The organism is Vibrio sp. 1069 (genome assembly GCF_033340555.1).
The window spans coordinates 346,030-403,700 of the sequence record NZ_JAWOWP010000004.1 but is presented as its reverse complement, the minus strand read 5'-3'; the positions used below and the strand labels follow the sequence as shown (position 1 = coordinate 403,700).

General features: G+C 45.9%; 53 protein-coding genes and 1 other RNA gene (2 of these 54 only partly in view). 17 read left to right on the top strand and 37 right to left on the bottom strand.

All coding sequences use genetic code 11. The annotated features are described in order from the left end of the window. The 11 genes from murG to rsmI form a co-directional block, all read right to left on the bottom strand. Positions 1-936 carry the 5' portion of an undecaprenyldiphospho-muramoylpentapeptide beta-N-acetylglucosaminyltransferase gene (gene murG, locus R7040_RS09865; protein WP_085569656.1) on the bottom strand. Its footprint begins 132 nt before the window's first position, so only the first 936 of its 1,068 coding nucleotides appear in the window; the start codon lies at positions 934-936; its stop codon lies beyond the left edge, outside the window. Continuing rightward, positions 923-2,119 carry a cell division protein FtsW gene (gene ftsW / locus R7040_RS09860; RefSeq protein WP_005372933.1) on the bottom strand — a complete coding sequence of 399 codons (1,197 nt, stop codon included), beginning with the start codon at positions 2,117-2,119 and terminating at the stop codon, positions 923-925. Before ftsW ends, murG begins: the two co-directional genes overlap by 14 nt. Positions 2,120-2,137: 18 nt before the next feature. Continuing rightward, positions 2,138-3,451, bottom strand: a complete 1,314-nt coding sequence (gene murD / locus R7040_RS09855) for a UDP-N-acetylmuramoyl-L-alanine--D-glutamate ligase (protein ID WP_033906092.1) — start codon at positions 3,449-3,451, stop codon at positions 2,138-2,140. Between the two features lie 39 nt (positions 3,452-3,490). Further along, on the bottom strand, positions 3,491-4,573 hold the full coding sequence (mraY, locus tag R7040_RS09850; RefSeq protein WP_005372931.1) for a phospho-N-acetylmuramoyl-pentapeptide-transferase: 1,083 nt from the start codon (positions 4,571-4,573) through the stop codon (positions 3,491-3,493). Continuing rightward, on the bottom strand, positions 4,573-5,937 hold the full coding sequence (locus R7040_RS09845) for a UDP-N-acetylmuramoyl-tripeptide--D-alanyl-D-alanine ligase (RefSeq protein WP_213896361.1): 1,365 nt from the start codon (positions 5,935-5,937) through the stop codon (positions 4,573-4,575). Before R7040_RS09845 ends, mraY begins: the two co-directional genes overlap by 1 nt. Continuing rightward, positions 5,934-7,415 carry a UDP-N-acetylmuramoyl-L-alanyl-D-glutamate--2,6-diaminopimelate ligase gene (gene murE / locus R7040_RS09840; protein WP_033906090.1) on the bottom strand — a complete coding sequence of 494 codons (1,482 nt, stop codon included), beginning with the start codon at positions 7,413-7,415 and terminating at the stop codon, positions 5,934-5,936. The genes R7040_RS09845 and murE overlap by 4 nt, the downstream gene beginning before the upstream one ends. A 62-nt stretch (positions 7,416-7,477) precedes the next feature. Beyond that, entirely contained in the window at positions 7,478-9,271 is a 1,794-nt protein-coding gene (locus tag R7040_RS09835) for a penicillin-binding transpeptidase domain-containing protein (RefSeq protein WP_005372922.1), read from the bottom strand. Then, positions 9,268-9,585 (bottom strand): cell division protein FtsL, encoded by a 318-nt coding sequence (ftsL, locus tag R7040_RS09830; RefSeq protein ID WP_318096852.1) that lies wholly within the window; start codon positions 9,583-9,585, stop codon positions 9,268-9,270. Before ftsL ends, R7040_RS09835 begins: the two co-directional genes overlap by 4 nt. 5 nt (positions 9,586-9,590) lie before the next feature. Further along, complete coding sequence (rsmH, locus tag R7040_RS09825) at positions 9,591-10,541, bottom strand: 16S rRNA (cytosine(1402)-N(4))-methyltransferase RsmH (RefSeq protein ID WP_318096851.1); 951 nt, start codon at positions 10,539-10,541, stop codon at positions 9,591-9,593. Positions 10,542-10,716: 175 nt separating this feature from the next. Beyond that, positions 10,717-11,147: RNase P RNA component class A (rnpB, locus tag R7040_RS09820), an RNA gene on the bottom strand. Positions 11,148-11,314: 167 nt separating this feature from the next. Continuing rightward, positions 11,315-12,178 carry a 16S rRNA (cytidine(1402)-2'-O)-methyltransferase gene (gene rsmI, locus R7040_RS09815; RefSeq protein WP_005372907.1) on the bottom strand — a complete coding sequence of 288 codons (864 nt, stop codon included), beginning with the start codon at positions 12,176-12,178 and terminating at the stop codon, positions 11,315-11,317. Between the two features lie 68 nt (positions 12,179-12,246). Here rsmI and R7040_RS09810 point away from each other — a divergent pair, with 68 nt between their 5' ends. The 4 genes from R7040_RS09810 to R7040_RS09795 are packed head-to-tail and all read left to right on the top strand — an operon-like array spanning position 12,247 to position 15,697. Next, on the top strand, positions 12,247-14,058 hold the full coding sequence (locus tag R7040_RS09810) for a penicillin-binding protein activator (RefSeq protein WP_005372905.1): 1,812 nt from the start codon (positions 12,247-12,249) through the stop codon (positions 14,056-14,058). Continuing rightward, positions 14,045-14,413 (top strand): YraN family protein, encoded by a 369-nt coding sequence (locus tag R7040_RS09805; RefSeq protein WP_005372903.1) that lies wholly within the window; start codon positions 14,045-14,047, stop codon positions 14,411-14,413. The genes R7040_RS09810 and R7040_RS09805 overlap by 14 nt, the downstream gene beginning before the upstream one ends. 3 nt (positions 14,414-14,416) lie before the next feature. After that, positions 14,417-15,007: a phosphoheptose isomerase gene (locus R7040_RS09800; protein WP_005372901.1), complete on the top strand. Its 591-nt coding sequence runs from the start codon at positions 14,417-14,419 to the stop codon at positions 15,005-15,007. A 21-nt stretch (positions 15,008-15,028) separates the two neighbouring features. Then, positions 15,029-15,697: a BON domain-containing protein gene (locus R7040_RS09795; protein ID WP_017633609.1), complete on the top strand. Its 669-nt coding sequence runs from the start codon at positions 15,029-15,031 to the stop codon at positions 15,695-15,697. 71 nt (positions 15,698-15,768) lie between these two features. Here R7040_RS09795 and sspB read toward each other — a convergent pair whose 3' ends face one another. From sspB to zapE, 8 genes are all read right to left on the bottom strand, one after another. After that, positions 15,769-16,254 carry a ClpXP protease specificity-enhancing factor gene (gene sspB / locus R7040_RS09790; RefSeq protein WP_005387408.1) on the bottom strand — a complete coding sequence of 162 codons (486 nt, stop codon included), beginning with the start codon at positions 16,252-16,254 and terminating at the stop codon, positions 15,769-15,771. Positions 16,255-16,271: 17 nt separating this feature from the next. Continuing rightward, positions 16,272-16,907 carry a stringent starvation protein SspA gene (gene sspA / locus R7040_RS09785; protein WP_005372897.1) on the bottom strand — a complete coding sequence of 212 codons (636 nt, stop codon included), beginning with the start codon at positions 16,905-16,907 and terminating at the stop codon, positions 16,272-16,274. A 96-nt stretch (positions 16,908-17,003) separates the two neighbouring features. Further along, on the bottom strand, positions 17,004-17,741 hold the full coding sequence (locus R7040_RS09780; RefSeq protein WP_005372881.1) for a cytochrome c1: 738 nt from the start codon (positions 17,739-17,741) through the stop codon (positions 17,004-17,006). Beyond that, on the bottom strand, positions 17,738-19,003 hold the full coding sequence (locus R7040_RS09775) for a cytochrome b (RefSeq protein ID WP_005372880.1): 1,266 nt from the start codon (positions 19,001-19,003) through the stop codon (positions 17,738-17,740). The genes R7040_RS09780 and R7040_RS09775 overlap by 4 nt, the downstream gene beginning before the upstream one ends. Continuing rightward, positions 19,003-19,593 carry a ubiquinol-cytochrome c reductase iron-sulfur subunit gene (petA, locus tag R7040_RS09770; RefSeq protein WP_005372877.1) on the bottom strand — a complete coding sequence of 197 codons (591 nt, stop codon included), beginning with the start codon at positions 19,591-19,593 and terminating at the stop codon, positions 19,003-19,005. Before petA ends, R7040_RS09775 begins: the two co-directional genes overlap by 1 nt. Positions 19,594-20,265: 672 nt before the next feature. Then, on the bottom strand, positions 20,266-20,658 hold the full coding sequence (gene rpsI / locus R7040_RS09765; RefSeq protein WP_005372876.1) for a 30S ribosomal protein S9: 393 nt from the start codon (positions 20,656-20,658) through the stop codon (positions 20,266-20,268). 15 nt (positions 20,659-20,673) lie between these two features. Further along, a complete protein-coding gene (gene rplM, locus R7040_RS09760; protein ID WP_005372872.1) occupies positions 20,674-21,102 on the bottom strand; it encodes a 50S ribosomal protein L13 in 429 nt (142 codons plus the stop codon). A gap of 251 nt (positions 21,103-21,353) precedes the next feature. Continuing rightward, the gene (gene zapE / locus R7040_RS09755) at positions 21,354-22,457 is read right to left on the bottom strand and encodes a cell division protein ZapE (RefSeq protein ID WP_005387411.1); all 1,104 of its coding nucleotides are present in this window, start codon (positions 22,455-22,457) and stop codon (positions 21,354-21,356) included. Positions 22,458-22,652: 195 nt separating this feature from the next. On the opposite strand from zapE, the gene zapG reads away from it, so the two are divergent. The 3 genes from zapG (at position 22,653) to degS (ending at position 25,919) form a co-directional block, all read left to right on the top strand. After that, on the top strand, positions 22,653-23,096 hold the full coding sequence (zapG, locus tag R7040_RS09750) for a Z-ring associated protein ZapG (RefSeq protein WP_005379861.1): 444 nt from the start codon (positions 22,653-22,655) through the stop codon (positions 23,094-23,096). 200 nt (positions 23,097-23,296) lie between these two features. Further along, positions 23,297-24,664, top strand: a complete 1,368-nt coding sequence (locus R7040_RS09745; RefSeq protein ID WP_025768400.1) for a Do family serine endopeptidase — start codon at positions 23,297-23,299, stop codon at positions 24,662-24,664. Between the two features lie 190 nt (positions 24,665-24,854). Continuing rightward, on the top strand, positions 24,855-25,919 hold the full coding sequence (degS, locus tag R7040_RS09740; protein WP_017633606.1) for an outer membrane-stress sensor serine endopeptidase DegS: 1,065 nt from the start codon (positions 24,855-24,857) through the stop codon (positions 25,917-25,919). Between the two features lie 37 nt (positions 25,920-25,956). On the opposite strand, the gene parC is transcribed toward degS, so the two are convergent. The 6 genes from parC to nudF form a co-directional block, all read right to left on the bottom strand. Further along, positions 25,957-28,242 carry a DNA topoisomerase IV subunit A gene (gene parC / locus R7040_RS09735; RefSeq protein WP_017633605.1) on the bottom strand — a complete coding sequence of 762 codons (2,286 nt, stop codon included), beginning with the start codon at positions 28,240-28,242 and terminating at the stop codon, positions 25,957-25,959. A 3-nt stretch (positions 28,243-28,245) separates the two neighbouring features. Then, entirely contained in the window at positions 28,246-30,126 is a 1,881-nt protein-coding gene (gene parE, locus R7040_RS09730) for a DNA topoisomerase IV subunit B (RefSeq protein WP_005387417.1), read from the bottom strand. A 249-nt stretch (positions 30,127-30,375) separates the two neighbouring features. Continuing rightward, entirely contained in the window at positions 30,376-30,960 is a 585-nt protein-coding gene (gene yqiA, locus R7040_RS09725; protein WP_005379875.1) for an esterase YqiA, read from the bottom strand. A 47-nt stretch (positions 30,961-31,007) separates the two neighbouring features. Next, the gene (gene cpdA, locus R7040_RS09720; protein ID WP_161440774.1) at positions 31,008-31,814 is read right to left on the bottom strand and encodes a 3',5'-cyclic-AMP phosphodiesterase; all 807 of its coding nucleotides are present in this window, start codon (positions 31,812-31,814) and stop codon (positions 31,008-31,010) included. Positions 31,815-31,875: 61 nt separating this feature from the next. Then, positions 31,876-32,319: a DUF1249 family protein gene (locus R7040_RS09715; protein ID WP_017633603.1), complete on the bottom strand. Its 444-nt coding sequence runs from the start codon at positions 32,317-32,319 to the stop codon at positions 31,876-31,878. After that, entirely contained in the window at positions 32,319-32,969 is a 651-nt protein-coding gene (gene nudF / locus R7040_RS09710; protein WP_025768397.1) for an ADP-ribose diphosphatase, read from the bottom strand. The genes R7040_RS09715 and nudF overlap by 1 nt, the downstream gene beginning before the upstream one ends. 229 nt (positions 32,970-33,198) lie before the next feature. Between nudF and tolC the strand changes: the two genes are divergently transcribed. After that, on the top strand, positions 33,199-34,527 hold the full coding sequence (gene tolC / locus R7040_RS09705) for an outer membrane channel protein TolC (RefSeq protein ID WP_005379884.1): 1,329 nt from the start codon (positions 33,199-33,201) through the stop codon (positions 34,525-34,527). A 178-nt stretch (positions 34,528-34,705) separates the two neighbouring features. Here tolC and hldE read toward each other — a convergent pair whose 3' ends face one another. The 3 genes from hldE to R7040_RS09690 form a co-directional block, all read right to left on the bottom strand. Further along, complete coding sequence (hldE, locus tag R7040_RS09700) at positions 34,706-36,136, bottom strand: bifunctional D-glycero-beta-D-manno-heptose-7-phosphate kinase/D-glycero-beta-D-manno-heptose 1-phosphate adenylyltransferase HldE (RefSeq protein ID WP_017633601.1); 1,431 nt, start codon at positions 36,134-36,136, stop codon at positions 34,706-34,708. A gap of 67 nt (positions 36,137-36,203) precedes the next feature. Further along, the gene (gene glnE, locus R7040_RS09695; protein ID WP_064353615.1) at positions 36,204-39,047 is read right to left on the bottom strand and encodes a bifunctional [glutamate--ammonia ligase]-adenylyl-L-tyrosine phosphorylase/[glutamate--ammonia-ligase] adenylyltransferase; all 2,844 of its coding nucleotides are present in this window, start codon (positions 39,045-39,047) and stop codon (positions 36,204-36,206) included. 113 nt (positions 39,048-39,160) lie between these two features. Beyond that, positions 39,161-40,417 (bottom strand): methyl-accepting chemotaxis protein, encoded by a 1,257-nt coding sequence (locus tag R7040_RS09690; RefSeq protein WP_005379890.1) that lies wholly within the window; start codon positions 40,415-40,417, stop codon positions 39,161-39,163. A gap of 105 nt (positions 40,418-40,522) precedes the next feature. Between R7040_RS09690 and R7040_RS09685 the strand changes: the two genes are divergently transcribed. Further along, the gene (locus R7040_RS09685; RefSeq protein ID WP_025768395.1) at positions 40,523-41,296 is read left to right on the top strand and encodes a potassium channel family protein; all 774 of its coding nucleotides are present in this window, start codon (positions 40,523-40,525) and stop codon (positions 41,294-41,296) included. A gap of 41 nt (positions 41,297-41,337) precedes the next feature. Here R7040_RS09685 and R7040_RS09680 read toward each other — a convergent pair whose 3' ends face one another. Further along, positions 41,338-42,870 (bottom strand): inorganic triphosphatase, encoded by a 1,533-nt coding sequence (locus R7040_RS09680; RefSeq protein WP_053304332.1) that lies wholly within the window; start codon positions 42,868-42,870, stop codon positions 41,338-41,340. Between the two features lie 212 nt (positions 42,871-43,082). Between R7040_RS09680 and R7040_RS09675 the strand changes: the two genes are divergently transcribed. The 3 genes from R7040_RS09675 (at position 43,083) to R7040_RS09665 (ending at position 45,944) form a co-directional block, all read left to right on the top strand. Next, positions 43,083-43,763, top strand: a complete 681-nt coding sequence (locus R7040_RS09675; protein WP_005379896.1) for a TIGR00153 family protein — start codon at positions 43,083-43,085, stop codon at positions 43,761-43,763. Between the two features lie 131 nt (positions 43,764-43,894). After that, positions 43,895-45,154, top strand: coding sequence for an inorganic phosphate transporter (locus tag R7040_RS09670; protein ID WP_005379898.1), 1,260 nt, complete (start codon positions 43,895-43,897; stop codon positions 45,152-45,154). A 178-nt stretch (positions 45,155-45,332) separates the two neighbouring features. Then, on the top strand, positions 45,333-45,944 hold the full coding sequence (locus tag R7040_RS09665) for a TIGR04211 family SH3 domain-containing protein (RefSeq protein WP_005379900.1): 612 nt from the start codon (positions 45,333-45,335) through the stop codon (positions 45,942-45,944). Between the two features lie 87 nt (positions 45,945-46,031). Here R7040_RS09665 and ggt read toward each other — a convergent pair whose 3' ends face one another. From ggt to R7040_RS09650, 3 genes are all read right to left on the bottom strand, one after another. Further along, entirely contained in the window at positions 46,032-47,762 is a 1,731-nt protein-coding gene (gene ggt / locus R7040_RS09660; protein ID WP_262599809.1) for a gamma-glutamyltransferase, read from the bottom strand. Between the two features lie 273 nt (positions 47,763-48,035). Next, complete coding sequence (locus R7040_RS09655) at positions 48,036-48,722, bottom strand: general secretion pathway protein GspB (RefSeq protein ID WP_005379904.1); 687 nt, start codon at positions 48,720-48,722, stop codon at positions 48,036-48,038. After that, positions 48,722-50,338, bottom strand: a complete 1,617-nt coding sequence (locus tag R7040_RS09650) for an ExeA family protein (protein ID WP_213896523.1) — start codon at positions 50,336-50,338, stop codon at positions 48,722-48,724. The genes R7040_RS09655 and R7040_RS09650 overlap by 1 nt, the downstream gene beginning before the upstream one ends. Positions 50,339-50,475: 137 nt before the next feature. On the opposite strand from R7040_RS09650, the gene R7040_RS09645 reads away from it, so the two are divergent. After that, positions 50,476-51,696 carry a multifunctional CCA addition/repair protein gene (locus R7040_RS09645; protein WP_064353610.1) on the top strand — a complete coding sequence of 407 codons (1,221 nt, stop codon included), beginning with the start codon at positions 50,476-50,478 and terminating at the stop codon, positions 51,694-51,696. Positions 51,697-51,748: 52 nt separating this feature from the next. Here the strand turns inward: R7040_RS09645 and R7040_RS09640 are convergent, their stop codons facing one another. Genes R7040_RS09640 through folB form a run of 3 tightly spaced genes read right to left on the bottom strand, consistent with a single transcriptional unit; the run spans position 51,749 to position 53,405 of the window. After that, entirely contained in the window at positions 51,749-52,552 is an 804-nt protein-coding gene (locus tag R7040_RS09640) for an undecaprenyl-diphosphate phosphatase (protein WP_017636143.1), read from the bottom strand. Between the two features lie 14 nt (positions 52,553-52,566). Then, the gene (gene folK / locus R7040_RS09635; protein ID WP_005387457.1) at positions 52,567-53,049 is read right to left on the bottom strand and encodes a 2-amino-4-hydroxy-6-hydroxymethyldihydropteridine diphosphokinase; all 483 of its coding nucleotides are present in this window, start codon (positions 53,047-53,049) and stop codon (positions 52,567-52,569) included. Beyond that, positions 53,046-53,405: a bifunctional dihydroneopterin aldolase/7,8-dihydroneopterin epimerase gene (gene folB, locus R7040_RS09630; protein WP_005387458.1), complete on the bottom strand. Its 360-nt coding sequence runs from the start codon at positions 53,403-53,405 to the stop codon at positions 53,046-53,048. The genes folK and folB overlap by 4 nt, the downstream gene beginning before the upstream one ends. A 250-nt stretch (positions 53,406-53,655) precedes the next feature. Between folB and plsY the strand changes: the two genes are divergently transcribed. Beyond that, on the top strand, positions 53,656-54,267 hold the full coding sequence (gene plsY / locus R7040_RS09625; protein WP_005379857.1) for a glycerol-3-phosphate 1-O-acyltransferase PlsY: 612 nt from the start codon (positions 53,656-53,658) through the stop codon (positions 54,265-54,267). A 34-nt stretch (positions 54,268-54,301) separates the two neighbouring features. On the opposite strand, the gene R7040_RS09620 is transcribed toward plsY, so the two are convergent. Together R7040_RS09620 and tsaD are read right to left on the bottom strand one after the other, a co-directional pair. Further along, entirely contained in the window at positions 54,302-55,117 is an 816-nt protein-coding gene (locus R7040_RS09620) for an alpha/beta fold hydrolase (RefSeq protein WP_005379855.1), read from the bottom strand. Positions 55,118-55,293: 176 nt separating this feature from the next. Then, on the bottom strand, positions 55,294-56,310 hold the full coding sequence (gene tsaD / locus R7040_RS09615) for a tRNA (adenosine(37)-N6)-threonylcarbamoyltransferase complex transferase subunit TsaD (RefSeq protein WP_005379854.1): 1,017 nt from the start codon (positions 56,308-56,310) through the stop codon (positions 55,294-55,296). A gap of 230 nt (positions 56,311-56,540) precedes the next feature. Between tsaD and rpsU the strand changes: the two genes are divergently transcribed. The 3 genes from rpsU to dnaG form a co-directional block, all read left to right on the top strand. Then, complete coding sequence (gene rpsU / locus R7040_RS09610) at positions 56,541-56,756, top strand: 30S ribosomal protein S21 (RefSeq protein ID WP_001145625.1); 216 nt, start codon at positions 56,541-56,543, stop codon at positions 56,754-56,756. Positions 56,757-56,783: 27 nt separating this feature from the next. Further along, the gene (locus R7040_RS09605; protein ID WP_005379720.1) at positions 56,784-57,227 is read left to right on the top strand and encodes a GatB/YqeY domain-containing protein; all 444 of its coding nucleotides are present in this window, start codon (positions 56,784-56,786) and stop codon (positions 57,225-57,227) included. Between the two features lie 149 nt (positions 57,228-57,376). Then, positions 57,377-57,671 carry the 5' end (the start) of a DNA primase gene (gene dnaG, locus R7040_RS09600; RefSeq protein WP_005379719.1) on the top strand. It continues 1,472 nt past the right edge of the window, so the window shows 295 of its 1,767 coding nt (coding positions 1-295); it begins with the start codon at positions 57,377-57,379; its stop codon lies off the right edge, out of view.

Here is a 57,671-nt window from a genome sequence, read left to right as displayed (position 1 = left end):
AGACTCAACGGTTAAATCTGGTTGTTCAATCATTTTCGCCGCGCCGCAATCCACCAAGTGGTCTGCATTAAGTGCTTGCTGGCGGTCTTTGTGCATGAATGGAACAAAAATAGCGCCTACACCTGCCGCCGAGACTTCAGATACGGTTAACGCTCCAGAGCGACAAACTAAAAGGTCAGCCCATGTGTAAGCTTCTGCAACGTCATCAATGAATTCCATTACTTCTGCATTTACCACACCATTAGCTTGGTATGCTGCATTCACTTCTTCGGCGGCACCTTTACCCGCTTGATGACGAATACAGTAATCTTCGCCCAATTTCGACATCACTTCTGGCAGAGTTTGGTTAAGAATACGTGCGCCTTGGCTGCCACCCATCACCAAAATGCGAATTGGACCTTGGCGCTCTTGCATGCGCTCAGTTGGCGCTGCTAATTGAGTCACGTCTTCACGAACTGGGTTCCCAACCACATCGGCATTTGGAAAAGCGCCTGGGAAAGCCTGAAAAACCTTCTTAGCGATTTTCGATAACCATTGGTTCGTTAAACCTGCTACTGCATTTTGTTCATGCAGAACAACAGGAATACCACTCATCCAAGCGGCAATACCACCCGGGCCGCTAACATAACCGCCCATACCAAGCACTGCGTCTGGCTGCCAGCGTTTCATGTGAGCACGAGCCTGCATAATGGCATTGATAATTTGAAATGGTGCTGCAAGAAGACGTTTAACGCCTTGACCTCGTAACCCTTTCACTTTGATAAAGTCGATTTCAATGCCATGTTTTGGCACCAAATCCGCTTCCATTCGATCCGCCGTACCTAACCAACGGATCTCCCAACCTTGCTCTTGAAGCTGTTTTGCTACCGCCAAACCTGGGAATACGTGACCGCCAGTACCACCAGCCATCACCATCAAACGCTTATTTTGTTTCATTAGCTTGTTGTTCTGATTGTTGTTGCTCGCGTTTCAAGCGGCATTCGTAATCGATACGCAGTAGTATGGACACTGCGACGGACATAATTATTAGACTAGAACCACCATAACTGATGAGTGGAAGTGTTAAACCTTTAGTTGGAACAATACCGGCGGCAGCTCCAACATTAACCAAGGTTTGAAACGCAAACCAAATACCAATTCCGAAAGCCAGATAACCTCCGAACATTTCGCCTTCTTCAAATGCACGCTTGCCGATGTAAACCGCTTTTAGCACCAAGCTAAAAATAAGCATTAAGACCAGCACTACGCCTACGAAACCAAGCTCTTCAGCAAGTACGGCAAACACAAAGTCGGTATGCGCTTCCGGTAGATATTCCAGTTTTTGAATTGAATTACCGAGACCTTGTCCGAACCATTCACCACGACCAAACGCCATCAAAGACTGAGTCAACTGATAGCCACTGCCAAATGGATCTTCCCACGGGTCAAGGAAGGAGGTTACTCGTCGCATACGGTATGGCTCGACGAGAATCAAACCTACTACAGCGCCGATACCTGCCACCATCAAGGCGAGAAACTGGGTTAGTTTTGCACCTGCGATAAAAAGCATGCCAAACAGCGTGACCAGCATCACGACGACCGTCCCCAAGTCTGGCTGACCAAGTAGTAATACTGCGAAGAAGGCAAACACCATGATTGGCTTCATAAAGCCACCAAAGAACGTTTGTCGTACTTCGTCTTGCTTTCGAACTAAGTAACCAGACATGAAGATAAACAGCGATAGCTTCGCGACTTCCGCTGGCTGAAGGTTAAACAGCCCAAGGGGAATCCAACGAGACGCACCATTAACCGACTTACCCGCCAAGAGCACGATGATCAACAGTGCGAAAGAAGCCCAAAGTAAGTAATGGCTCTTCTTAAACCACTCTTGCAAAGGCACTTGCAAAATAACAGCGGAGGTCCCTAACGCCAGCACGAGAAACGTCGCATGACGAAACATAAAGTGGAACGGCTGTTCCGTTAATCGAGAGCTGATTGGAAATGATGCAGAGGTTACCATGACCAAACCAGTCAACATCAAACCCAGTGCAATCCACACTAACTGACGATCAAACATCGCCTCTGGGGCTGGATGCTTGAGCCAATTGCCAATACTGCGTTTAACGTTACCTAAACCCACGAAGTGTGTAACCTTTAATTATGCATATTTCTGAGCAAGAGCAGCGAAAGCATCACCTCTTGCCATAAAGTTGTCGAATTGATCAAAGCTAGCACATGCAGGAGACAGCATCACCATATCACCTGGTTTTAACTGCGAAGATACTTGTTGAATCACATCTTCCATAGTGTCGAAACGTATTGCAGATTCATGCAGTGGCATAAATTCATCGCCATCAGCGCCAAAGCAACACAGTTGCAAGTTAAGCGTCGCGAAGATCGGTTTTAATGGCGAGAAGTCAGCACCTTTGCCAACACCACCAACGAGTAAGTAGAGCTTGCCTGTCGATTCCAAACCAGATAGCGCAGCCATAGTGCTGGCAATATTAGTTGCTTTAGAGTCATTCACCCATTTGACGCCTTGATTATCCGCAACCACCTGGCATCGGTGTGTCAGTCCCGTGTAATTTTTAAGTGCATTCAATGCTTTGTGATAGTTTACGTCCGCAGCTTTTAATAGCGCTAAAGCAACCAGAGCGTTAGATAAGTTGTGCTTACCAACCAACTTAAGCTCATCACTTGCGACAACTCGTTGACCGTGATCGAGCAGCCAAGTACGGTTGCCATCCACCTCGAGACCAAAGTCCTGATTGTCGCTGCCAAATGTCACCAATGGCATCTCTGCGTCTGGGAAGGTTTCTTGATCATCACGGTTCACGACTGCAAGAGCAGCATGGTTAAAAATACGCAACTTAGCTTGTCGATAGTCAGACATGCCTTGATAACGATCCATATGATCTTCAGAAAGATTCAGAAACGCAGCGGCTTTGAGCTTTAAGCTTGACGTCGTTTCTAACTGGAAGCTCGAGAGTTCGAGTACATATAGGTCTGCGTCTTGTTCTAACAAATCCAGAGCAGGCACACCGATGTTACCACCAACGCCAACATCCAAACCTGCAGCGTTAGCCATCACACCTGTGAGGTCGGTTACTGTGCTCTTACCGTTTGAGCCCGTAATCGCAATCACCGGTTTCTGCACCGCCCAAGCGAATAACTCGATATCACCTACTACTGCCGTACCTTTTGCTAATACGGCTTGGATCTCTGGTGTCGCTAGCGCAATACCAGGGTTGGTCACGATAAGATCCGCGTCAGAAAGCCAGTCTGTATTCCAACCACCACTATGCAGTTGAACATCTTCCGGCAAGCGCTCTGCACCCGGAGGGTTTACGCGAGTATCAATGACTTTGACCACAAGCTGTGGCTGATTTTTTCTTAGGTGTTTAACGACAGAGAGCCCGGTAATACCGAGCCCTACGACGACAACACTATGTATGTTTTGCCAACGTTCCATATTTGATCACACTGTAAATCTTGTTCTTGGAAAGTGCGATTAACGCACTTTCAATGTCGCAAGACCAATCAGAACAAGAACCATAGAAATAATCCAGAAACGCACGATTACGCGAGGTTCTGGCCAACCTTTCAATTCGTAGTGGTGGTGAATCGGTGCCATACGAAAAATGCGCTGACCACGCAGTTTGTATGAACCCACCTGTAGAATTACCGACAGCGTTTCCATCACAAACACACCGCCCATGATCACCAACACCAACTCTTGACGAACGAGAACAGCAATAGTGCCTAACGCGCCGCCAAGCGCTAGTGAGCCGACATCACCCATGAACACTTGTGCTGGATACGTGTTAAACCACAAGAAACCAAGGCCTGCACCGACGATTGCTGTACATACGACAACCAACTCAGAAGCATGTGGTAAGTATGGAATATGAAGGTATTCAGAGAAGTTAACGTTACCGGTCGCCCATGCAATAACCGCGAAGCCTGCTGCAACAAGAACCGTTGGCATGATTGCCAAACCGTCTAGACCATCAGTCAGGTTAACCGCGTTACTTGTACCTACAATGACAAAGTAAGTCAGAATGATATACATCAAACCAAGCTGCGGCATGATGTCTTTAAAGAATGGCACCACTAGCTGAGTTGCTGCTGTGTCTTTACCGTAAGCATACAATGCGAAAGCGACGACAAACGCGATCAACGACTGCCAGAAGTACTTCCAACGCGCGATCAAGCCATCGGTATTTTTGCGTACCACTTTACGATAATCATCAACAAATCCGACCGCACCGTAGCCAAGTAAGACTGTCAGTACCGCCCATACGTAAGGGTTGGATAAGTCTGTCCATAGCAAAATCGTGATTGAGATGGCCGCTAAGATCATGATACCGCCCATTGTTGGGGTACCACGCTTACTAAAGTGAGATTCAGGACCTTCGTTACGCACTACCTGACCAATTTGCAGCATTTGCAAACGCTTGATCATGATTGGTCCCATCCATAATGACAGACCTAGAGCGGTTAATACGCTTAGGATTGCTCGAAAAGACAAGTATTCAAACAATCGGAAAAAAGACAGGTATGGCTGTAGCAGCTCGGCAAGCCAAATAATCATTAATAATACTCCTTCAAAGCAGCAGCGACTTCAAACATACGTGCACCATTCGCTCCTTTCACCAATATCGTATGGTTTTCAGGAACGGCTTGGTCTAGATGCTGCTTGATGTATTCAATCATCTCTTGGTGCGTCTCAAAATGAATGCCTTGGCAAAGATCACTGATCACCTTGGCGTCTGCACCATATGTGAGAACATGTTCAAATTTTTGTGGGGCAGCATGTTCCCCGACTTGACGATGAAGTGCAAGACTTTCCTCGCCCAATTCCGCCATATTACCTAAAATCAGCCAGCGTTGACCTGGGAAAGCGGCCAATAAATCAACTGCCGCTTTCATGGCTGGCACGCTCGCGTTGTAGCTGTCGTCAATCAATTTTATCTTTTCGCTCAGCGCTTCAACCTCGACGCGACCTTTCACTTTGTTCAAATGTTTAAGGCCAGCGCGAACCTCTTCTAATGTGGCGCCCATTTGTAACGCAATAATAGAAGCAGCGATCGCATTCGCAACGTTGTGTTGACCTATAATACCCAGAGACAGTTCAATTTCTTGTGAGCTTGCTGCGATATGTAAGTCAAAGCTTGCTTCACCTGCGGCGTTCAATACGATGTTAGAAGCGAAGAAGTCTGCATCAGTATTACTTTGTGAAAAAGTAATGACTTTCTTATCTGCTAACACTTCATCCCACTTGGCTTCACCATTGCTGTCTAGGTTAACAATCGCAATACCACCAGCTGAAAGGCCTTGGTAGATTTCACCTTTGGCTTGTTTCACGCCATCGATAGAACCAAAGCCTTCAAGGTGAGCGGCGGCTACATTGTTCACTAACGCGATATCTGGTTTTACTAACTGAGTCGTGTAAGCAATTTCACCTATATGATTAGCACCAAGCTCAATCGCGGCATAATCATCATCCTGCTGTGAGCGCAATAATGTCAACGGAACACCAATATCATTATTGAAGTTACCCGCCGTGAATAACACTTTGCCTTTCAATTGCAGGATACTCGCAACCATTTCTTTTACGGTCGTTTTACCGCAACTTCCGGTGATGGCAACGGTAGGTGTTTTGCATGCTTGATGCACCCAAGAAGCAAACTCACCCAATGCAAGTTTGGTATCCGACACCACAATTTGCGGCACATTCACATCTAAGCGTTTTTCTACGAGTAAAGCACCGGCACCTGCATCTACCGCTTGTTGGCAAAAGTTGTGCGCATCAAAGCGCTCCCCAACTAACGCGACGAATAAAGCCCCACGCTCAATCGTTCGTGTATCAGTAGAAACCGCGTCGATAAGTAGCTCGTCGCCGAATCGCTCACCACGAGTGATGTCTGCAATTTGAGATAACGTTACTTTGATCATGAGGTCAATCCTAAAAGTTGCATTGCGGACTCGCGGTCGGAGTAATGAATCGTTTCGCCATTACGAATCTGATAATCTTCATGGCCCTTTCCAGCTAACAAGATAATGTCGTTTGGCGAAGCATTTTCAATGGCATAAGACAGCGCTTTGAAGCGGTCATGCTGAACAATCGCTTCAGCAGGTTTTGACAGCCCAGCTAACATATCTTTCACAATCTGAACCGGATCTTCGCTGCGTGGGTTATCGTCAGTCAACACCACTCTGTCGCCCAGACGCTCTGCAATTTCCGCCATCATTGGACGCTTACCTGCATCGCGATCGCCACCGCAGCCAAAAATAGCCCACAGCTGGCCTTCACAATGAACTCGTAAAGCTTGCAGCGCTTTTTCTAAAGCATCAGGAGTATGAGCATAATCGACCACGACTTTGGCACGATCCTCAGTTTGGAATAACTCCATTCGGCCGAGTACGGGTTGCAGTTGACCTGCAGTTTCGAGTAACGCTTGTTTCTCTTTACCTAAGCTTAATAAGGTCGCAAAAGCGAGCATTAAGTTGGTTGCATTAAACTCACCAATCAATGGCGCGTGCAATTCACCTGAGCCAAATTTACCATCGAACTTAATAGTAATCCCTGACTCCGCGTAACTGACTTCCGTCGCCCAAATTGCGCTTTCAAATTCAGTGTTCGGCTTGAGCGAAACAGCGACCGCATTACTTAACTGCGACGCCCATTGATGACCTACTTCATCATCAGCATTGATAATGGCACGTTCACATTGGTGTTGCGTGAACAACCCAAGCTTTGCATTGGCATACTCTTCCATCGTGCCATGATAATCTAAGTGGTCACGACTTAAGTTAGTAAACACGCCCGCCGCAAATGATAGTGCTTTGACACGACCTTGCGTCAGGCCATGGGAAGATACTTCTAGCGCGGTGTATGTGGCTTGTTGATTTGCGAGAGAGGAGAGCGTTTTCTGAATTTCAACGGCATTCCCCGTTGTATTCGCAGCTTGTTGCAAGTTATTGAGGAAGCCATTTCCTGTTGTTCCCATTACCGCCGCTTTATGGTCAAGCAGTTCTAGCCATTGCGCTATTAACTGGGTAATGGTGGTTTTGCCGTTGGTACCGGTGACACCAATCAAATCCATATTAGGGTAAGCATAGAGCTTTCCAGCAATTGCGGATAAACGTTGGTCCAACCTATCGATGTAAATGACGGGAACATCATCAATGATTTCGACCGTACCATGTGTTTTGACATCGCAGGCTTGCGCCAGGGCTGCATTTGCACCTTGCTCAATTGCAGAGGCAATGAATTTACGCCCATCCACAACATGGCCAATCACTGCTACAAACGTGGTTCCAGGTTGAACTCTTCGGCTGTCGAGCTCCAATTCAGAAACAAGAACGGACGATAAGCTAGGGCAATCCACCCAAGGGGAAAGCAGCACGTCCATACTGATGGCTTTAGTCATATTTGTTCTCCGAGCTTTGGCTCAGGTTTTCTTAATTTTGTTTGCTCAGTAAACCACAGGGCTTACTGTTGGAATTTGTTTTCGTCAGGTGCAACATTGAGTATTTGTAGCGCGCCTTTCATGATTTCAGAGAAGACAGGAGACGCTACCGAACCACCATAGTAGTCATCGCCTTGAGGCTCATTTACGATCACTACTAAAGCAATTCGCGGATCGCTAACCGGAGCAAGCCCAGCCGTGTAGGTGATGTACTCATCGCTGTACCCACCGGCAGAAGCTTTACGTGATGTACCTGTTTTCGCTCCCACTCGATAACCAGGAACTGCCGCTCTGCGAGCCGAGCCCCCTTTTTGAGTTACGGTTTCCAACATGTCTAATACTTGACGCGCATACTTCGCACTCACCACTTGACGTGACATGTCATGATCATTGCTTTCAATAATATGAATAGGCTCGTATTTGCCAAGGTTTCCAAGCGTCGCATAAGCATGGGCTAGCTGAATTGGTGTAATTGATAGACCGTAACCAAACGCAATCGTGGCGCGCTCAATTGGCGACCAACGAGTTCGTGTAGGAAAAATACCCGTCACTTCCCCAACTAGGTTTAGGCCAGAAAGCTCACCAAAACCCACTGAACTGTACAGCCCAAGAAGCGCCTCTACCGGCATTTGCATTGCTAGCTTCGTCACACCGATATTACTCGACTTTTTAAGGATCGTGGTCAAGCTCGCTTTGCCTACGCGAGAGACATCTCTGACTCGACTACCACCTAAACGTAGGACACCATTACCGGTATCTACGATGGTATCTTTATCGGCTATCCCATTTTCTAAGGCGGCTAAAATAACGAAAGGCTTAATGGTCGAACCAGGCTCCATTGAGTCCGTGATCACTCGGTTACGCATTTGATAGCTTTGCCAATCGCTACGATTGTTAGGGTTGTAAGAAGGAGCATTAACCATGGCCAATACGGCGCCCGTTTTTACATCCAACATGACAACGGAACCTGAAGTGGCGCGGTGGTCCGCAACGGCTTGCTTAATCGCACGATACGCAATCGCCTGTAGGCGCTGATCGATAGTTAACTGAAGTGATTTGCCTTCTTGCTTGTCTTGCCAAGCAATGTTTTCCACAACACGACCATAACGGTCTTTACGAATAGTTTTCTTACCCGCCGCGCCAGTGAGCCACTCATCGTAGCTACGCTCCACACCTTCTAGGCCATGCCCGTCAATGCCTGTTACACCGACTAAGTGAGCACTAACCTCACCTGCAGGATAATAACGACGAGATTCCGACTTAAGGCCAACACCTGGCAGCTTTAGCTCACGAATATAGTTCGCCATGGCCGGACTGACCTGGCGCTGCAAGTAGATAAAGCGACGTTTTTCATTGCGCTTAATTTTGTCTATTAACCCTTGTCGGTCAATACCAAGAACATCCGCTAATGCATGCCAACTTTTGGTCTGGCTTAACGCGTTTTCTTTAAATATAGTGGCAGGATCTGCCCAAACCGCCTCAACCGGTACACTGACAGCAAGCGGCTCACCATTTCGATCCGAAATAATACCGCGAGCAGAAGGAATGGATTTAACACGAACCGAACGTAGGTCACCTTGTTTAATCAGGTTATCTGGCTCAATGATTTGGATGTAGGCTACGCGTGCCACCAAAAGGGCAAATGCACAAAAAACAAAAAACAGTAATAGATGGAAGCGCCAACGAATCAAGAAAGATTCTTCGACCGCCACTTTCACTGCTTTATTATCGTTTTTCTTATCCCCCGTAGCCGCTTTCTCTTTTGCTACAGGTTTACGCTTATTGGCTTGTTTCGTGTTGGATTTTTTTCTAATCATTTGAGCGTGACAACCACTTCTTTATCGCCATCAGGTCGTTTCATTTCAAGTTCTTTTTTGGCAAGGTCTTGAACACGACTGTGTTCCGCGAGGGCAGTTTCTTCCAACATTAAGTTGCGCCATTCGCTATCTAATCGTTCTCGTTCAACCAACGTATGGTCTTTCTCGGTGATCGCTTGACGCGCATGGTGGGTAGCAAATACCACTCCCATTGCCGATGCCACGAACAATAGCAACAACAGTAATGGCCAGCGACCAACAGTGAGGAGATCTGTTGCAATCAACTTAGCAAGATTAGGAGTGGATTTCGTCATAATAATTAAAGCTTTTCCGCAATTCTTAACACAGAGCTGCGCGAGCGAGGGTTCATTTCAATTTCTTGTTTGCTTGGCTTAATCACTTTGCTCACCGCTTTCATATTCGCACTACCAAGAGCACGAATTTGCTCTTCCGTCATTGGAATACCGTGTGGCACTTCAGGCCCTTTGCTCTCTTTACGGATAAAACGTTTGACCATACGGTCTTCCAGAGAGTGAAAGCTAATCACAGATAAACGGCCTTCAGGAGCCAGAATGCTCGCCGCGCCTTTAAGTGCCGTATCAATTTCTTCTAACTCACTGTTGATGTAAATACGAAAAGCCTGGAAAGCACGAGTCGCAGGGTGTTTTTTCTCTTTAAAACTTTTCGGTGCGGCATCTGAAATCAATTTTGCCAGCTGACCAGTGCGAACCATTGGCTCATTTTCTTCATCTTCACGGTAGGCAACAATCGCTTTTGCAATACGGCGCGCATGTTTATCTTCCCCAAACTCGCGAATGACCCAAGTGATATCATCGAGGTCTGCTTCCATCAACCATTGAGATACTGGAACACCTGATGTCGGGTCCATACGCATATCTAGCGGACCGTCTTTCATAAAGCTAAAGCCACGCTCTGCGTCGTCTAACTGAGGAGAAGAAACGCCTAAATCCAGCAGAACACCATCCACTTTTCCAACTAGCCCATACTCTTCAGCATACTCAGCAATACCAGAAAATGGACCATGAATAATGGTGAAGCGAGGGTCATTGATTTTGCCTGCCTCAGCGATCGCTTGAGGGTCACGGTCGATACTGTACAGTCGGCCATTTTCACCGAGTTTAGATAGAATTGTCCGGCTGTGACCGCCACGGCCAAATGTTCCATCAATATAGACGCCGTCTGGTTTGATAGCTAAGCCATCAATGGATTCATTTAATAACACGGAAATATGTTGGAAGGTTTCGGTCATAGCTTTCTCGTTGAATGATCTTGAAGCGATTCTTTAGTGTACTGATTTCCTACATCATCGCCACCACAAGTCTAAAGTTAGACGTGATTTACGCCAAGTTTATTGGTAATGACATAGTTTGCGTCAATTAAATGCAAAAAACCCATCACTACCGAAGTAGAGATGGGTCTCGAATAGGTGGAGCCGACACATAAGCCGGGTTCTGTTCCGCTTGCGCGGCGGTAGCCATTCGTCTAGGCCAGCAATCACTCACTGGCTCGAGCAACCTACCCGCCTCCTTACGCGAGCAACGCAATGTGGAGGCCTATTTGGTCTTGCTTCAGGTGGAGTTTACCCTGCTACGAACTATTGCTAGTCGTCCGGTGCGCTCTTACCGCACCCTTTCACCCTTACCTGTACCCTTACGGGCCATCGGCGGTCTTCTCTCTGCTGCACTTGTCGTAGGCTTGCGCCCCCCAGGCGTTACCTGGCACCTTGCTCTATGAAGCCCGGACTTTCCTCCCCTTTGTCAGTCTCCCGAAGGACGTCAACGTCAGTCTCCCAAAGGGACTTCGACGTCAGTCTCCCGAAGGACATCAACAAAGCAGCGACTACCCAGTCAGCTCCGAGGGCGGATTGTATAGAGTTCTCACTTCAGAGTCTAGTTAGATCACAGATATGATGAAATGAATGCACTAAGTGATGACTTTTTAGTCAACGTGCCAAAAATAGATAATAAAAAGGCCGATGCCTAAACATCAGCCCTCATTGACCATTTATCTCGCTAGTGGCACTTAGTCTAAGTTTTCTAAGCCCCATTTATATAACGCATTCTTCTTCAAGTTATGTATTTCTGCCACCAAAGCAGCTGCTTTTTTCAAAGGCAGCTCTTTGGTCAAAATGCCTAACGTGCGTAAAGCATCTTCAGGTAGTGAGTCGTCTGTTGTTTCACGATGGCCATGTACCAACAATACCATTTCACCACGCTGTTGGTTATCGTCACTTTTCACCCATTCAATCAGCTCACCTAACGGCATGCCTTGAATGGTTTCAAAGGTTTTTGTTAGCTCTCTTGCCAACACAACTTCTCTATCTGGGCCAAGAACGTCTAACATGTCTTGTAGAGAGTCTAAAATACGGTGCGGTGACTCGTAAAAAATACACGTACGCTCTACCGAAGCAATCTCTAGGAATTTATCCTTACGACCTTTGCTTTTCGGTGGTAAAAAACCTTCGAAGCTAAAGCGATCCGATGGCAAGCCAGAGGCACTTAACGCCGTAATGACCGCACAAGCACCTGGAAGAGGCACAACTCTAACGCCCGCTTGACGACATTTTGTCACCAAATGGTATCCTGGGTCGCTGATAAGTGGCGTACCAGCGTCAGAAACTAATGCGATAGACTGACCGGAAAGCAGCTTTTCTACCAAAACTTGTGCTTTTTGCTGCTCATTGTGGTCATGTAGAGCAAAAGTTTTGGTTTGAATATTGAAGTGAGACAGTAATTTGCCCGTATGTCGAGTATCCTCAGCGGCAATGATGTCCACAGTCGACAGAATTTCGATAGCACGTTGGGTGATATCCGCTAAATTTCCGATTGGAGTCGGTACGATATAGAGAGTTGGCCCCTCATTCGGCAACTTATTTTTATCTGTCATTTGTTTACCATCACTTCAACGATTAATATAGAGACAATTTTGTACAAAATTATAGAGAACTCACGGCAATGATTAACCATAAGAGACTCAGTGTACCACGCATACTTACTCCTGTTGCACTAGCAATTACGCTCGCCGCCTGTTCTTCAGGTCCAAGACAGCCTGATGGCGTTGATGTAACACTTGAGCCTACTCAGTCTGTTCAGAACTATATGATCCAAGCTGATAGCACGGAAGGCAGTTTACAAAATGACTGGTTGATCATGGCAACCAAAGCCGCGATTCAAGCAAACCAGTTTGATCAAGCAGAAATGTTGATCAAGCGCCTGGCTCGTCAACAGTTAACCGAAGTTCAGCAAGCAGAGTGGCAACTAGCGCGTGCGACCATACAGCAAAAACAGGGTAATTACTCTCAGTTGCTGCAATTGTTGAATTTTAAACCTTGGTGGAAGTTGCCAAATGAGCAATGGAAAGACTATTACTTGATGCGTGCCGACGCTTATCAAGGTCTTAACCAAGCGTTTGAGGCAAACCGCCAACTGGTTGCATTTGGCCAATATGCATCGTCCGCGGAGCAGAGAGAGATTTCTAGCCGTATTTGGATGAACTTTGGCAGCTACTCCGAGTACGAACTGACCTCATTAGAAACAGAGCCAAATGAAGATGTTTTGGATGGTTGGCTACAACTCGCTATTTATGCGAAAACGCTGTCGGGCAACTTATCCCAACTAAAAAATACCCTAGAACGCTGGTTAAACGAGAACCCATCGCACCCAGCCGCTATCTACACACCAGAAGAGATTCAAAACATTCTCTCTCTAGATATCGTTAAACCAAACAACACCGCTTTGTTACTGCCGCTTACTGGTAAATTCTCGCCACAAGCGCAATTAATTCGTGATGGTTTTGTGTTTGCGATGATGAATGATCGTAACCGTGATCCAAGCGCTACCCTCACGGTAATAGACACTAATGCGTATAACGCCGACCAAATTAAACAACGTTTGATCAATGAAAACATCGATTTTGTTGTTGGTCCTCTAGAAAAAGAGAACGTTGAGCTATTGCACACAACCATGGATGGCTCAGAAAATGGTCCTACGATTCCAGCCCTTGCGCTAAATATTCCCGAAGATGTGCAACCAGATAGCAATATTTGCTACTTGGCATTATCACCGGAACAAGAAGCCGCACAAGCAGCGAAACACTTGTTCAGCGAAGGCTATAACTTCCCTCTGATTCTGGCACCAAAGGGCAGCTTTGGTGAACGTGTAACTGAAGCGTTCAACAAAGAGTGGCGCAAGTACAGCTCTAATAAAGTCGCAGCAAGTTATTTTGGTGACAAGCGCCAACTTCAAAAAGACATCAATGAAGTATTTGGTCTGCAAGAAAGCAAACAACGTATTGCTCAGATGCAATCACTAATGCGTATCAAGCTTGAAACACAGCCACGTAGCCGTCGTGATGTCGATGCGGTTTATATTGTTGCTAGAAGCACGGAACTGACCTTGATTAAGCCGTTTATTGAGGTAGCGATTAATCCAGACGCCAAAGCGCCACAAATTTTCTCTAGCTCGCGTAGCAACAGTGGCGGCGCGACTTACGAAGATCTAACAGGCATCATCTACAGCGATATTCCATTGCTGATTGACCCAGACCCTAGCGTGACCGCTGAAATGAACGAGTTGTGGTCAGAGCAATCTAACATGGAAAAACGTTTGAAAGCACTGGGTATGGATGCGTATAAATTGATTGGGGAGCTGCCACAAATGAAGGTCGTTCCGGGCTACTCAGTTGGCGGCCAAACCGGTATTTTAAGTATCGACAATAATTGTGTTGTACAGCGTGAGCTAAGCTGGGCTGAGCGTGGGGCTCTTTAGCAAGCGCCAAATCGGAAATCAATATGAAGCTCTGGCGAAGCAGTATTTACAACGCCAGGGCTTAAACTTTATTGAACAAAATTTTCTGACTAAGGTCGGTGAGATTGATTTAATCTTCCAACAAGGTGAAACTATTGTGTTTGTTGAAGTCAAATACCGTAAGAACAATCACTTTGGCTCGGCAGCAGAAATGGTGACGCACGCTAAAATGCGCAAGCTAGTCAAAACCGCACAAGTTTGGCTTAGCCAACAAAAGCGCTTAAAACACAATATCGATTATCGATTTGATGTCATCGCCATTCATGATAATGGTCGAGATATCAACTGGATAGAAAACGCAATCTCTGAAGGATAAGCGATGCTAGACAGCATTAAAGACAGCTTTACAGAAAGTATTCAAATTCAAATCGCAGCAGCAGAGGCGCTGCCTGATGCCATTACTCATGCAGCTCAAGCGATGGTGTCGAGCCTGCTTAATGGCAATAAAATTTTATGTTGTGGTAATGGCGGCAGTGCTTCAAACGCTCAACAATTTGTTTCTTGTCTTTTAAACCGTTTTGAAACTGAGCGCCCTAGCCTACCAGCAATGGCCTTAACCGCCGATAATACCACCCTAACCGCAGTGGCCAACGATTACCACTACCAGGAAATCTTCTCAAAACAGGTACGAGCGTTTGGTCAACCAGGCGACATTTTGCTTGCCATGTCGACTAGCGGTAACAGTAAAAATATTATCAAAGCGATGGAAGCAGCCGTAACTCGAGACATGACGATTATCGCGCTAACAGGAAAAGATGGCGGAGAGATGGCAGGACTGCTCGGTGAGAACGACGTCGAAATTCGTATTCCATCACACCGCACTGCACGTATTCACGAAGTACATATGGTAACACTCCATTGCCTTTGTGATCTTATTGACCAGGTGCTTTTCCCTGCTCACGAAGAGTAACCAAGACTGAGAATCAGAATTATGATACGTAGCCTTGTTATCTTATTAACAGCATTGAGTTTAAGTGGTTGCGCAGGTTTGTTTATCGCAGGTGCAGCAACCACAGCGAATATTGTCACGGACACACGCACGACAAAACAAATCTGGCAGGACAATAACATTGAATTCGAAGTTGCGGCGATCGGCAATAAAGCACCGTTTAAAGGTGAAGTACGTGTCGTTGCCAGTTCATATAATGGGACTGTAGTCCTTATGGGACAAGCTCCGACACAAGACCTTATCCTTGCTTTAGAGCGAAGGGCTCGAGAAGTTAGTGGTGTAAAAGTCATACACAATCAAATCAAACAAAAAGAGCCACTCACTGTTACCCAGATTAGCAATGACAGCTGGATCACAACCAAAGTAAAGTCAGCTTTGCTTACTGATTCTGAGCTTAATGGTGTTAAGGTTAAAGTGATCACCGAAGATGGCGACGTTTTTCTGTTTGGTTATGTCACGCCAGAGCAAGGCGATCGAGCGACAGAAATCGCGCGTAATATCTCAGGCGTAAAACAAGTCATTAAAGGGTTCCAATACGGCGAAATGGAGCCTGTTGAAGTAGACTTACCGAGTGACGGTGTACAAACAATAGAAAGTGAGGCAAGTACAGAAAGTGAAGAGAACGTCGAAGTCTTTACGATTAGTGAGTAATTTCCAAAGTCTGGCTTGAAATCATCTTCAACAAGTTAAAAAGAAAAAAGCAGCGTTACGCTGCTTTTTTATTATTTAATCACTCTTAAGCTTGGTTTGCCTTTTGGTCGAGGAGCATCGTCCTCTTCGGCATCTGAATCAGAAACTAACTCAGAAGGCTCATCGCTAACCGTTGTGAACGATGGGGATGATTCTTCCTCGGTCATCGCTTCTTCTTCGATGTGAGTGTACGCTTCTTCTGGTTCAAACATAGTACCAGCACCATTCTCACGTGCATAAATAGCTTGAACAGCATACACAGGCACGATCACTGAGTGCGGACGACCGCTAAAGCGAGCATGGAAGGTAATCGCATCATTACCTAACTCAAGATTACCCACTGCACGTGGCGCAATATTCAAAATAATTTGACCATCTTGAATAAATTCAACCGGGACACGCACCCCTGGCATTGTTGCATCCACAACCAAGTGAGGAGTCAAGTCATTGTCTACTAACCAGTCGTAAAATGCGCGAAGCATATACGGGCGGCGAGCAGTCATTTTTGCAATATCCATAACGTGTTTTAAATCGCTTAGCGAACTAGGCGCATTTCACGTTCAGCTTCAGTCAAAGAAGCAAGGAACGAATCACGTTCAAATACGCGGTTCATGTATACCTTGATTTCTTTTGAACCAGGGCCAACAAGATCGATACCAAGTTGAGGCAAACGCCACAATAGTGGAGCTAGGTAACAATCGATCAAGCTGAATTCTTCGCTCATGAAGTACTCATATTCAGCAAAAATTGGCGCTAACGTCAGAAGATCATTACGCAGCTTTGTGCGTGCTTTTTCTGATTCTTCCGCATTACCTTTCATCACTTTTTCAGCGAGTGAATACCAGTTGCGTTCGATACGGTACATCATCAAGCGGCTGTTGCCACGAGCAACAGGGTAAACCGGCATTAGAGGTGGATGAGGGAAACGCTCGTCCAAGTACTCCATGATGATTTTTGAATCGTAAAGAGCTAGCTCACGGTCAACAAGAGTTGGCACTGATTTATATGGGTTTAGCTCAACAAGCTCAGCAGGAAGGTTTGCTTCGTCAACAAGCTCAACTTCAACACTTACGCCTTTTTCAGCTAGTACAATGCGAACCTGATGGCTATACAAATCTGATGCACTTGAGAAAAGAGTCATCACAGAACGTTTATTGGCAGCTACAGCCATGGAGCCCTCCAGTACACTTACAAATAAAAACAATGGAGGCTAAGCCTCCATTGTACATCAATTAAAATTGGGAATTAGCACGGTATTTTAGCACAATTAATGCACATCGCGCCAATACTCTTTCTTGAGCATCACAACAACGATGGTTAGAAGCACTAAGAAGCCCATTACCCACCAGCCTAGAGCATGACGCTCAAGCTGCACTGGGTCACCTGAATAAACTAAGAAGTTAACGAGATCGCCAACCGCTTTGTCATATTCGCCTTCACTCAGCTCACCCGTGCCATCGGTTTCAGTACCAACAACAACTTGTACTTCTTCGCCATCTACGATTTTCGTATCGTAAATCGGCGTCGGGATGCCCTGTAGCTCTTCAAGCACATGCGGCATACCAACACTCGGGAAGACGATGTTGTTCACGCCGAATGGACGAGATGGATCAACATAGAAAGAGCGTAAGTAAGTGTATAACCAATCAGCACCACGAACTCGTGCAACCAACGTAAGATCTGGTGGTGGAGCACCAAACCAGTTTGCCGCTTGCTTCGGTGGCATAGCATTGACCATTAGATCACCGATTTTCGCTTCAGGATTGAAAATCAGGTTTTCTTTCATTAAGTCTGTTGGAATTTCCAAGTCTGTTGCTACACGCTCGTAACGCTGGTATTGCGTAGAGTGACAAGCAAAACAGTAGTTCATGAATAACTTCGCGCCGTTTTGTAGCGAAGCTTTATCCGTAAGGTCAACATTCGCTTTATCCAGCGGAACATTGGCCCCAGCTGCCATCGCTAGTGATGGCAACATAGCAAATAGAATTACAATCCACTTCTTCATTTGAATGTCACCCTCTCTGGTAATGGTTTGGTTGCTTCATTTTTGCTGTAGAAGAACAGCAACACAAAGAACATGAAGTAACACAAGCTAAAGATCTGAGATAGTAGTGTGTACGTTGGTGTCGCAGGTAACGCACCTAAAATACCCAGAGCGATAAAGGCGATGGTGAACTGTACAATATTCAATAGATGAAGTTTGCTACGGTAACGGTATGAACGAACTTTACAACGATCCAACCAAGGTAGAACAAACAGCACTGCAATTGACGCGCCCATTAGGATAACACCTAATAGTTTGTCTGGAACCGCACGTAAGATTGCGTAGAACGGCGTGAAGTACCATACCGGAGCAATATGCTCTGGTGTCTTCAGTGGGTTTGCAGCTTCAAAGTTAGGAGGCTCAAGGAAGTATCCACCCATTTCTGGGTTAAAGAACAGCACGTAACAGAAGAAGAACAAGAAACCAGCAACACCGACCAAGTCCTTAACCGTGCCGTACGGATGGAAAGGAATCGAATCAATGATGTCATATTTCTTCGTGTAGTAATCGTGGAACTTGAATTGCGTTTTGTAATCGTCGCCCATTGAGCCTTTTGGCAGCTTAGTTTCGATACCATCCGGGTTGTTTGAGCCTACTTCGTGCAGCGCCAATACGTGCAGAACAACAAGAAGAAGCAAAACGATAGGCAGTGCAATAACGTGTAGTGCGAAGAAACGGTTTAGCGTTGCACCAGAGATGATGTAGTCACCACGAATCCAAAGTGTTAGGTCATCACCGATAACAGGAATAGCACCAAACAGGGAAATGATTACCTGCGCACCCCAGTATGACATCTGACCCCATGGAAGTAGGTAACCCATGAACGCTTCAGCCATGAGAACTAGGAAGATCAACATACCGAAGATCCACAACAGTTCACGAGGTTTTTGGTATGAACCGTAGATCAAACCACGGAACATGTGAAGATACACAACAACGAAAAACGCTGACGCTCCAGTGGAATGCATGTAACGCAGAAGCCAACCGTACTCTACATCACGCATAATGTATTCGATAGACGCAAATGCACCGTCACCTGAAGGAACATAGTTCATCGTTAGCCAAATACCCGTTAGGATTTGGTTAACAAGAACCAGCATCGCCAGAGAACCGAAAAGGTACCAAAAGTTGAAGTTCTTAGGCATTGGGTATTCAGACAAATGCTTTTTATAAGCATTCATTGCAGGAATACGCTTTTCAACCCAATCTAACATTGCTTGCATTATGCATCTCCCTCATCAACACCCACAATGAGCTTGGTATCGCTCAAATACATGTGCTTAGGAACGACAAGGTTCAACGGAGCAGGTACTCCTTGGAACACTCGACCAGCCATGTCGAACTTAGAACCATGACAAGGACAGAAGAAGCCAGATCTTACGCCCTGCACCTGCTCTGAGAAAGAGTCAGGTAGATAGGTTGGTGAACAACCTAAGTGGGTACAGAAACCAACTGCGACGAAAAACTCTTCCTTAATCGAACGAAACTCATTCTGAGCGTACTCAGGCTGCTGCTCCATTTCAGATTGTGGATCGCGAAGCTTATCACCGATCGATTTTAAGTTATCCAGAACGCTTTGAGTGCGGCGAACAATCCATACAGGTTTTCCCTGCCACTCAACACGAACCAGCTGACCTGGTTCAATTTTACTTATATCCACTTCCACCGGTGCGCCCGCCGCTTTGGCTTTAGCACTCGGATTCCATGATTTGATAAAAGGCACGGCGACGGCGACTGCCCCTAACCCACCAACAACTGCCGTTGTAGCGGTTAGAAAACGCCTGCGACCGTTATTTAAAGGCGCGTTGCTCATCCAAACATTCTCCCATTTGCTCCCTTTGGATCGTTATTATTCCGCTTATAAGAGCATGGCTAACAAATAATGAATTTAGTTCTATTTATTGGAGGGAAATGATAAAGAAAACCCTACTTTTTGACAAGATAAAGCTACCTTTTTGTAACATTTGTGAGGCAAATCGCTCGCGTCGTCACAAAAGCGGCAGAATTATAAAAAATTGATGTGATTTGTAACAAGAAAGCACCACATAGAAGCCCCGCTGAAAGCTGATAAAACCTTTTATCTTGGTAGTTTTCAGTTAATTACACAGAGAAATATTTCGTATTACGCGTTCAGCTTACTGTGTTTATATTTTCAATTTTGTAGCACGCAGAATGCTCAAAAAGGAGCGTAAGTCATTTTAAAACATGTTACAGGAAGAATAAGATACAAAGACATTCTTGCTGATGAATACATCTATGCTGCATCGCAAGAGAAAGCGTGGTGAGTCGCGATTAAATAAGGCACAGATATAAAACGGCACTGGCACCTTTCGACGAAGAGGACGAATAAGAAGGCCTGCTCGGAGTGTGATGATAAGTGAAGGCTGTTCGTTGCTTTAAATACAAAAAAGCCCGGCATAGAGCCGAGCTTTTGGTACACAGTTTCCAGAGTAACTCTGAAAGCATAATTCCCGATAAGAGGAAATTAACGCTTAGAGAACTGTGGACGACGACGTGCTTTACGTAGACCAACTTTCTTACGTTCAACGCAACGAGCGTCACGAGTAACGTAGCCAGCTGCGCGTAGAGCAGGACGTAGAGACTCATCGTATTCCATAAGCGCGCGAGTGATACCGTGACGGATAGCACCAGCTTGACCAGAAATACCGCCGCCTTTAACTGTTACGTAAAGGTCTAGCTTTTCAGTTAGTTCAACTAGCTCTAGAGGTTGTTGTACAACCATACGTGCTGTTGGACGACCGAAGTATTCGTCAAGGTTACGCTTGTTTACTACAATGTTACCGCTGCCTGGTTTAATGAAAACACGTGCAGCTGAGCTTTTGCGACGGCCAGTGCCGTAGTATTGATTCTCTGCCATTTTCGAAATCCCCAATTAGATGTCTAGTACTTGTGGTTGTTGAGCAACATGGTTGTGCTCAGCGCCCGCGTAAACTTTTAGCTTACGGTACATAGCACGGCCTAGAGGACCACGTGGAAGCATGCCTTTAACTGCAAGCTCAAGAGCCATCTCAGGTTTACGATCGATCAACTTTTCAAAAGTGATAGATTTTAGACCACCTGGGAATTCAGAGTGACGGTAGTACACTTTGTTCTTAGCTTTGTTACCAGTTACAGCAACTTTCTCAGCGTTGATAACGATGATGTAATCACCAGTGTCAACGTGAGGAGTGTATTCAGCTTTATGTTTGCCACGTAGGCGAGATGCAATTTCACTTGCTAGACGGCCAAGAGTTTTACCTTCAGCGTCTACAACGTACCAGTCGCGTTTTACAGTTTCTGGTTTAGCAACGAAAGTTTTCATGCTAACAATAACCCGTTAATTAAATTTTAAACTTTAAAGGAACACCCAATAGTGCTCCCACACTGTCTAAGAGCCCAGTCATCACCCCTTCGAGTCGTTGGTACTCTCGACCTTCAATTTCGAAATAACTTCGATAATCAGGTCTGCAGTAACGGTGGGTCGCAGGATTATAGAGAAGAGCGAAGAAAAAATCACCTTTTTTTGCGCCAAATCACTAATTTTTTCTTCACTTTTTTAAGAACCCATTGGATCTAGGCCAAATGTTCACGCGCGAGATACTCATGACTTTGCATCTCAGTAAGCCGAGACAAACAGCGCTTAAATTCGAACTCTAACTGCCCGTCAGTATATAAGTCGGCCATTGGCACTTCAGCAGAAATAATCAACTTAACATTGCGCTCGTAAAACTCATCGACCAGCGCGATAAAGCGTCTCGCCGCATCATCTATTTTTCGGTTCATTTGTTGAACATCTGCCAGTAATACCGTGTGGTAAATACGAGACAATTCAATGTAGTCATTTTGACTGCGAGCAGTTTGACACAACTGAGCAAACGACGCATGCAGCACCCCGTCGCTTGCTTCAATCACCGCTAGTTGACGGTGGTTCACTTCGATTTGATGAGCAACAAACTGACGCTCTCCAGTCAGCTGCTGATAATATTTGTTAAGGTTTATGCTAGCCTGCTCATCAAGCGGGTAATGGTATATTTCAGCCTGTTCTAACGTTCTTAAGCGATAATCAACGCCACTATCGACATTCAACACTTCACAACGTGCCAAAATCATATCGATCGCGGGCAAAAAGCGCGCTCTTTGCAAACCGTTACGATATAAGTTCTGCGGCTCAATGTTTGAAGTCGCGACTAGGATCATCTGCCGCTTGAACATTTCTTGAAGTAGCGTTGCAAGGATCATCGCATCAGTAATGTCGGAAACAAAAAATTCATCAAAGCAAACCACATCGGCTTCTTCTTTAAATTTATCCGCCACTTTTGATAGCGGATTTTCGACATCACCTAACAGCTTCAACTCATCATGTACTCGATACATAAATCGATGGAAGTGGACGCGCATTTTTCTTTGGGTCGGTAAAGCATCAAAAAATGCATCCATAAGGTAGGTTTTACCGCGACCTACCCCACCCCAAAAGTAAAGACCTTTTGGTGGTTCAGGCTTGTCGATTTTTTTCCCCATTAGCTTTTGCCATTTGGAAAGCTGAGGAACAGGCGCTGACTGAAATTCAACGATAGCATGGTAAAGCTTGTCTAATGCAACGACCGCTTGATACTGAGCTTCATCACGCTGAAACCCGTGTTCTGCTATGTCTTTTTGATATTGTTGTAGTGGTGTCATCGTATTAAGTCGTATAGAGGTATAGAGAAAAGGGTTACCTCGGGGTCAACTTTGAGAATAGAGAGAAGTAGTTATCAGTCCCCGAAGACATACTGCTATTTTTCTTTATCGGCTGTTCAAGCCATAGTAACATGGACGAGCACCGCGTGTAACTAAGTAGTAAAAGACTTGTTAAAACAACTATAAGGAGCAGTTATGCCTTGGATTTATGCCATTGTGGGTTTGCTGGTCGGTACAATCGTAGGCGTAGTCATTAGTAGACTAACCACCCCTGAATACAAGAAACAAAAGTCTGTGCAGAAAGAACTTGAAGCGGCCAAGTTTGAATTAGAGCAACAACGTCAAGAGCTCGTCGATCACTTTGCACAAACCGCAGAAATGTTGGACACCCTAGGTAAAGATTACACCAAGCTATACCAACATATGGCCAAGACCTCTTCTGAGCTTTTGCCAAACTTACCAGAACAAGACAACCCGTTTGATAAGAAAACGGCAATGTCATCTGAAACCATTGCAGAAGATCAACCAGAGTTTAACGAACAACCAAAAGACTACGCTAATGGCGCCACCGGTCTTTTGAAGGATCAAGAGAAAGAAATCATTAATGCTCCCGAAGCGGTAACCGCAAAAGCATCATAATCCTCTCTTACTTCTATCTAGGGCCGATACATTTGTATCGGCCCTTTTTTGAACTTTTTCCCCTCACCTTCGCTCTAACTTGGGTGTGCACTGCCTCCCCTTTTGATTGTCCGAACTAGACCCTATATTAGTTATTAACAAAGTGAACTAACCGTTCGGATATTTCTTTTTGGCAGACATGTTTCAAGAGGAGTTATTGGATGAAAAAACCACTGCTTGCGCTCACCGTTCTATCTCTGAGTTTGGGTTCGATTATTGCCCCAGTTCAAGCCACTGCCGCATTACCTTTGAATGTGGATGGCCAACAGTTACCTAGCTTGGCACCAATGCTTGAGAAGGTGACCCCAGCTGTTGTGAGTATTGCTGTAGAAGGTAAACAAGTACAAACCAGCCGCATTCCCGAGCAATTTCAATTTTTCTTTGGCCCAGACTTTCCTATGGAACAAAGGCGAGAGCGCCCGTTCAGAGGTTTAGGTTCTGGTGTCATTATTGATGCGAAGAAAGGCCATATTGTCACTAACTACCATGTGATTAAGGGGGCAGATGAGATTCGAGTTCGCCTCTTTGACGGGCGCGAGTATGACGCTACGCTCGTTGGCGGTGATGAAATGGCCGATGTTGCGTTACTTAAATTAGAGAAAGCGAAAAACTTAACGCAGATTAAGGTCGCGGATTCCGACAAACTGCGTGTCGGTGACTTTACGGTTGCGATTGGTAACCCATTTGGACTCGGTCAAACTGTGACTTCGGGTATTGTTTCAGCCCTTGGTCGTAGCGGCTTAAACGTTGAAAACTTCGAAAACTTCATCCAAACCGATGCCGCAATTAACAGCGGTAACTCTGGTGGTGCATTGGTCAACCTTAATGGTGAGCTGATCGGTATTAATACTGCGATTTTAGGCCCTAACGGCGGTAATGTGGGTATTGGCTTTGCGATTCCATCAAACATGATGAAAAACCTCACTGATCAAATTCTAGAGTTTGGTGAAGTCAAACGCGGCATGTTGGGTGTGCAAGGTGGCGAAGTAACCTCTGAGCTAGCTGATGCATTGGGTTACGAGTCAAGTAAAGGGGCCTTTATTGGTCAAGTCGTACCGGACAGCGCAGCCGATAAAGCAGGGTTAAAAGCCGGTGACGTAATTGTATCGGTGAACGGCAAAGCGATTAATACTTTCTCAGAGCTCCGCGCAAAAGTGGCAACACTGGGAGCAGGTAAAGAAATCACATTAGGTGTGGTTCGAGATGGTAAGAATAAAACCTTTGATGTAACGCTTGGCGAATCTACGAATATGAAAGCTAAAGCGGAGACATTACATGAGGGACTCAAAGGTGCGGAGTTAAGCAATACAACACCAAGTGATGTAATCCAAGGTGTTAAAGTATCGAGCGTTGCAGATAACTCTCCAGCGGCTCAATATCAATTACAACAAGGTGACATTATTATCGGTGTGAACCGTCAACGAGTGAAAAACCTTGCCGAGCTTCGTACAATCGTAGAGAAACACAAAGGTGTACTGGCTCTTAATATTCAACGTGGTGAACGTACTATTTATCTTGTCATTCGTTAACCACTTTCAAAGTGATAGGAAATAAGGTTTTCGATGCATAGTACTGAGTGATAAGGCTCGATCACTTTTCCTTATCGCTCAATAACTAATGAAAAGGGCAGCGCGATGACGTGCTGCCCTTTTGTTATTTTTCAATGTAATGCTATTCTTCATCTTCGATGCCATTTTGGCGCTCACGCATGGAGAGGATATGCTCAGCTTTTTATTACGTTCTGTCTTTTTAGGCTTGGCTACTGCCGCAGTGGTATTACTGGCGGTTCCATCTTTGCGCAACAACGTAATTCCTGCCGCGCTTGATCCTCAACCTGTTAATATCGCATCAGTCGAGTTGACGTTTAATCAAGCGGTCCGAAGAGCAGCGCCTGCAGTGGTAAACATCTACAGCCGTAAGTATGTTGAGAATGATCGCAGTAAACTCTCGACTCAAGGTCTGGGGTCAGGTGTCATTGTTAGTGAGAAAGGCTACATCATTACTAACTATCATGTGGTTGCTCAAGCTGATCAAATTGTTGTGGCATTACAAGACGGCAGAGCCGCAGCGGCTCAGCTCGTAGGGACAGATAAACGTACTGATATAGCCGTGCTGCGTGTCGAAGGTTCGAATTTGCCCGTAATCCCTCTGAACTCTAATTACAAACCACAAGTGGGCGATGTAGTACTAGCCATCGGTAACCCATACAACCTTGGACAAACCACAACGTTCGGCATTATTTCTGCCACAGGTCGTTCATCTATTAGCGATGGTCGTCAAGCATTCATTCAAACCGATGCCGCCATCAATGAAGGTAACTCTGGTGGAGCCCTAGTGAACACACAAGGCGAGCTCGTCGGCATTAACACCGCCTCTTTTCAGCAAGCGACAGACTTAGAAACTTACGGTATTTCTTTTGCGATCCCTGCGCCGCTAGCCAGTAAGATCATGCAGAAAATCATCGCTGATGGCCGCGTGATTCGTGGTTATATTGGAATCGACGGCCAAGACATTAATGCGGTCACTGCTCGCCTACTTGGAAATGAACACATAGGTGGTATTGTCGTACTTGGTATTGATCCAAATGGCCCAGCCAATGCGGCTGGCTTTCAAAAACAAGATATCATTATCAGTATTGATGGCAATAAGGTTCAGGGGCGTCAGAGCGTTATGGATATCGTCACCGATTTACGTCCTGGCACCACCGTGGACGTCGGTATCATTCGCAAAGGAAAAGAGATGACCTTGAAAGTCACCATTGCTGAAGACAAGCAAGAAGCATAAAAAATCCCAGCCATTGGCTGGGATTTTTATTTGTGCGTTACTCGCTATCGCTCGGTGTTTCCGTCGTATCGGAATCATCCAGCTCAACTTCAATGCGAGTGACTCGCTGCAAACCTCTCGGTAATAACCCACCTCGGCGACCACGTTCGCCACGGAAGTTATCAAGGTCAGACGGTTTAAGACCCAACTTTCGCTTACCCGCGTACAGCGTTAACGATGCACCTTTTGGTAAAGACATTAAGTGAGATAGTACTTCTTCTCGCTCTTTTGCTTTAGCAGCAGGAATGTTGATGATCTTATTCCCTTTACCTTTCGCCAGTTGTGGCAAGTCTTTGATTGGGAACAGCAGCATGCGACCTTGGTTAGTGATTGCTAAGATTTCATCAGAGTCTAAATCTTCAATCTCTTTTGGCGTCATGATCTCAGAGTTGGCAGGTAAAGTGACGAGCGCTTTACCACTGCGGTTTTTAGACAGCAAGTCCGCGCCTTTACATACAAAGCCGTAACCTGCATCTGAACCCACCAGCCACAGCTGATCTTCTTCACTCATGATGACTTGGCGAATACTGCTACCAGCCGTAATATTCAAGCGACCGGTAATCGGCTCACCTTGACTACGAGCAGAAGGCAGTGAGTGCGATTCCAGAGAGTAACTTCGACCGTCACTACCTAGGAATACCGCAGGCTGATTACTCTTACCTCGAGCATGCGCTAAATACTTATCACCCGACTTATAGTTTAAGCCTTCGGCATCCACGTCATGGCCTTTCGCGTGACGAATCCAACCTTTCTCAGAAAGCACAACCGTGATTGGCTCACTTGGTACGAGGTCACGTTCAGTCAGCGCTTTTGCTTCTGCACGCTCAACCATTGGAGAGCGACGGTCATCACCGTATTTCTCTGCGTCTGCTTTGATTTCTTTTTTCAGTAGTGTGTTCAGACGACGCTCAGAACCGAGTAGCTGTTCTAGCTTCTCACGCTCTTTCTCTAGCTCGTCTTGCTCACCACGGATCTTCATCTCTTCTAGTTTTGCTAGATGACGAAGTTTGGTATCTAAAATTGCATCCGCTTGGATATCGGTAATACCAAAGCGTTCCATCAGCACCGCTTTTGGATCGTCTTCAGTACGGATGATCTCAATCACTTCATCTAGGTTGAGGTAAGCAACCAACAAACCTTCCAAGATGTGTAGACGAGCCATTACTTTGTCTAGGCGGTGTTGTAGACGACGACGCACAGTCGTACGACGGAACTCGATCCACTCAGATAGAATTTGCACCAGACCTTTAACTTGAGGACGGTTATCCAAACCAATCATGTTCAAGTTAACGCGGTAACTGCGCTCAAGATCCGTTGATGCGAACAAGTGGTTCATCAACAAGTCACAATCGACACGGTTTGACTTAGGCACCACAACGATACGCGTTGGGTTCTCGTGATCCGATTCGTCACGAAGATCGTCAACCATTGGCAGCTTCTTCGCACGCATCTGGTTAGCGATTTGCTCAAGCAGTTTGGCACCCGATACTTGGTGAGGCAAAGAAGTGATAACAATATCAGAACCTTCTTTATGCCAAACCGCGCGCATTTTGATGCTGCCACGACCGTTGCGGTAAATCTTCTCGATATCCGCTTGCGGCGAGATAATTTCTGCTTCTGTTGGGTAATCTGGACCTTTGACATACTGCATCACGTCCGGCAGTTCTGCTTTCGGGTTGTCGATCAAATGAATAGTCGCATCTGCGATTTCACGAACGTTGTGCGGTGGGATGTCTGTTGCCATACCAACGGCAATGCCGGTTACACCGTTAAGCAGGATATGAGGCAGACGTGCTGGCAACATTTGTGGCTCTTTCATTGTGCCATCAAAGTTAGGTTGCCATTCAACCGTGCCCTGACCAAGTTCGCCAAGCAATACTTCAGCAAACTTAGACAGTTTTGCTTCGGTATAACGCATTGCCGCAAATGATTTCGGATCATCTGGCGCACCCCAGTTACCTTGACCATCCACTAATGGATAGCGGTAAGAGAATGGCTGAGCCATCAATACCATCGCTTCGTAACACGCTGAATCACCGTGCGGATGGTATTTACCTAGCACGTCACCAACGGTACGTGCAGATTTTTTGTATTTTGCTGATGCAGAGAGACCAAGCTCTGACATCGCATAAATGATGCGTCGTTGAACCGGCTTTAAGCCATCACCAATGTATGGCAAGGCGCGGTCCATGATTACGTACATCGAGTAGTTCAGATAAGCGTCTTCAGTGAACTTGCGCATTGGCAATTGTTCGACGCCATCGTAGGTAATTTCTGTAGACATCCGTTACACCTCTGCCAAGTCGCCGTTGTTTTGTAGCCAAGAACGACGGTCATCTGCACGCTTTTTACCTAGCAGCATGTCCATCATTTCCATGGTCGCCGTAGAGTCGTCAATGGTTAACTGCACTAAGCGACGCGTGTTCGGATCCATGGTGGTTTCACGCAACTGAAGTGGGTTCATCTCACCCAGACCTTTGAATCGTTGCACGTTGATTTTGGCTTTCTTCTTCGACAAGCGCTCTAAAATGCCATCTTTTTCATCATCATCGAGGGCGTAGAACACTTCTTTCCCGCAGTCGATTCGATACAGAGGCGGCATCGCCACATAGATATGACCCGCTTCCACTAGTGCGCGGAAGTGACGAGTAAATAGAGCACAAAGCAGCGTTGCGATGTGAAGACCATCCGAGTCCGCATCGGCAAGGATACAGATCTTACCGTAACGAAGACTCTCGAGGTTGTCGCTATCTGGGTCAATACCCAAAGCAACTGAGATATCGTGTACTTCTTGAGACGCAAGAACTTGATCGGCAGAGACTTCCCACGTGTTCAAGATCTTACCACGCAGTGGCATCACAGCTTGGAATTCACGGTCACGTGCCTGTTTTGCCGAGCCACCCGCAGAGTCACCCTCCACAAAGAAGATTTCCGTGCGACTTAAGTCCTGTGCAGAACAGTCGGTCAACTTACCTGGCAGTGCCGGGCCAGAAGCCACTTTCTTACGTACGACTTTTTTCGCCGCTCGCATACGACGATGCGCGTTAGCGATACAGACTTCTGCCAATTGCTCTGCGAGCTGAGGCTTTTCGTTCAACCAAAGACTGAACGCATCTTTTACAACGCCAGAGACAAATGCCGCGGTTTGACGAGAAGAGAGACGTTCCTTGGTCTGGCCTGCAAATTGTGGATCTTGAATTTTAACCGACAGCACGTAAGAACAGCGGTCGAAAACGTCATCACCCGTTAGCTTCACACCACGAGGTAATAGATTACGGAACTCACAGAATTCGCGCATCGCTTCCAACAAGCCTTGGCGTAAACCATTAACGTGCGTACCACCTTGAGCGGTTGGGATTAGGTTAACGTAGCTTTCGGTGATCATTTCACCGCCTTCTGGCTGCCAAATTACCGCCCAGTTTGCCGCTTCAGTATCCGCCAAGAACTCACCAGTAAATGGTTCTTCAGGAATAACTGGATAGCCTTTTACACCTTCCGCAAGATAGTCTTTAAGACCGTCTTCGTAGTACCACTTATAGTCTTTGCCATTAACTTTGTCGGTTAATGTGATTTCTAAGCCCGGACACAAAACCGCTTTTGCGCGCAGGTTGTTGACTAAGCGCGTCACAGAGAAGTTAGCCGAATCGAAGTACTTCGCATCAGGCCAGAAATGTACGCTGGTACCGCGATTGCGACGACCACATGTGCCAGTTACGGTCAGATCAGACACTTTCTCGCCGTGTTCAAATGCAATTTCATACACTTGACCATCACGACGAACTGTTACTTCAACGCGTTTTGACAACGCGTTTACTACAGATATACCTACCCCGTGCAAACCACCAGAGAATTGGTAGTTTTTGTTAGAGAACTTACCACCCGCATGTAGCTTACATAGAATTAGCTCTACGCCTGATACTTTCTCTTCTGGGTGGATATCAACAGGCATGCCTCGACCATCATCGATCACTTCGAGTGATTGGTCAGCATGTAGGATGACTTGTACTTTTGAGGCATGTCCGGCTAGCGCTTCATCGACACTGTTGTCGATAACTTCTTGGCCCAAATGGTTTGGGCGCGCTGTATCCGTATACATCCCTGGTCGGCGACGTACTGGCTCTAAGCCATTCAGTACTTCAATGGCACCAGCATTATATTGTTCAGTCATAATACGGAATTATTCTCAAAGTTTACTTGTTGCCTGAGTATCACCAATGGGCGTACCCATACTCAGGAAACGAAAAAGCCACCCTGTTCACATCACTAAGAGTTTGTAAACATGATGCATAACAAAGTAGCCAGGGTCCTCGACCCTTAAGATCTTTTGGCAAAACATAGTCGGAAAGCATACCGCCCATGTCAAGAAACGGTTGGATATATCAATAAAAACTATGAGCCTTTTCCAATCGCTTTCGAATTACAGTTCTAGAAATTCGATAATCTGTGCAGGATAACGCTCAAAGCCTACAAAACTGTGATCACCGCCTTGTTCTACTGTTTGCTTAGCGTCTGCAAACTTATCTACCGCTTGTCGATAGTCTAAAACCTCATCTTCTGTTTGTTGCAATAACCAAAAAGAATGTGGCGACGCGATGCTTTGTACATCAAGAGCTTTTAACTCGTCAATATGACAAGCTTCAAGTGTATAGGTTTCATGCGTATATGGGTTAGTTTGCTTACCCAAATAATCTACTAGCAACTCATAAGGCTTGACTGCGGGGTTGACCACTACCGCTTTAAACCCAAACTTGTCATTTAGCCACGTTGACATAAAACCGCCTAATGAACTGCCCACTAGACCAATTTTATAGTCGTCTTTATATTGCTCGATAATATCCAACAACATTTTCGCCGCTTGCTGAGGATAACAAGGTAACTGGGGAACAATCACCTTGATATCAGACCTATGTTGCTCGCAGTAGGCTCTCATCACATTCGCTTTCATGGAGAGTGGAGAGCTATTAAAGCCATGGATATAGAGAAGAAGTGAAGGTTTACTCATAGATATCTCGCACAAAAAAGCGAGCCCGAACAGAGAGCTCGGGCGCGTTAGTAGCCGTTAGAAGAGAAGTCTGGTTGGAACTGGCCATCAGGAAGCCGACCTACTTGGGTCGTAATATCGCCACAAGCGTGTAGTTGCAGCTCCCGCCAACCAGGCGAAGTGGTATCAAGGGCAAAATCATCCGAGTTAGGCTTAAACTGAACACAAGTTGAGGGTGTTGCCATCACTCGAATGCCCTTGTGAAGCACATTCATATCTTGATGAACATGACCACAGAGAATGCCTTTCACGTTATCAAAACGCTCGACAACCTGCCAAAACGCTTCGGCATCTTTTAAAGTATGTTGATCAAGCCACGCGCTTCCCACCAGTAACGGGTGATGATGCAACAAAACAAGTGTGTGTCTTTCTGGGTGTTCGGCTAGCTTTTCTTCGAGTAGCGTTAATTGCTGATCACTCAAGCGCCCATGAGGAACGCCAACAACTTGCGAGTCTAAAAGAATTAACTGCCAATGCTCGCCAAGCAACACATGCTCTGCGGCTTTGATTTGTGGCGAAGGCAAAACACTGCCCATATTAGGCTTGTAATCATGATTACCAGGTAGCCAAAAGCAGTCTTTCTCTAGCGGTTCAATGCCGTTGGCAAAGCGCTGATAAGATTCTGCACTATGGTCTTGGGAAATATCGCCCGTCGCCAAGATGTAATCAAACGCCACGTTGCGGCGTAAAACATCAGCAACAACAGCATTAAAGCTATCGATTGTTTTTACGCTTAGCAAACTTCCCTCATCGGCAGCAAACAGATGAGTATCCGTAATTTGTAAAAGTTTGATGCTGTCACTAGATGATTGCAAAATGAAAACCTGATTCGTCCACTATATCGTTATTTGTTATTTTCCTTTAGTGACGTGACGATCAATTGAAGGCAAGTGGTGTTCTACTGATACCACTTCGTAAACAAAACGTCAGCCATTCACCGAGGAATGTGTTTAATTGATGCTTTTCATCTTTCTGCATCAGTTGGTCATTGGGATAATCATACTTAGCTTTTATGCGAGAGAACTCTCCGCTTGAGCATACTTCGGCTACTCTCGCATCATGATAAAGCCTGACAGACATCGTCGGTAAAGGAAACACTGGCGTTTCATCACTCTGACATATCTCAACAACTGTGGTGTATTTTGTGATTTCATTCACGGTCAATTGGTAAACCATGTTCGCCGCTTGGTAGCAACGTACATCCCCAACTTCGGCAGAAGCAGGCAATAAGGCGTTCAACTTAGCGTAGTTGGTCTCATACGTTCTCATAAGACCAGCTAAATCAACATGATATTGTTGTTTTTCAGCCAATTGTGCCATTACTCACTCTCCACCGTTTGGGATTGTCCCCATTCTGACTTTAACTCTTGATGGTGTAATTGCAGCCATTGCAACGCAATAATCGACGCACCATTTTCAAATTTCCCGTCCTTCACCCATTGATACGCCGTTTCACGACTCATGACATGAACTCGGATATCTTCATTCTCATAGTCTAAACCATGAATGCCGTGCGCTTTAGACGCATCCACTTCACCAACAAAGACGTCTAGCTTTTCCGAGCAACCACCAGCCGAAGGATAATAAGAAGTGACAGGTATAACGCGCCCCACCTGAATCCCCGCTTCTTCGACAGCCTCTCGACGAATTACGGCTTCAGCTGATTCATCGCGGTCAATCATACCGGCGACAATTTCTAGCTGCCAAGGGTGTTCATGTTCCAACGCGCCAATACGAATCTGTTCAATGATTACGACCTGGTCCGTCTTTGGATCATAAGGAAGCATCGCTGCTGCGTGACCACGCTCGAACATTTCTCGTTCGACAACTCCACTCCAACCACCAGCAAATAGCCTATGCTGAAAGCGGTATTTCACCATTTTGAAAAAACCTTCAAATAAGGTTTCTTTCGAGATGACTTTTACATCTCGCGAAGTAAAATCTTGTTGTTGTTTGTCACGCTGTTGCATTCAACACCTCTCTGAGTGAATCCTGTAGTTTACTCATTGTTATTCGCTTGCTCAAAGGACTTGGCTCAACTTTTTGTATAATAGTTACAAATTAATTTAAGTCTTTGCTAAAAATTTATTGCACAAGTGGATAATTACGTGTAAAAAAGTGCAAACTTTAGAGTAAATATCGTGCAAATTGAGTTAAACTACTGAGAATTAACCAATCTATGGACCGCGGGAATAGAAAATGAAAAAATTGCTTCCACTATTTATCAGTGCAGCGCTAGGTAGCATGAGTACGTCTGCGTTCGCAGACTCTTTGGCTGAAATCTACGACTTGGCAAAACAAAATGATCCACAATTGCTCAGTGTAGCAGCACAACGTGACCAAGCTTTCGAAGCAATCACCTCAAGCCGTAGTGCTCTATTACCACAAATTAACCTTACTGCGGGTTACAATTTAACTCGTGGTGATACTGAATACGATTCAAATCTAATTAGCGACGTATCAAACGATGGCAACGCACTAACCGCTGGCGTTAGCTTTTCACAAGCACTTTACAACCGCGCATCTTGGATCTCTCTAGATACTGCTGAGAAAAGTGCTCGCCAAGCAGACGCAACTTACGCAGCGACGCAACAGGCACTGATTCTTCGCGTGTCACAAGCGTATTTTGAAGTTCTACGCGCACAAGATAATCTTGTTTTCGTACGTGCAGAAAAAGCCGCGGTTGGCCGTCAACTTGAGCAAACTAAACAGCGTTTTGAAGTAGGTTTGTCTGCAATCACTGACGTGCATGACGCACAAGCTCAGTACGACCAAGTGCTAGCGGACGAAGTGTTGGCAGAAAACGCGCTCACTAATAGCTACGAGTCACTGCGTGAAATTACAGGCCAAGAGCACAAAGATCTCAACATTTTGGACACTGGCCGCTTCACTGCTAGCCCATCGACCGTACCTGCTGAATCGCTCATTGATGAAGCAAAAACCAAAAACCTGACCTTGCTATCTTCACGTATTCTTCAAGACATTGCGCGTGACAATATTTCACTAGCAAGCTCTGGCCACCTACCAACGCTCTCTCTAGACGGTGGTTACAACTACGGTGATACTTCTCATAGCTCTCGTGACAACACGACAGACAACTTCAATATTGGTGTGAACCTTGCAGTACCGCTATACACAGGTGGTAACGTAACCTCTCAAACCAAACAAGCTGAATACGCATACGTGGCAGCAAGCGAAGATCTTGAAGCACAGTACCGTAGCGTAGTCAAAGATGTTCGCGCACAAAACAACAACATTAACGCCTCTATCGGCGCATTACGTGCGTATGAGCAAGCGGTTATTTCTGCACGCTCTGCACTAGAAGCAACAGAAGCTGGCTTTGATGTAGGTACTCGTACTATCGTTGATGTACTGGACGCGACTCGTCGTCTATACGATGCGAACAAAAACCTATCGAACGCTCGTTACGACTACATTTTAAGTGTTCTTCAGCTACGCCAAGCAGTTGGTACGCTAAGCGAACAAGACATCTTGGACGTTGATGCAGGTTTGAAAGCGGCAAAATAACCGCGAACTGAATACTTCAGGTCTTAATAAATAAAAAACGCCAGTTGAGTTATCAGCTGGCGTTTTTTATTACTTGTAGTTCAGAGCTTAAAAGTGCCTCTGAACTACAAGTATCAAAAAGGCCGCACTTAGCGACCTTTATGAGCAAATAGCATTTCAATGCTAACAAACAGCAGCCTTAGCCCTTACCGCCTTTGATTGCATTAATGATTTCACTGGTCGAGCAGCCATCTTCAAAGTTCAATACACGAACTTCACCACCCGCCGCAATGACTTCTTTACCACCAGCAATCTCTTCTGGTTTGTAGTCACCGCCTTTTACTAGCAAGCTTGGTAGAACTTCTGAGATCAAACGCTGCGGCGTATCTTCACTAAATGGTACAACCCAATCCACAGCGCCCAAACCTGCCAACACCGCCATGCGGCGATCGGTTGGGTTTACCGGACGACCAGGGCCTTTAAGGCGTTTTACTGACTCATCGGTATTTACCGCAACGATTAGGCGATCGCCCAGTTCAGCAGCATGGTTTAAGTAAGACACATGGCCAGCGTGTAGAATATCAAAGCAGCCATTTGTCATAACGACTTTCTCGCCACGAGCTCGTGCTTTTTTCACCGCTTCGATCAGTGCTTTTTCTGAAATCACACCGTAATCCGTGTCTTGGCTGCCATGTACCGCTTCTGCTAATTCAATCTCAGAAAGCGTTGACGTGCCTAGTTTACCAACTACAACACCTGCCGCTGCGTTTGCTAGTGCACACGCTTCTTCAAATGATTTGCCTGCGGCAACAGACGCTGCCAATACAGAGATAACCGTGTCGCCCGCACCTGTCACGTCGTACACTTCTTTCGCTTGAGTTGGAAGGTGGAACGGTTCCTGACCACGACGAATCAAGGTCATTCCGTTTTCGCTGCGTGTCACTAAAAGCGCTTCAAATTCAAACTCTTCAACCAAAGCCAGCGCTTTCTCTACTAGCTCTTGGTCAGATTTCACTTTACCTACAACGTCTTCGAACTCTTTCATGTTTGGCGTAAGAAGTGTTGCGCCACGGTAGCGTTCAAAATCCGCACCTTTCGGGTCAATGAAAACCGGAATATTTGCTGCGCGCGCTTTTTGAATGTATGCCTGAACATGCTCTAACGAACCTTTTGCGTAGTCAGACATAATCACGGCTTTAACGTTTGGCAGTGCGGCATCCATACGCGATAGCACAGGTGCAGAATCTGTGTTTTCAAATTTGTCTTCGAAGTCGAGGCGGATCAGTTGTTGTCCACGGCTCATTACACGAAGCTTCGTAATCGTTGGGTAATCAGGCAGCGCAACGAAATCGCACTTCACATTGAGCGAGCTCAGCGTCTCCGTCAGCACTTTTGCAGGCTCATCTTCCCCAGTTAGACCAACAATGTGAGCATGGCCACCTAATGATGCGATGTTCATCGCAACGTTCGCAGCACCACCAGGACGCTCTTCATTGTTTTCTACTTTTACAACAGGAACCGGCGCTTCAGGAGAAATGCGCCCGGTTGGGCCATACCAGTAACGATCTAGCATGACATCACCGATGATGAGCACACCAGCGCTGTTGTAATCAGGTAGAATTGGTTTCATTGTTGGTCTCCAAAAATTAAATCGAAGTGAGTTTATCACAGCCCTTATCGACGCTAAATATATGGTCTTAACTGAACCACTGATTCCAAGCCTGTTTTACCCACTCCCTTTCGGCAACAAACTTATCTTCCACCACATCAGCGTCTAAATTGAGTAGATTTCGGCGGTGTATTTCGTTGCGCATTGTCGTGTAAGCACGTATCAACTGCATTGCTTGGTCTTCGTCCATAACATCTTGCGCAATGAGCGTTTCAAAGATGCGCACATTATCACACCAACGCGTCAATTTCGGCTTATCGTGACTATAGTTGAGCACTAGGTACTGAGCGAGAAATTCGATATCGGTAATCCCACCTACATCTTGCTTGAGCATAAAGCGGCCTGGCTTTTTCCCCCCAAGATGACCGCGCATTTTTTCTCTCATTTCGACAACGTCTTTTTTCAGTTCAGCTTGATCGCGTGCTTTGCACAGCACATCATGCCGCGTATTGTGAAATGCAATTGCCAGTGGTTCATCACCATAAATCATGCGCGCGCGGACAAGTGCTTGATGCTCCCATGTCCACGCGTCTTGATGTTGATAGTCGTCGAACGCGTCCGTTGGACTAACCAACAAACCCGATGCACCGGACGGACGCAATCGGGTATCGACCTCGTATAAAATACCGGAAGCGGTGCGAGTGGAGAAAATATGAATGATACGCTGTGCTAAACGAAGGTAGAACTGACGACCATCAATCTCTTTTTTGCCGTCAGTGTAGACATTGACTGGGCAGTCATGCATGAAGACAATATCCAAGTCGGAGTTATAGCCGAGCTCCCACCCTCCGACTTTACCATAGCCAATTACAGCAAAGCCTTTACCTTCACGATCTTTCACATGCGTTGGCTCGCCGTACTTTTCAGACACTTGCAACCAAGCCTGACTGATCACCGCATCAACGATAGCTTCCGCTAAATAAGTTAAATGGTCACTCACTTTCATCACTGGCAATGCGCCAGCAATATCTGCCGCTGCAATACGCAAAATACAAATTTGCTTAAACTGACGCAACGCTTCCATTTGCTGTTCCATATCATCTTCAGGAATACGCGCCAAATAATCACGTAGCTCTGTACGGTAACTGTCTAATGGAATGGGATTGTACAGCTGCGCAGGGTCGATCAACTCATCAAGCAAGATAGGATAACGAGACAGCTGCTCTGAAATCATTGGGCTTGCGGTACACAAACGTACGAGCTGCACCAGAGCCGCTGGATGCTCATCCAATAATTCCAAGTAAGTCGTGCGAGTGCAGATGTTGTGTAGCAAGTGAAGTACACGAGATAAACCAAACTGTGCATCAGGATGGGCAAAGACCGCATCAAACACTTTCGGCATCAAACGATTGAGCACTTCGCGTCCACGTGGGCCTAACGTTTTTTTGGCCAGATCGGTTTTAAAGTTGATGATGGTTTTCGCGCATGAAGCAAAGTCTTCAATCTGAATATCCTGCTGCAAGATATGCTCAAGAACATCTTGTTTGTCGGCCATATCCCATAGCTCATGAAAATGACGAGCAACGGTAGTCCCCTCGTCTTCTTCATCATCACCAATTAGTGATTCAAAAACTTGGTGAACATTTGCCATATGCTGCTGGGTTTGCTCAATCAATTGATCCCAACAGCTCATTTTCATCGCGGTGGCGAGCTTTAAGCGTTCGGTTTCGCAATCAGGCAGCGTCTGGGTTTGCTTATCCGCCATTGCTTGCAACAAGTTTTCTAATTGACGCAAGTACTTGTATGCGGCTTCTAGATCGCTGACTTCTTGTGGAGTAAGCAATGCCAGTTCTTCAATGCCTTGCAGTGTTTCCAACAGCCCTCGATTACGTAAAGAAGGTTCTCGACCACCTCGAATCAATTGAAAAACTTGAGCGATAAATTCAATTTCTCGAATGCCACCCGCACCTAGCTTAATGTTGTTATTCAACCCTCGGCGGCGAACCTCGCTACTGATCATCGACTTCATTCGACGCAAAGATTGAATCGCACTGAAATCAATATAACGACGAAAAACAAAAGGGCGCAGCATTTGGCGTAGCTCTTGATACTGCGGGTACATCTCACATCCCATCACCCGAGCTTTGATCATCGCGTAACGTTCCCAATCTCGCCCCTGCTCTTGGTAATAATCTTCAAGTGCGGCATAGCTCATTACCAAGGGGCCACTTTCTCCAAATGGGCGAAGTCGCATGTCGACGCGGTAGCAAAAACCATCGAAGGTTTGTTGGTCGAGCGCTTTGATGATGCGTTGACCAAGACGAGTAAAGAACTGGGCATTGGCAATGCTGCGGCGTGCGCCTTGGGTTTCGCCATTCTCTGGATACGTGAAAATTAGATCAATATCGGAAGAAAAGTTTAGCTCGCCACCACCCAGTTTCCCCATGCCGATAATTAACATCGGCTGCACTTCACCGTCCTCACTTGTTGGCGTGCCCCACTCCTGACAACACACTTGATATTGCCATTGATAGGTTTCAAAAATCATCGCTTCTGCCAACTCAGATAAGTGGCTTAAAGACGTCTCTAGAGACCATGCATGCGTGAAATCCTTCCACGCAATGTACACCATTTCTCGATTGCGAAACTGACGCAATACGCGATGACCAGACATCTCATCAGGACATTGTTCCAACAGTTCAGCAAGGCGTGAGCGGTAAGACTCCTGACGACTTGGCTGCGCTAACATACTTGGCAACTCACGGGCTAGGACTTCATCGCGATGAATGGCTTCAGTTATAAACTGGCTTAAGCCCGCCACATAACGAAATTGCTGCGCAACCTCATCGGGCCAAAGGGGAAAATAACCTGCGTCTTGGGCGTTTTGTACGGCAGATTCAGCGATAGAAATCAGTGGCGAAGGCAGCTGCATTTTTCTTCCTTGTTTGAAAAGCACGGTAACTCATTCTTTATACCAGACTGAAAGCAAATAAAAACGCCCACAAAAGGTTTGTGGGCGTTTTATCAAAAGTTCGGGATCGAATATTAAACTTGGAAAGATTTGATCTTCTTGTCTAGCTCACCTGCATTATTTTGCATCATTTCAGAGGTTTCTAGCAGCTCGGTAACAACAACAACTGAGGCTTCAACCAACTCACGTACATTGGTGAGGTTTTGGCTCATCTCTTCTGCAACACTGCTTTGCTGACCAGACGCCGTCGCGATCTGGAAGTTCATGTCATTGATTTGCGTCACTTGCCCAACAATACCATCGAGCTCAGATCCAGCATTAGAAACCAGCTCGTTTCCATCTGCCGCTTCTACAACGCTTTTTTCCATGAGTTCTACCGCAGATTCAGCACTGGTTTGCAGCTGTGCGATCATCTCTTGAATTTCTACCGTCGCTTGTTGTGTACGTTGGGCAAGGTTACGAACTTCATCTGCAACCACAGCAAAACCCCGCCCAGCCTCGCCAGCTCGCGCCGCTTCAATCGCCGCATTCAGTGCAAGCAGGTTGGTTTGTTCAGAAATGCCTTGAATCGTCCCTACAACGCTACCAATGGCTTCAACACGTTCTTCAACTTGGTTAACCGCTTGTGCCGATGAAGCGATATCCGACGAAAGTTCACTCATTTTCGCCATTGTACTTTGCAAGAACTGCTGACCAGAAATTGCTTGTGCGGAAGCTTGCTCTGTTAGAGAAGATGCCGTCTGGGCATGTTCCGCAACCGTTTGGACCGTCGACGACATTTCACTCATCGCCGTAGCAAGTTGATCAATTTCGTTAAACTCTTCTTGCGCCGATTCCTTCGTTTCCGACATGCTCAGCGTCATGACTTCGGTGAGCGTTGATAATTCATCAGACGCATTAATTTGCATTTGAATAACATCGTGCAATTGTCGACGTGTCTTTTCTAATTCACGTGCCACGTCTCCGTATTCATCTTTACAATCCATACCAAATGGAACAGAGAGGTTCTTGCTCGCCATCAGTTTGATCGCGTCGCTCAGATACTGTGTTTGACGCAACATCACTCTAGCCGCCGCTAATAAGAGCACGACAAAAACCACAATCAATAAGGCGGTTTGCCAAGCAACTTGCGTTAAATATGCTTCATAATGCTGTTGGGCAACTTGCGCGTTTTGTGTCGCCGCTAAAAGTGAGTCGTAAAAAGTGTTTGCGTCCCACAGTTGTTTTGCCACGATCAGGACAGTACTGAAGACCATCAACATGACCATTTTAGGCACCAGTCGAATGTCGGATATGACCCTTTCCCATGGCTTAAATGCCAGCTTTTCCATTGTCAGTTCTCCACCGAGTCTTATATAGTCTTTATCTATAATCTTTATATTACTTATAGTTATGTTCGCGCTTTGCGTGGTTACGCGATTTATTTTGAGCTTCGTATGAAAAACAATGATATCAAAGACAGCACACGACCGATGGGCCTGTTGTCACTAATATTGTCTTTTATGGCACTATTTGTGATCTCTGGCTTGTTGTTTTTCCCGATCGATCACGAAACCCGTCAAGTTCTTATCGGTCTGGATTTCATAATCTGTAGTATTTTTCTACTACAGCTCACCATTGATTTGATCCGGTCCACAGATCGCTGGTTATTCCTTAAACGTCATTGGATAGATTTCGTGGCGAGCATCCCATTGATAGAGCCCCTGCGCTTTGCTCGTATTTTTCATATTATGCGAGTGGTATTAGTACTGCGTTCGTCAAAGTTCATTTTGCATCAGCTCAAAGAAAACCGCCGCGAAACCACGGTCGCCTCTATACTGCTATTGATGGTTATCCTCATAACACTCGGTTCTAGTGCAATGCTGTTTATCGAAGCGAAAAACCCAGAAGCGAATATTCGTACTGGCGCCGATGCTTTGTGGTGGGTATTTGTAACAATCTCAACGGTTGGTTACGGCGATCATTATCCAGTGACCTCCATAGGAAAGTTTTTGGCTGTCATCATCATTGTTTGCGGGGTGGGTATCTTTGGTATGATCTCGGGTCTTATCACCTCTATCCTTACTGCCCCAACGAAACAACAGACGCACAGTTCAATCAATAAAGAACGTATGCTCGAGCAGCTCCTAACCCAACAAGCTCAAATACTAGAACGACTCGATTTCATGGAAAAAGAGCTACAACAACGTAAAACAGAGACAAAAAAATAGGACCATGCGGTCCTATTTTTTTGTCGTTATCACCAGAACGATCATTCACGCCAATAAGGCTGAACTTCCACACTGATCGCTCGGGTTTGATCCATTGCATGCAAAATTGAGCGCTCTTGACGGTGCAACCAGCGTTCTAACTGCTCTTTTTCTGCGTCTTCCAGCATATCAACCAACGGGAGCAAGTGGTTCAGCATTAGCAGATCATCGATACCATGCACTAGATCCGCCCATGGTAAACGGAAGCTGTTACGCTCATCCGAGTTATACAAACTCGCGAAACCAATACCAGTATAGAGGTTACGCAATAAGCGATAACGCTGATCAACGTACTCTTGCGCCGTCAAATCGCGCTCTGCTGGGAAAGCTTCCATTAGCTCAGCCCAAGTGCGATCGAGCTGAGTAACTGAAAACGGCATGATGTTGCTTGCCATTTTTTCACGTGCTTTTTCATCAAGAAATGGCTGCCAACCGCGTGCTAAGATCCAGCGGCTTAGATCCAGCAGTAACCCTGTGTAACGAGCGGAATTGAGCAACCCTAGCACTTCTTCACGGCTTGGCAACTCTTGTAACTGCTGAGTCAGCTCAGATACTAAGAACTTACGTGCATCCAACTTGCGCAGCACATTGCCTTTGTCATCTAAAAGCTCTTCAAGGTGTGCATGCTCATCCAACCAACTCAGTTCTTCTTCCAACCATTTAAGCTCTTGGCGCAGAATCGCGCTCGCGCGACGAGGGACAATCCCGCCAAAAATAGTCAATGTTTGACGAATGAAACGAATGGCATTACTGATTTCACGCAGTGCTTCCACGCTGTCACGCTCAGCATAAATTTGCTCGTGATAATGCCAATGAGACAAAGCGTGCTCTAATGAGTTGATCAAGCAAAATTCAACGGTATCCGTCGGACTACTGTCCACAAGTGCCAATGATTTTACTTCATCACCCGCATAACCGCTTGCAAGTCGATAACCTTTCGCCGCTTTGCTCAAGTTACCCAAGCGCATACCGCCTTGCTCGCAAAAGCTGCGTGCCAGTGTGAATAAAGCTTCGGTTTGGCCAGACTTAAGCTCCAGTTCAACTTCGCAAATTGGCTCTTGCTTCTCTTCTTCGTCTTCACCTTTGGCTACAACTAAACCTTGGTCAAAGGCAACTTCAATCTGACTGCCATCGGGCATGCCAATCAGCCATTGTTCACGTGTGAAGTTGGTCGAGAATAATGGCATAAGCTCGGATTGCAGCGTTTCTGCATCTTTACCTGGAGGCCAAATATCTAGAGGATGAAGCGACAGATCAGGCTCGTCGCTAGTGTGCTCAGCATTGTATTCTGGTCTTTGATGTAAGCCTGCGACGACGCGTCCTGCTGTCTTTACGGTTTGGACGAATACATCATCAAAACGGCGAATTCTTAAACCAATGTCGTGCTTTCTAAGCCATTTATCGGCAGTATCAAAATAGGTGTTACCCAAGTCACGACAACTATGCTGAAGTACTTTTGTCTCAGAAATTTTTTCTTTTAAAGTTTCTGAAAATTCAGGAGAAACAAAAAACTTCAGTTCTATTTCGGTTTCCATAGCTATACCTTTCAAAGCAGATAGAAACAGGATATTGCGTAATTTCTCACACGGCAAGAGAGAAATATCGCCGGAATGATGATCTAAAACAGTTTTAATGAGCGATTTAATGCGTTACCATGCGCGCCTTTATAGCCATCGTTCAACATTTCGCCAAGCACTCAGAAATGGTGTATGTTTTTTTAAGGTTATAGTTATTAGGTTGAATGACCATGCCAGTAAATACAATTATGGGGTTATTTGCAAAGTCCCCAATTAAGCCTTTGCAACGCCACGTTGTGTGTGTCAACGAATGTTGTTCACACTTGGTGAAATTCTTTGAAGTATCTTCAAAGGGTGATTGGGAAAAAGCAGCAGAAATCCGTGCACAAATTTCTCACCTAGAGAAAGAAGCGGATGTGCTGAAACGTGAAATCCGTCTAAAACTGCCTCGCGGTTTGTTCATGCCAGTCGACCGTACTGACATGCTTGAGCTTTTGACTCAACAGGACAAACTTGCAAACCTGGCAAAAGACATTGCTGGCCGTGTATATGGTCGTCAACTTGTCATCCCTGAGGCTCTCCAACCAAACTTCCTCGCTTACGTTCAACGTTGTCTTGATGCTGCCGATCAGGCGCAAAAGGTAATCAATGAACTTGATGAATTGCTAGAAACCGGCTTCAAAGGCCGTGAAGTGACGCTCGTCGCTGAAATGATTCATCAATTAGACGTTATCGAAGATGATACCGATGCCATGCAGATTGAACTTCGCCAACAGTTGATGGTGATTGAAGCTGACATGAACCCTATCGATGTCATGTTCCTGTACAAGATTCTTGAATGGGTAGGTGGTATTGCCGACCAAGCGCAGCGCGTAGGTGCTCGTTTGGAAGTCATGCTATCTCGATCTTAAAACATAAAGTTAACGACATAACGAAGAGCATAATTAACACGTGTCATAGGGACGATGACTATTTTCATCGTCTTATGGTTTGGCGCGCGTAAAATTTTGTTCCGCTTGTTATAAAACAACTAGGTATTACGATGGATATCCTTGCGAACTACGGCACTGTCCTGATTATTGTTGCAGCGATTTTTGGTTTCATGATGGCGATTGGTATTGGCGCGAACGACGTTGCTAATGCGATGGGTACATCTGTAGGTTCAAAAGCGCTAACTGTAAAACAAGCTATCATCATTGCGATGATCTTCGAATTTGCAGGTGCTTACCTTGCAGGCGGTGAAGTAACCGACACTATCCGTAAAGGTGTAATCGAAACTTCTTTATTTGCTAGTCAACCAGATGTTCTTGTCTACGGCATGATGTCTGCGCTTTTGGCAGCAGGTACATGGCTGCTTCTTGCTTCTTACATGGGCTGGCCAGTATCAACGACTCACTCAATCATAGGTGCAATCATTGGTTTTGCATGCGTATCAGTAGGTACTGAAGCGGTTGACTGGGGCAGCGTTCAAGGCATTGTTGGTAGCTGGATTATTACGCCAGTGATTTCAGGTTTCTTTGCTTACGTTATCTTTGTCAGCGCACAACGCCTGATTTTTGATACAGAGAACCCTCTGTTTAACGCGAAACGTTTTGTACCTGTTTACATGTTCATCACAACAATGGTGATTGCACTTGTAACCATCAAAAAAGGTCTGAAACACGTTGGTCTTCACCTGACCAATGGTGAAGCCTGGATGTGGGCAGCAGCAGTTTCAGCACTTGTGATGATTGGCGGCTACGTATACATCCAGAAAAAATTCGCTAATCGCGAAGAAGACCGCAGCTTTTCTGGCGTGGAAGGTATCTTCAGCGTTCTGATGGTTATCACCGCTTGTGCGATGGCATTTGCACACGGTTCAAACGACGTTGCAAACGCCATTGGTCCACTGTCTGCTGTCGTATCGACTGTTGAACACATGGGCGAAATCAGCACGAAAAGCACCATCGCTTGGTGGATTCTACCTCTTGGCGGTATTGGTATCGTGGTCGGTCTTGCAACACTGGGTCACAAAGTAATGGCAACCGTTGGTACAGGCATCACTGAGCTAACGCCTAGCCGCGGTTTTGCAGCACAGCTAGCAACAGCATGTACGGTAGTTCTAGCGTCTGGTACAGGCCTGCCAATTTCAACCACTCAAACATTGGTTGGTGCGGTTCTCGGTGTTGGCTTTGCTCGTGGTATCGCAGCACTGAACCTAGGCGTAGTTCGTAACATCGTGGCATCATGGATCGTTACACTACCAGCGGGGGCGTTATTGGCCGTAGTATTCTTCTACGGACTTCAAGCGATGTTCGCTTAAGACACTCGTCAATAGAATGTAAGCGCTTTGTCATTATTGACTCAAACGCACAGAAAGGGAGGCTTTGCCTCCCTTCTTTGTTGCACCGAGGTTTGAAACTGCATACTATTCGTCTATTTCCGGCTCCAATCATTCGGTGCCAACGCTGTCTCCAAGAAAAATCGTTAAGGGATTTACTGTGAAAAAACTAATCATCACGGTTTTGTTTACTTTGCTAGCAGCGCCAGCGGCCCTAGCAGCAGACCGTTATATTTCTGATGACCTCTTCACTTTTATGCACTCAGGTCCAAATAACACCTACCGTATTATTGGTAGTGTTAACGCCGGTTCTAAAGTACAACTGATTAAAACCAACCGAGATACTGGCTACACGCAAGTTCGTGATGACCGTGGTCGCACTGGTTGGGTACAAAGCAAGTTTGTGACAAACCAAGAGAGCATGGCAATTCGCCTTCCTCGCATTGAGAAAGAGCTAGCCGAAGTAAAAGAGCAGCTTGCTAATGCTCGTCAAACTTCTGATGCAGAGAAAGCCGGTCTTGTTACCTCTCTCGAAACACGTAACCAACAAATTTCAGATCTAGAAAATAAATACTCTGAGATCAGCGATCAGCTTACTTCTGTTGAAACAGAAAACCGCGAGCTACGCGCAAAACTGGATACACAAAAAGATGACATGCTGCTTAAGTACTTCACTTATGGCGGCGGTGTCGCAGGTTTAGGTTTACTATTTGGTTTGATTCTTCCGCATGTCATGCCTCGTAGAAAGCGCTCTCCTGCGGGTTGGGCATAAACCTCACGCTTTTATCTTTAAAAAGAACGCAAAAGCCAGTCGATATCGACTGGCTTTTTAGTTTGCTTCGTTTGACAGAAGTGAGTATTACTCCCCCATTGAACTAGAGGCTCGACGACGATCCGTTGCGCCATAAAGCTTGCCATCTTTTAGCTCAATTGCATTCAAACCGCTTACCACTGGAATAACGTGCACTGGGTAGCCAAGCTCCATAAACTCAGGCACCAGCATTTCTGCGAACGTTTTCTTTTCCACCAGCAAGCCAGTCGGGTCATAAGGCTTAGTGCGGTCTATTTTGGTGCCGTACTGAATGTTTGGTAAGTCAATTGCCTCTTGCGCTGATAAGTTCCAATCCAGCACCCCAACCACGGTTTTGAGTACATACCCCGGGATTTGTGAACTACCTGGTGACCCAACCACCAAACGCAAATTATCATCACTGTCCATCACCATTAATGGCGTAATAGCCGAACGTGGACGCTTGCCCGCTTCAATTGAGTTTTGTGTAGGTTTGCCGTTAACCGTTGGCAGAGGTGAGAAGTTAGCCATCTGCGCATTCAAGACAACGCCATCGACCATCACACCCGAGCCCATACCCGTTCCTACCGTGCTGGTCATCGCAATTGCATTTCCATCTCTATCGACGATAGAAATATGCCCTGTATCTTTGCTCTCGAAGCCTTGATATTGCGCATACTGAGTTTGCGTTATCTGTCCTGCTTTTGGATCCTCTTTTAAAGTGCCATTATCAGGGATTAAATCACGTCTCTGATCTAGATAGGCTTTAGACAATAACTGTTCAACTGGCGCTTCCACATAATCCGGATCTCCGGCATACGCAATACGATCGGCTTTTGCTATTCGCATCGCTTCAGTCATGAGACGCCAAGGTTCCACATCCGTTTTCGCCATATGGGCAATGTCATAGGGTGCAAGCAGTTCAAGACTCTGAGCGACCATCACACCGCCCGAAGCTGGGTAACCAAAAGAGACGATTTTATTACCACGGTAGTCGTTCTCAATGATGTCACGCTGCTTCACTTGGTAATGTTTAAAATCTTCTAAAGACAACTTCTCGTGTTGGTCGTCAATACGACTATTAACCGTCTCTACGATGTGCTGACCAAGCTCACCACCATAAAGGTAACTATCGCCTTGTTGCGCGATCTTCCTCAGCGTCTCAGCCATCTTAGGGTTCTTCATCAAGGTTCCCGTCGGCTTAATATCGTCCCCTTGCCAATACAAGGCTTTCACTTCCGGATCTTGCTCGAGTCGGCTTTGCTCTCTTACTACGATGTCGTAGGTGTAGCTGTTCATCGCGTACCCATTGCTCGCCAATGTAATCGCCGGCTTAATCAGCTCTGCCCATGGCAACTTGCCGTATTGTTCATGAGTGGTGTAAAGCAACCGCAACGTGCCCGGAACCGCAACAGAACGAGGGCCTAATATTTCGTTGCGACTGAGTACTTCCCCATTCTCAACAAACATTTCAGGGTTCGCGCTAGAGGGCGCTTCATCTCGACCATCAAGGGCCAGAAATTTTTTCTCGTCATGTTGATAAAACAGCGCGAAAGTCCCGCCGCCAATTCCGGTCATATCTGGCTCAACGACAGACATCACCATCTGCATCGCGACCATAGCATCAACAGCATTACCGCCTTCTTTCAATATTGAGTAACCGGTACTGCTCACGTAAGGATTCGTCGCACTGACCATGAAATCTTGCCCGCGACTATCTGGTGTAACTGGGAATGGGTCTGGCTTTGCTGCATAGCTTGTCGATGCAACAATGCTTAAAGAAAAAATCAGAATACGCATGTGTCTCTGTTTAGACTCCTATTATGTGATGGGGTCTAACGTGGACCAAGTCATTACTCCGAAGTTCGTGAAGATGGTGTCTTTTTACACAACGCTGACTGGAATCGCGCTATCAATAGATGAATGATATTGGTGCTATTTAAACGACTGAGGAAAGCTATATTTTGCTTGTTTGAGTATCTAGAAATCATCACCAGAATAGATGCAAAAGATGCTCTGAAAAATAAAAAGCCAGCGATATGATTTCGCTGGCTTGATGTGTTTCTACAAGAGTTACCCTTTCCACTCATACAACGCTGGTATACGAATTTGCTCACCTTGGAACTCAACAATCACAGCTTGCGGTTGTATTTCTCTTAGAGTGACCTGATCATCAACGACATCCCCCTGATGATACTCAACATTGTTAATTTTCACCCAACGGCGATTTTCATCACTAGCGTACATATGGGTTTGCAAATTAAGCGCAGGTAGACGCCCTTGCCACTGGTGAGCGTTGCGCTCTAAATCGTTCACGCGTGCCGTTTGTGATGACGAATTGTCATCATCTCGGGATAAGGCATTTTCGACCTTCCTAGCTAAATCAGGAGATAATGAGGATAAATCCAGATCATCCAAAGACAACCCGAGGTCCTCTTCAGCAGCAGAAGTCGTTTGGGTTGATGCTGAGTCGCGTGTTTCATCTCTGCTTGGTGTATGGCTCGTGTATTCATCGGGGGTGGTAAATGTACCAAAATCACGCGATAGCTCTGCACTTGGCCACTCTCTTGGCAATTGGGCCAACTGGGTGTTCTCTGGATAGTCTAATACTTTGAAAGGTGATACCACTTCGACCTTTTCTATCGGGGACGTTGTATCTACTTCAACACTCGGTGCAAAGAGATCTAAGTACCAAGCGACTCCGATAGCAGAAGCAGTGATTGGCAGCAAGAACAGACCTATATGTTTCACAGCTGACATTATACGTCCTCCTTCTCTATTCTCGCCAGTTGAGGCGCATCTGGTTGAACATTTTGCTGAAGTCGGTCTAGCGTTCGCTTACCTGCAATACCATCGACACCAATTCCTTGCCAACGTTGAAATAACTCGACTCGCTCTTTCATCGCACCATCAAAAATAGACGTTTCAAGCAGTGGCTCACTCACCGCTTCTGCTAATAATCGGTCTAATACTTCAATCGCAGGGCCTTCCATGTCTAACCGTAATGTTTCATTCAGCGGAGCATGCCGCAGTTCGATAATATTGCCCTGCCACAACGGCTTTAGCCACGAAACTGGCAGACGCAGACGCTGCTTGCCATTGAGCACTTCAGCTTGGTCATTACCGACGGCATATAGAATGACATACCCAACATCACCTTGATAATTCAACTCCAAGATCACAGGGCGATTTTGTTGCATCAACAGCGGCCAAGTCGCCATTTTACGCTCACAACGCATAGTCGACTGCGGTTCTGACAAACAAAGATTATCGCGAACCGATGCTTGATACCCCCACAAACGATACAAATCATTTACAGCGAGGTTCGACTGTTTTTGTGCTAACAATAAATCACGCTGCTCATCCGTTAACTGTTGGCTTACGACGGTTGGTGTTGGCTCTACTCTTGGCTCCGTCACTTGTGTCAACACTGACGTCGCTTGAGCTGGCATATAATTCACGACCGCCCACCCCGTACTTAATGCAGCAATAAGGCCTACCGTGACAGAGCCCCAAGCAGGCCAACGGAAAGTCCGGCGCTCTTTTTTATCTTGCTGATAAATATCTGCCTGAAACTGCATCACCTCTTCACAGGCCTGCTGAACGGTTTGCTTATCCACCACCACATTACCCTGGTGATAACTAATGTTGAGGGATTTGTCACAGATAAGGTTGATGAGCCGCGGTATACCGTGACTGTATTTGGCTATAAGTTTACAAGAAGCACGATTAAACAGTTGCTGGTCGCCACCTGCTGTATGTAGTCGAAATGCGATGTAATCTTCTGTCTCTTTTTCATCCAACGGCAACAGGTGATAACGCCCGGTAATACGCTGGGCAAGTTGGCGTAGTTGTGTTGTTTGTAATAACCGCTGCAATTCAGGCTGCCCGACCAACAACACTTTGAGCAATTTTCTGGTATCGGTTTCCAAGTTGGTCAACAAGCGCAACTGCTCTAGAACGTCGGCAGCAAGGTGTTGAGCCTCATCAATGACCAGCAATGTCTGCCAGCCTGAACGATAATTACGCAGCAAATATTGATGGATAACCTGGTTTAGCTGTTTGAGGTTTGCATCTGGCGGATAGGTGATTTTGAACTCATCGCAAATGGCTTCGAGCAAGTCTCTACTCGAAAACGTGGGATTGAGAATAAGACCCGCTTTGGTGTTATCCCCCAAATTCGCCAGCATCGCTTTTGCGACGGTCGTTTTGCCTGTACCTACTTCGCCAGTAAGCATAGCAAAGCCACCGCCATCGCCTAGCCCAGCTTGGAGATGTGTGATTGCCTCTTTGTGACGTTGGCTTAAATACAAATAACGTGAGTTTGGAACAATCGAAAATGGTTGTTCGACAAACCCAAAAAAGTCCTTATACATTAGGCTCTCCAGCTAAAAAACCACCTGGGAATAGTCAGACATGGTATAAACGCTCTTCTTCTATTCTTAGGAGTAAAGAAAAGTACCATTGCTTGCTACAATGTCCAACGGCATATCCATAAATTAAGAGGTAATTCGTGCAAGTTTATTTAGTAGGTGGCGCAGTTCGAGATAAATTGCTCGGAATTGATAGTTATGACAACGACTGGGTGGTCGTAGGCGCGACGCCCGAGATGATGCTGTCCCAAGGATACACCGCCGTTGGTAAAGACTTTCCTGTATTTCTGCATCCCAAAAGTAAAGAAGAATATGCCCTTGCACGAACAGAGAGAAAGTCAGGTTCTGGTTACACTGGTTTTGAATGTTTCTTCGATCAAAACGTCACCTTAGAAGAAGATTTGATACGTCGTGATTTAACCATTAACGCGATGGCAATGGAGAGTGATGGCACGATCCATGACCCATATGGTGGCCAGCAAGATCTCAACGATAAACTGCTACGCCATGTATCAGACGCCTTTATTGAAGACCCTCTACGCGTTTTACGTGTCGCTCGCTTCGCAGCGAAGCTTGCTGATCTAAACTTTACGGTTGCCGACGAAACCATGCGGTTAATGCGTCACATGGCAGAGTCCGGAGAGCTGAGCACACTGACTCCCGAGCGTGTTTGGCAAGAATGGCATAAATCTCTCTCTACTCCTCGCCCTGATATTTTCTTATCGGTTCTACGAGACTGTGGTGCATTAACCGTGGTGTTACCTGAAATTGATGCACTATTTGGCGTACCTCAACCTGAGAAGTGGCATCCAGAAATCGATACTGGCATCCATACTTTGATGGTGGCAGAGCAAGCCGCAAAATTGAGTAACTCACTCCCCGTCAGGTTTGCCGCCCAAGTGCATGACTTGGGTAAGGGCGTGACGCCAGAGAGCGAATGGCCAAGCCACAAAATGCATTGCCATACAGGATTAAAACTGATCAAAAAGCTGTGCGAACGTGTCCGGGTACCAAATGAGTTTCGTGATTTAGCCTTGATGGTGTGCGAACAGCACTCCAATATTCATCGCGCGGCTGAACTTAAACCACAAACCATAATTAAAATACTCAATAAGCTTGATGGGTGGCGTAAGTCCGAACGTCTGCAAGATATCTTGCTTTGCTGCCAAGCGGATCACGCTGGTCGTAAAGGACTGGAAACGCAACCATATCCACAGGCGGATATTTTTAGGCAAGCCTACCAAGCAGCAGCGGCAGTTGACGTTCAAACCATAATCAAAGAGGGCTTTAAAGGCCCTGCGATTCGTGACGAGCAAGAAAAACGACGTATTGAAGCAGTGAAAGCAGTACTTAAGAAGTAACGAACAAACAAAAACGCCCGCGGATTTCGCGGGCGTTTTTCGTTAGCATCAATTATGCACTTAATAGAAAAGCGAACAAACCGACGCCCAAAATGAGACGGTAAATCACAAACGGTGTCATGCCCATGCGTGAAATCATCTTCAAGAAGAAGTGGATACAGATGTACGCACTGATAAACGATGTGATAATGCCAGTAAGTAAGAAACCAACATGGACAGGTTCACCACTGGTCACTAACTTCATGCCTAAGTAGCTACCAGCTAATGTAATGATTGGGATCGACATTAAAAACGAAAATCGGGCAGCCGCTTCTCGAGTAAAGCCAAGGTAAAGCGCTGCTGTGATGGTCGCCCCTGAACGTGAAGTTCCAGGAATCATCGCTAAGGCTTGAGCAATACCGATAAATACAGCTTTCTTCCAACCCGTTTGGTATTCATCGGCAACGAGTTTAGCGTTTTTGTCTACCCACCATAGCAACAAGCCAAATACGATCGTGGTAGTCGCGATGACGTAAGCGCTACGTAGATACACTTCAATGATGTCTTTCATCAATAGACCGAACACACAAGCTGGAATCGTCGCAATCACGATCATCCAAGCCAATTTAGCCTCTTTACTGCGATCTCCTTTAAAGATCGAAGCAAATAACGCTTGAAACAAAGTGATTACTTCATGACGAAAATAGATCACGACAGCCATTAATGTACCGACGTGAACAGCAACATCAAAGGCCAGACCTTGGTCTTCCCATCCTAAAATAGCGGAAGGCAGGATCAAATGGGCAGAGCTTGAGATAGGCAAAAACTCTGTCAGCCCCTGAATCAGAGCCAAAATAAAGGCTTCAAAATAACTCATGTAAACAACTCAAATTAAAAATGAAAGGAAACGGGTTTGAGCGAATCGACTGGCTGCATAGCATGCCAAATGTCTGCGACTGTGCGTCCATCGCCTGGGATCACTAATTGCGGTTCGAGATCATACAACGGCTTTGTGACAAAAGGATATTTGTAGATATCACTGCGAGGTAGCTCAGGTTTTTTCTTGGAGACGCGCTCACCGAACAACACTATATCGAGATCCAGTGTTCGATCCTGATACTTTTGCGCGTTTTCTTCGCGTCCCCATTTAAATTCAATCTCGCGTAGTTGATGGCTCAACTCTTCTAATGACAACTCGGTACGCATTGCAACGACAAAGTTGTAGAAATTCTTACTGCTAAAACCAATAGGTTCGCATTCATATATCGGTGATACGAGGAGATTTTCTCCAAGCCGTTGCAGCTCCTGATACGCAGCAAGCACATGTTGCTCTCTTTCTACGTTCGTCCCAACACCGATATAGGTGGTGATCATGCTCGGCCTCGCTCAATCACCACACCAACAGCACGTGCTTGCGGCACGGCGCCAGGCTTCGCTAGGCGGATTTTCACCCAAGGCACAGAGAAACGCTGCATGATAAGCTCTGCTACTTCTTCAGCCACGCGCTCGACCAGTAAGAAACGACCATTTTCAATGTGGTTAAGTACCGCCTCACTCACCTGCGAATAATCCAGTGCATCTTGCACATCATCACTTTTGCCCGCAGGTTTATTATCGTGTGCCATTTCAATATCTAGAACCAACTTTTGTTTGATTTGTTGTTCCCAGTCGTACACGCCAATGGTGGTGATTACTTCTAACTGTTCAATAAAAACTTTATCCAGAGCCATCTTATGTCCTTCTATTACAGAGGTCGGATACCCGTGAGGGGTAATTTGATCGTAGTATTCTATACCTAAGTAACATTTACTTTGGTCATCACAATGTTACTTAGGTATAAACTGCGAAAGCATCTTTATATACAAGAAATCACATAATGCAAGCTCTATCACAGTGAGGATTTCTGCATTATGTAAATTCGGGGTATGATAGCAACTACGCGGGAACCGAGCATTAAATTCCAATCCATCAAGGACTTCTATGGACGCACTGGCACTGATAATGACAATGGCCGCCTATTTATTAGGTTCGGTTTCCAGTGCGGTTTTGATCTGTCGACTCTTAAAACTGCCAGACCCACGCAGTGTGGGATCTAACAATCCTGGAGCAACGAACGTATTGCGTATTGGCGGACGAGGAGCCGCTGTTTCAGTCTTGTTGTGCGATATGCTCAAAGGCACTATCCCCGTGTGGGGCGGATACTTTCTTGGTATCGACCCTATCATTCTTGGCGTCATCGCCATTGCTGCCTGTCTTGGCCACATGTACCCCATCTTTTTCCACTTTAAAGGCGGAAAAGGTGTCGCAACCGCGCTTGGCGCTATCGCTCCGATTGGTTTGGACTTAACTGGATTGGTAATGTTAACTTGGCTGTCAGTAGCCGCGCTATTCCGCTATTCATCCTTAGCGGCTCTCGTCACGGTTTTGGTCACTCCGTTTTATACTTGGATGTTTAAACCGCAATACACGTTACCTGTTGCTATGCTGTGCTGCTTAATCGTATTTAAGCATCATCAAAATATTCGTCGGCTTTTGTCTGGCGACGAGCCAAAAATCGGCGAGAAAAAACTGACACAAAAAAACTCGGCTTAATGCCGAGTTTTTCGTTTAAAGAAGGATGTATTGGTTACGCATGAACTCGATTCAGGAAGTTCAACAACATCTGGTTGACGAACTCAGGTTGCTCTAAACAACTGATGTGTCCCGCTTGGGGAATCTCCACCAACTCACTGCCTGTGATACAGTCTTTCATTAAATAAGATTCAAAAACTGGACGTGGTTTATCTTCACAGCCCACTGCAATTAACGTCGGCAGAGCAAATTTTTCCGAATCCTCAATCACATCCCGGCGACCAAACACCATGCGCCCCATGCGAGCTACTTCCACCGCACGCTCACCGTTCAGCTCTTCTAAACTGCGTTTGAATGAAGCGACAAGTTTAGGGTTATCCTGATTGACGTTGTTGGCAAAGAACAGCGGCACAACGGCTTCAATAATTGGCGCAGGCACTGCTTGGACTTGGCTGATGGTATCAAGCATTGCAAAATACTTTTTATACGTAACTTCTGGCTCCCAGCCAATGAAGGTATCCATCAATACCAGTGACTTAACACGTTGCGGCGCTTGAGCCGTTAGCTCAGCTCCCCACATGCCGCCAACAGATAAGCCCACTATCGAGAATTCTTCGATATCTAAATGATCCATCAATGCCAACATATGTTGTGCATAGTCGGCCAATGACTGTGTCGATGCAGGTGCAGCGTCCGATTCACCATGTGCCCAAAGATCTGGCACAATACAACGGAATGACTGGCTTAAAACCTCAACTTGTGGCGCCCACATTTGGCTATCCCAAAGGTAACTATGACCAAATAGAAGCACAGGGCCCTCACCTTTATCTAGATAAGCAAGTTGCTGACCTTCAATTTCAAACTTATTCATTGTTATATCCATTTCTTATTCTTCCACGTCATCCTAGCACTGAAACAATCGCGAACTGATCGCATCAGTCAGAATGTAAAACGAGGCGGTTCATTGAATAATTAAAAATAAAGGCCTCTGAGGAGCAGAGACCTTTATTACAAAGAACCGGTTTCAAACCTACCGCATAAATTTGACTAAGCGACAGGTGTTAGTTGATCAATTGGCCAACGTGGACGAGCCTCTACTGACATATCAGCCACTTCGCCATTCTTCAAGCGCTGCATGCCTGCGTAAGCGATCATCGCACCGTTATCTGTACAGAACTCAGTACGTGGGTAGTAAACTTCGCCGCCAACTTTCTTCGCTAACTTCTCTAACTCAGCTCGCAAACGACGGTTAGCACTCACACCACCAGCAATAACAATGCGTTTCATGCCTGTTTGCTCAAGCGCGCGCTTACATTTAATAGCCAACGTAGCACACACAGCCTCTTCAAATGCCAATGCGATGTCCGCGCGGGTTTGCTCGTCATCACCGTTTGCAGCAATCGTGTTAGCCGTAAAGGTTTTTAGACCAGAGAAACTCATGTCCAAACCTGGCACATTCGTCATTGGGCGCGGGAACTTAAAGCGGCCCGGTGTACCTTTTTCCGCCAGTTTAGATAATAGTGGACCGCCTGGGTAATCCAAACCCATTAGCTTCGCTGTTTTATCAAACGCTTCGCCCGCCGCATCATCAATCGACTCACCTAGAATTTTGTACTCACCGATGCCTCTCACTTCCACCATCATAGAGTGACCGCCCGATACTAATACCGCCACAAACGGGAACGGTGGAGGGTTATCTTCCAACATTGGGGCCAATAGGTGACCTTCCATATGATGAACAGGTACCGCTGGCACTCCCCAAGCATAAGCAATACTGCGACCGATAGTCGCACCCACTAATAGCGCCCCAACAAGACCAGGCCCCGCGGTATACGCGACACCATCGATGTCTTTTGAAGTTAAGTTCGCTTCTTTTAGTGCCTCTTTAATAAGAGGAATGGTTTTCTTTACGTGGTCACGTGAAGCCAACTCAGGCACCACACCGCCGTAATCTGCGTGCAGTTTTACTTGGCTGTATAGCTTGTGTGACAAGAGACCGTTTTCATCGTCATAAATTGCGATGCCAGTCTCGTCACAAGAGGTTTCAATACCAATAATGCGCATGGTTTTCTCAGTATGCTTTCTGTATAGAGGAAATTTGGGCGTCATATTACCTCGCCTTGGTGCTGCAAACAAATTTTGTACAGACAATAATCGACAAAAGGCTTTACAAAGTAGTTGTGATCGGATTAAAATTCCGCACCATTTTTGATCAAGCTGGTAAGAGACCTAACAATTGTGATTTGGTCTGTTGAATACCAGCGTTAACGAATAACCCCTGAGGTGAAAGGCATATGCCAGTAGTTAAAGTACGTGAAAACGAACCGTTCGACGTTGCTCTACGTCGTTTTAAGCGCTCTTGCGAAAAAGCAGGTATCCTTTCTGAAGTGCGTCGTCGTGAGCACTACGAAAAACCAACTACAGTTCGCAAACGCGCTAAAGCAGCAGCTCAAAAGCGTCACGCTAAGAAGCTAGCTCGCGAAAACGCTCGTCGCGTTCGCCTGTACTAATAACTGAGCTCCAAAAGGAATTTAGTTATGGCTCTGATTGATCAACTCAAAGAAGAGCAAAAATTAGCGATGAAAGCCAAGGACAAATTGCGCCTTGGTACTATTCGTTTAGCCCTATCAGCAATCAAGCAACGTGAAGTTGACGAACAGATTACTCTGAACGATGACGACATTCTTGCAGTATTGACCAAGATGGTTAAACAACGTCGCGATTCTGTAGCGCAGTTTGAAGCAGCGGGTCGTCAAGATCTTGCTGATGCGGAACAAGCAGAAATTACCGTTCTTGAGGACTTTATGCCTCAACCACTGACAGACGAAGAAGTAGCGGCTCTCATCGAGAACGCGATTGCTGAATCTGGCGCAGCTGGCATGCAAGACATGGGCAAAGTAATGGGCGTTCTGAAACCGCAAATTCAAGGGCGTGCAGATATGGGTAAAGTAAGCGGTTTAGTTCGCGCTAAATTGGCTTAAGGTACCCCACCCAATTGCAGCAAGCCGTGCTATCCTTTGGAGCGCACGGCTTGTTTGTATCTGGATGGATGGAATGAAATCAATGGGCAATACGCTCATTCTTTTAAGGCATTCACTCCACTCATCATCTTCTTTTTTTGTTAGGTTTTATGGCTGGACACATCCCTCGCAGTTTTATCGATGACCTTCTAGCTCGACTTGATATTGTCGATATCATCGACGCACGTGTGAAACTTAAGAAAAAAGGCAAAAACTACGGCGCATGCTGCCCGTTCCACAACGAAAAGACACCCTCATTCAGTGTCAGTCAAGAAAAGCAGTTCTACCATTGTTTTGGTTGTGGCGCGCATGGAAATGCCATCGATTTTTTGATGGAATTCGACCGACTAGAATTCGTCGAAGCCATTGAAGAACTCGCTTCATACTTGGGTTTAGATGTTCCTC

What these genes read in the sequence shown, in the direction of transcription:
- rsmH (WP_318096851.1), bottom strand. Translation starts at nt 10,541, where the DNA reads ATGACCGAAACCTTCCAACATATTTCCGTGTTATTAAATGAATCCATT.
- zapG (WP_005379861.1), top strand. Translation starts at nt 22,653, where the DNA reads ATGCCTTGGATTTATGCCATTGTGGGTTTGCTGGTCGGTACAATCGTA.
- degS (WP_017633606.1), top strand. Translation starts at nt 24,855, where the DNA reads ATGCTCAGCTTTTTATTACGTTCTGTCTTTTTAGGCTTGGCTACTGCC.
- R7040_RS09775 (WP_005372880.1), bottom strand. Translation starts at nt 19,003, where the DNA reads ATGCAAGCAATGTTAGATTGGGTTGAAAAGCGTATTCCTGCAATGAAT.
- R7040_RS09745 (WP_025768400.1), top strand. Translation starts at nt 23,297, where the DNA reads ATGAAAAAACCACTGCTTGCGCTCACCGTTCTATCTCTGAGTTTGGGT.
- zapE (WP_005387411.1), bottom strand. Translation starts at nt 22,457, where the DNA reads ATGACACCACTACAACAATATCAAAAAGACATAGCAGAACACGGGTTT.
- murE (WP_033906090.1), bottom strand. Translation starts at nt 7,415, where the DNA reads ATGACTAAAGCCATCAGTATGGACGTGCTGCTTTCCCCTTGGGTGGAT.
- parC (WP_017633605.1), bottom strand. Translation starts at nt 28,242, where the DNA reads ATGTCTACAGAAATTACCTACGATGGCGTCGAACAATTGCCAATGCGC.
- glnE (WP_064353615.1), bottom strand. Translation starts at nt 39,047, where the DNA reads ATGCAGCTGCCTTCGCCACTGATTTCTATCGCTGAATCTGCCGTACAA.
- R7040_RS09680 (WP_053304332.1), bottom strand. Translation starts at nt 42,870, where the DNA reads ATGGAAACCGAAATAGAACTGAAGTTTTTTGTTTCTCCTGAATTTTCA.
- rpsU (WP_001145625.1), top strand. Translation starts at nt 56,541, where the DNA reads ATGCCAGTAGTTAAAGTACGTGAAAACGAACCGTTCGACGTTGCTCTA.
- parE (WP_005387417.1), bottom strand. Translation starts at nt 30,126, where the DNA reads ATGACTGAACAATATAATGCTGGTGCCATTGAAGTACTGAATGGCTTA.
- rpsI (WP_005372876.1), bottom strand. Translation starts at nt 20,658, where the DNA reads ATGGCAGAGAATCAATACTACGGCACTGGCCGTCGCAAAAGCTCAGCT.
- tolC (WP_005379884.1), top strand. Translation starts at nt 33,199, where the DNA reads ATGAAAAAATTGCTTCCACTATTTATCAGTGCAGCGCTAGGTAGCATG.
- R7040_RS09845 (WP_213896361.1), bottom strand. Translation starts at nt 5,937, where the DNA reads ATGATCAAAGTAACGTTATCTCAAATTGCAGACATCACTCGTGGTGAG.
- sspA (WP_005372897.1), bottom strand. Translation starts at nt 16,907, where the DNA reads ATGGCTGTAGCTGCCAATAAACGTTCTGTGATGACTCTTTTCTCAAGT.
- nudF (WP_025768397.1), bottom strand. Translation starts at nt 32,969, where the DNA reads ATGCAACAGCGTGACAAACAACAACAAGATTTTACTTCGCGAGATGTA.
- R7040_RS09655 (WP_005379904.1), bottom strand. Translation starts at nt 48,722, where the DNA reads ATGTCAGCTGTGAAACATATAGGTCTGTTCTTGCTGCCAATCACTGCT.
- R7040_RS09810 (WP_005372905.1), top strand. Translation starts at nt 12,247, where the DNA reads ATGATTAACCATAAGAGACTCAGTGTACCACGCATACTTACTCCTGTT.
- folB (WP_005387458.1), bottom strand. Translation starts at nt 53,405, where the DNA reads ATGGCTCTGGATAAAGTTTTTATTGAACAGTTAGAAGTAATCACCACC.
- murD (WP_033906092.1), bottom strand. Translation starts at nt 3,451, where the DNA reads ATGGAACGTTGGCAAAACATACATAGTGTTGTCGTCGTAGGGCTCGGT.
- sspB (WP_005387408.1), bottom strand. Translation starts at nt 16,254, where the DNA reads ATGGATATTGCAAAAATGACTGCTCGCCGCCCGTATATGCTTCGCGCA.
- R7040_RS09605 (WP_005379720.1), top strand. Translation starts at nt 56,784, where the DNA reads ATGGCTCTGATTGATCAACTCAAAGAAGAGCAAAAATTAGCGATGAAA.
- rplM (WP_005372872.1), bottom strand. Translation starts at nt 21,102, where the DNA reads ATGAAAACTTTCGTTGCTAAACCAGAAACTGTAAAACGCGACTGGTAC.
- hldE (WP_017633601.1), bottom strand. Translation starts at nt 36,136, where the DNA reads ATGAAACCAATTCTACCTGATTACAACAGCGCTGGTGTGCTCATCATC.
- rsmI (WP_005372907.1), bottom strand. Translation starts at nt 12,178, where the DNA reads ATGACAGATAAAAATAAGTTGCCGAATGAGGGGCCAACTCTCTATATC.
- R7040_RS09675 (WP_005379896.1), top strand. Translation starts at nt 43,083, where the DNA reads ATGCCAGTAAATACAATTATGGGGTTATTTGCAAAGTCCCCAATTAAG.
- R7040_RS09685 (WP_025768395.1), top strand. Translation starts at nt 40,523, where the DNA reads ATGAAAAACAATGATATCAAAGACAGCACACGACCGATGGGCCTGTTG.
- R7040_RS09780 (WP_005372881.1), bottom strand. Translation starts at nt 17,741, where the DNA reads ATGAAGAAGTGGATTGTAATTCTATTTGCTATGTTGCCATCACTAGCG.
- R7040_RS09670 (WP_005379898.1), top strand. Translation starts at nt 43,895, where the DNA reads ATGGATATCCTTGCGAACTACGGCACTGTCCTGATTATTGTTGCAGCG.
- ftsL (WP_318096852.1), bottom strand. Translation starts at nt 9,585, where the DNA reads ATGACGAAATCCACTCCTAATCTTGCTAAGTTGATTGCAACAGATCTC.
- ggt (WP_262599809.1), bottom strand. Translation starts at nt 47,762, where the DNA reads ATGCGTATTCTGATTTTTTCTTTAAGCATTGTTGCATCGACAAGCTAT.
- R7040_RS09835 (WP_005372922.1), bottom strand. Translation starts at nt 9,271, where the DNA reads ATGATTAGAAAAAAATCCAACACGAAACAAGCCAATAAGCGTAAACCT.
- petA (WP_005372877.1), bottom strand. Translation starts at nt 19,593, where the DNA reads ATGAGCAACGCGCCTTTAAATAACGGTCGCAGGCGTTTTCTAACCGCT.
- mraY (WP_005372931.1), bottom strand. Translation starts at nt 4,573, where the DNA reads ATGATTATTTGGCTTGCCGAGCTGCTACAGCCATACCTGTCTTTTTTC.
- R7040_RS09650 (WP_213896523.1), bottom strand. Translation starts at nt 50,338, where the DNA reads ATGTATAAGGACTTTTTTGGGTTTGTCGAACAACCATTTTCGATTGTT.
- yqiA (WP_005379875.1), bottom strand. Translation starts at nt 30,960, where the DNA reads ATGAGTAAACCTTCACTTCTTCTCTATATCCATGGCTTTAATAGCTCT.
- R7040_RS09800 (WP_005372901.1), top strand. Translation starts at nt 14,417, where the DNA reads ATGCTAGACAGCATTAAAGACAGCTTTACAGAAAGTATTCAAATTCAA.
- R7040_RS09715 (WP_017633603.1), bottom strand. Translation starts at nt 32,319, where the DNA reads ATGGCACAATTGGCTGAAAAACAACAATATCATGTTGATTTAGCTGGT.
- R7040_RS09690 (WP_005379890.1), bottom strand. Translation starts at nt 40,417, where the DNA reads ATGGAAAAGCTGGCATTTAAGCCATGGGAAAGGGTCATATCCGACATT.
- plsY (WP_005379857.1), top strand. Translation starts at nt 53,656, where the DNA reads ATGGACGCACTGGCACTGATAATGACAATGGCCGCCTATTTATTAGGT.
- tsaD (WP_005379854.1), bottom strand. Translation starts at nt 56,310, where the DNA reads ATGCGCATTATTGGTATTGAAACCTCTTGTGACGAGACTGGCATCGCA.
- folK (WP_005387457.1), bottom strand. Translation starts at nt 53,049, where the DNA reads ATGATCACCACCTATATCGGTGTTGGGACGAACGTAGAAAGAGAGCAA.
- R7040_RS09640 (WP_017636143.1), bottom strand. Translation starts at nt 52,552, where the DNA reads ATGAGTTATTTTGAAGCCTTTATTTTGGCTCTGATTCAGGGGCTGACA.
- R7040_RS09620 (WP_005379855.1), bottom strand. Translation starts at nt 55,117, where the DNA reads ATGAATAAGTTTGAAATTGAAGGTCAGCAACTTGCTTATCTAGATAAA.
- R7040_RS09795 (WP_017633609.1), top strand. Translation starts at nt 15,029, where the DNA reads ATGATACGTAGCCTTGTTATCTTATTAACAGCATTGAGTTTAAGTGGT.